Source organism: Bradyrhizobium murdochi, from assembly GCF_000472965.1.
In the GTDB taxonomy this organism is placed as follows: domain Bacteria; phylum Pseudomonadota; class Alphaproteobacteria; order Rhizobiales; family Xanthobacteraceae; genus Bradyrhizobium; species Bradyrhizobium murdochi.
The window spans coordinates 1-48,640 of sequence record NZ_AXAU01000032.1 but is presented as its reverse complement, the minus strand read 5'-3'; the positions used below and the strand labels follow the sequence as shown (position 1 = coordinate 48,640).

The 48,640-nt window shown below is 57.9% G+C and carries 36 protein-coding genes and 4 pseudogenes; 22 read left to right on the top strand and 18 right to left on the bottom strand.

Annotation, left to right across the window (positions count from 1 at the left end):
• Positions 1–308: transposase (locus tag YUO_RS45560; RefSeq protein ID WP_083754845.1), on the bottom strand; the 308-nt coding region annotated here is incomplete at its 3' end.
• An 824-nt stretch (positions 309–1,132) separates the two neighbouring features.
• Complete coding sequence (locus YUO_RS0134580; protein WP_028351301.1) at positions 1,133–1,828, bottom strand: outer membrane protein; 696 nt, start codon at positions 1,826–1,828, stop codon at positions 1,133–1,135.
• 803 nt (positions 1,829–2,631) lie between these two features.
• On the opposite strand from YUO_RS0134580, the gene YUO_RS49165 reads away from it, so the two are divergent.
• Both YUO_RS49165 and YUO_RS49160 read left to right on the top strand, forming a co-directional pair.
• Positions 2,632–2,862 carry an N-acetylmuramoyl-L-alanine amidase gene (locus tag YUO_RS49165; protein ID WP_198028154.1) on the top strand — a complete coding sequence of 77 codons (231 nt, stop codon included), beginning with the start codon at positions 2,632–2,634 and terminating at the stop codon, positions 2,860–2,862.
• Positions 2,850–3,116 (top strand): annotated as a pseudogene (locus tag YUO_RS49160) (N-acetylmuramoyl-L-alanine amidase); the annotation flags it as partial. The gene YUO_RS49165 and the pseudogene YUO_RS49160, both read left to right, overlap by 13 nt.
• A 318-nt stretch (positions 3,117–3,434) precedes the next feature.
• On the opposite strand, the gene YUO_RS48235 reads toward YUO_RS49160, so the two are convergent.
• Complete coding sequence (locus YUO_RS48235; protein ID WP_235782926.1) at positions 3,435–3,614, bottom strand: recombinase family protein; 180 nt, start codon at positions 3,612–3,614, stop codon at positions 3,435–3,437.
• 596 nt (positions 3,615–4,210) lie between these two features.
• Here YUO_RS48235 and YUO_RS0134555 point away from each other — a divergent pair.
• Entirely contained in the window at positions 4,211–4,546 is a 336-nt protein-coding gene (locus YUO_RS0134555; protein WP_028351299.1) for a helix-turn-helix transcriptional regulator, read from the top strand.
• Positions 4,536–5,816, top strand: coding sequence for a type II toxin-antitoxin system HipA family toxin (locus tag YUO_RS0134550; RefSeq protein ID WP_028351298.1), 1,281 nt, complete (start codon positions 4,536–4,538; stop codon positions 5,814–5,816). Before YUO_RS0134555 ends, YUO_RS0134550 begins: the two co-directional genes overlap by 11 nt.
• Before the next feature lie 1,219 nt (positions 5,817–7,035).
• Here the strand turns inward: YUO_RS0134550 and YUO_RS46755 are convergent.
• Positions 7,036–8,490: a hypothetical protein gene (locus YUO_RS46755; protein ID WP_156908894.1), complete on the bottom strand. Its 1,455-nt coding sequence runs from the start codon at positions 8,488–8,490 to the stop codon at positions 7,036–7,038.
• Between the two features lie 1,273 nt (positions 8,491–9,763).
• On the opposite strand from YUO_RS46755, the gene YUO_RS46750 reads away from it, so the two are divergent.
• From YUO_RS46750 to YUO_RS0134490, 3 genes are all read left to right on the top strand, one after another.
• A complete protein-coding gene (locus YUO_RS46750; RefSeq protein WP_156908893.1) occupies positions 9,764–10,015 on the top strand; it encodes a GapR family DNA-binding domain-containing protein in 252 nt (83 codons plus the stop codon).
• 581 nt (positions 10,016–10,596) lie between these two features.
• Positions 10,597–10,722: a hypothetical protein gene (locus YUO_RS48570; RefSeq protein ID WP_283806438.1), complete on the top strand. Its 126-nt coding sequence runs from the start codon at positions 10,597–10,599 to the stop codon at positions 10,720–10,722.
• On the top strand, positions 10,719–10,976 hold the full coding sequence (locus tag YUO_RS0134490; RefSeq protein WP_028351293.1) for a hypothetical protein: 258 nt from the start codon (positions 10,719–10,721) through the stop codon (positions 10,974–10,976). Before YUO_RS48570 ends, YUO_RS0134490 begins: the two co-directional genes overlap by 4 nt.
• A 485-nt stretch (positions 10,977–11,461) precedes the next feature.
• On the opposite strand, the gene YUO_RS42690 is transcribed toward YUO_RS0134490, so the two are convergent.
• Entirely contained in the window at positions 11,462–13,171 is a 1,710-nt protein-coding gene (locus YUO_RS42690) for an outer membrane beta-barrel protein (RefSeq protein WP_156908892.1), read from the bottom strand.
• 1,323 nt (positions 13,172–14,494) lie between these two features.
• On the opposite strand from YUO_RS42690, the pseudogene YUO_RS45550 reads away from it, so the two are divergent.
• A pseudogene (locus YUO_RS45550) lies at positions 14,495–14,769 on the top strand (DNA -binding domain-containing protein).
• 295 nt (positions 14,770–15,064) lie between these two features.
• Here YUO_RS45550 and YUO_RS46745 read toward each other — a convergent pair.
• The 10 genes and pseudogenes from YUO_RS46745 to nodD1 form a co-directional block, all read right to left on the bottom strand.
• Entirely contained in the window at positions 15,065–15,250 is a 186-nt protein-coding gene (locus YUO_RS46745; RefSeq protein WP_156908891.1) for a hypothetical protein, read from the bottom strand.
• Positions 15,251–17,127: 1,877 nt separating this feature from the next.
• A pseudogene (locus YUO_RS48230) lies at positions 17,128–17,512 on the bottom strand (methionine gamma-lyase); the annotation flags it as partial.
• A gap of 126 nt (positions 17,513–17,638) precedes the next feature.
• The gene (locus YUO_RS0134455) at positions 17,639–18,064 is read right to left on the bottom strand and encodes a hypothetical protein (RefSeq protein WP_028351291.1); all 426 of its coding nucleotides are present in this window, start codon (positions 18,062–18,064) and stop codon (positions 17,639–17,641) included.
• A 194-nt stretch (positions 18,065–18,258) separates the two neighbouring features.
• Positions 18,259–19,296, bottom strand: coding sequence for an LLM class flavin-dependent oxidoreductase (locus YUO_RS42685; protein ID WP_035728252.1), 1,038 nt, complete (start codon positions 19,294–19,296; stop codon positions 18,259–18,261).
• 280 nt (positions 19,297–19,576) lie between these two features.
• Positions 19,577–20,695: a histidinol-phosphate transaminase gene (gene hisC, locus YUO_RS0134440; RefSeq protein WP_028351289.1), complete on the bottom strand. Its 1,119-nt coding sequence runs from the start codon at positions 20,693–20,695 to the stop codon at positions 19,577–19,579.
• 657 nt (positions 20,696–21,352) lie between these two features.
• Complete coding sequence (locus tag YUO_RS0134430; protein ID WP_028351287.1) at positions 21,353–22,459, bottom strand: branched-chain amino acid ABC transporter substrate-binding protein; 1,107 nt, start codon at positions 22,457–22,459, stop codon at positions 21,353–21,355.
• A 1,086-nt stretch (positions 22,460–23,545) separates the two neighbouring features.
• Entirely contained in the window at positions 23,546–24,253 is a 708-nt protein-coding gene (locus tag YUO_RS45540) for a MerR family transcriptional regulator (RefSeq protein ID WP_083754842.1), read from the bottom strand.
• 145 nt (positions 24,254–24,398) lie between these two features.
• Positions 24,399–24,611, bottom strand: coding sequence for a hypothetical protein (locus tag YUO_RS45535; RefSeq protein ID WP_430649585.1), 213 nt, complete (start codon positions 24,609–24,611; stop codon positions 24,399–24,401).
• 1,096 nt (positions 24,612–25,707) lie between these two features.
• Positions 25,708–26,661 (bottom strand): LysR family transcriptional regulator, encoded by a 954-nt coding sequence (locus YUO_RS0134420; RefSeq protein ID WP_028351286.1) that lies wholly within the window; start codon positions 26,659–26,661, stop codon positions 25,708–25,710.
• A gap of 785 nt (positions 26,662–27,446) precedes the next feature.
• Positions 27,447–28,391, bottom strand: coding sequence for a transcriptional regulator NodD1 (gene nodD1, locus YUO_RS0134410; protein WP_028351285.1), 945 nt, complete (start codon positions 28,389–28,391; stop codon positions 27,447–27,449).
• Positions 28,392–29,215: 824 nt separating this feature from the next.
• Between nodD1 and YUO_RS0134400 the strand changes: the two genes are divergently transcribed.
• From YUO_RS0134400 to YUO_RS0134360, 9 genes are all read left to right on the top strand, one after another.
• Complete coding sequence (locus YUO_RS0134400; RefSeq protein WP_028351284.1) at positions 29,216–29,848, top strand: NodA family N-acyltransferase; 633 nt, start codon at positions 29,216–29,218, stop codon at positions 29,846–29,848.
• Positions 29,845–30,504, top strand: coding sequence for a chitooligosaccharide deacetylase NodB (nodB, locus tag YUO_RS0134395; RefSeq protein ID WP_028351283.1), 660 nt, complete (start codon positions 29,845–29,847; stop codon positions 30,502–30,504). The genes YUO_RS0134400 and nodB overlap by 4 nt, the downstream gene beginning before the upstream one ends.
• A 16-nt stretch (positions 30,505–30,520) precedes the next feature.
• On the top strand, positions 30,521–31,873 hold the full coding sequence (gene nodC, locus YUO_RS0134390) for a chitooligosaccharide synthase NodC (RefSeq protein WP_028351282.1): 1,353 nt from the start codon (positions 30,521–30,523) through the stop codon (positions 31,871–31,873).
• A 28-nt stretch (positions 31,874–31,901) separates the two neighbouring features.
• A complete protein-coding gene (nodS, locus tag YUO_RS0134385) occupies positions 31,902–32,525 on the top strand; it encodes a nodulation methyltransferase NodS (RefSeq protein WP_028351281.1) in 624 nt (207 codons plus the stop codon).
• A gap of 9 nt (positions 32,526–32,534) precedes the next feature.
• The gene (gene nodU, locus YUO_RS0134380) at positions 32,535–34,244 is read left to right on the top strand and encodes a nodulation protein NodU (protein ID WP_028351280.1); all 1,710 of its coding nucleotides are present in this window, start codon (positions 32,535–32,537) and stop codon (positions 34,242–34,244) included.
• A gap of 9 nt (positions 34,245–34,253) precedes the next feature.
• Positions 34,254–35,168, top strand: a complete 915-nt coding sequence (gene nodI, locus YUO_RS0134375) for a nodulation factor ABC transporter ATP-binding protein NodI (RefSeq protein WP_028351279.1) — start codon at positions 34,254–34,256, stop codon at positions 35,166–35,168.
• A 3-nt stretch (positions 35,169–35,171) separates the two neighbouring features.
• Positions 35,172–35,960 carry an ABC transporter permease gene (locus YUO_RS0134370; protein ID WP_028351278.1) on the top strand — a complete coding sequence of 263 codons (789 nt, stop codon included), beginning with the start codon at positions 35,172–35,174 and terminating at the stop codon, positions 35,958–35,960.
• Between the two features lie 94 nt (positions 35,961–36,054).
• Positions 36,055–38,100 (top strand): carbamoyltransferase family protein, encoded by a 2,046-nt coding sequence (locus YUO_RS0134365; RefSeq protein ID WP_028351277.1) that lies wholly within the window; start codon positions 36,055–36,057, stop codon positions 38,098–38,100.
• 398 nt (positions 38,101–38,498) lie between these two features.
• Positions 38,499–39,485, top strand: coding sequence for a nodulation protein NodZ (locus tag YUO_RS0134360; protein ID WP_028351276.1), 987 nt, complete (start codon positions 38,499–38,501; stop codon positions 39,483–39,485).
• Between the two features lie 374 nt (positions 39,486–39,859).
• Here the strand turns inward: YUO_RS0134360 and YUO_RS48565 are convergent, their stop codons facing one another.
• On the bottom strand, positions 39,860–40,102 hold the full coding sequence (locus YUO_RS48565; protein WP_283806437.1) for a hypothetical protein: 243 nt from the start codon (positions 40,100–40,102) through the stop codon (positions 39,860–39,862).
• Between the two features lie 119 nt (positions 40,103–40,221).
• Positions 40,222–41,184 carry a nodulation protein NoeE gene (gene noeE / locus YUO_RS42675; RefSeq protein ID WP_063830342.1) on the bottom strand — a complete coding sequence of 321 codons (963 nt, stop codon included), beginning with the start codon at positions 41,182–41,184 and terminating at the stop codon, positions 40,222–40,224.
• A 758-nt stretch (positions 41,185–41,942) separates the two neighbouring features.
• Here noeE and YUO_RS47400 point away from each other — a divergent pair.
• From YUO_RS47400 to nifA, 4 genes and pseudogenes are all read left to right on the top strand, one after another.
• Positions 41,943–42,199 (top strand): annotated as a pseudogene (locus YUO_RS47400) (IS66 family transposase); the annotation flags it as partial.
• A gap of 433 nt (positions 42,200–42,632) precedes the next feature.
• Entirely contained in the window at positions 42,633–44,468 is a 1,836-nt protein-coding gene (locus tag YUO_RS0134335) for an NEL-type E3 ubiquitin ligase domain-containing protein (protein WP_028351275.1), read from the top strand.
• Between the two features lie 726 nt (positions 44,469–45,194).
• Complete coding sequence (locus YUO_RS0134330; protein WP_051379800.1) at positions 45,195–45,974, top strand: SDR family NAD(P)-dependent oxidoreductase; 780 nt, start codon at positions 45,195–45,197, stop codon at positions 45,972–45,974.
• 301 nt (positions 45,975–46,275) lie between these two features.
• Positions 46,276–48,030, top strand: a complete 1,755-nt coding sequence (gene nifA, locus YUO_RS0134325) for a nif-specific transcriptional activator NifA (RefSeq protein WP_235782927.1) — start codon at positions 46,276–46,278, stop codon at positions 48,028–48,030.
• Positions 48,031–48,075: 45 nt separating this feature from the next.
• On the opposite strand, the gene YUO_RS0134320 is transcribed toward nifA, so the two are convergent.
• Positions 48,076–48,342, bottom strand: coding sequence for a hypothetical protein (locus YUO_RS0134320; RefSeq protein WP_156908890.1), 267 nt, complete (start codon positions 48,340–48,342; stop codon positions 48,076–48,078).
• Positions 48,343–48,424: 82 nt separating this feature from the next.
• Between YUO_RS0134320 and YUO_RS0134315 the strand changes: the two genes are divergently transcribed.
• A partial coding sequence (locus YUO_RS0134315) for a transposase (RefSeq protein WP_035728250.1) occupies positions 48,425–48,640 on the top strand: 216 nt, incomplete at its 3' end.

Here is a 48,640-nt window from a genome sequence, read left to right as displayed (position 1 = left end):
CGCTGCTCGGTCGAATGCGCTGTCGCGCTCCGCGATGAAGCCGCCGCCGACGACACTAGCCCATCCTCTGCGACAACGGCTCTGACAAAGCCAGCCTCGGATTTGGTCCGGTTCGCTGCGAAGGCTCTTCGCCAAGTCACCAGCAGAGAACGCGACAGGCCATATCGCCGCGCCGTCGCCGCAACCAGACGTGGCTCGGACAGGCTTTCCAAAACAATCCGCGCCTTCTCCTCCTCAGACCAACGCCGCCGCCGGCCCGTCTCCACCACATCAAGTCGATTCAGCGCACTGATCGTATGGCTGTCCATACGTACAGTTCTCAACCATCAGACCAGCCTGCCGCAAGGCGCCTCTCGTCGGAGGCTTACGGCATTCGGGTGTTTGCGAGCATAAAGTCGAAAAGGCGGAGCAGGATGGGAGCGGGGACACGAAAGCAAGTGCCCTATCAGCTGCCGGATGAAAGCGCAGCTATGACAAAGCGTCTGCTAGCACCAAGTCCAAAAGGCTGTGAAGACTGACGCATATGATAGGGCTGTTGATGTAGGCAAACAGTGGCTCGGCTTGGGCCTGAATCGTTAACGGACATAAACGGGTTTCGCTTGCCGTGTCTCCGCGCGTTCAGCCCAAGGTCAAGGGGGGATAACAATTGAACTCAGCGTTCTGCAGAAAACGGCGGCCGCAGAATACCCAGATGTCGAGCACAAGGAGTAAATACCCTTAGCAATCGGATTGTGTGAACGGGCTGAAAGCCGATCCGGCGCTTCCACGTGAGATGCGTAAGCTGAACAGTGCGTTGCGGACCGCAAAACGGAAGTTGGCCTCGGGTCGAATGTCCGCGGAAGCATGGGAGGCGCTCTTGAGCCGGGCAGACTGTCCGGCCGTCTGCGTGCTCTTCCCCTGACCATGCATCACCATTGTGCCGGGCCGTGTCAGGTTCGCGATCGCCATTTCGCCGTTCGAGTTTGGTGGTGATCACCTTAGTATACTCAACCCAAACGGTTTGCAGGCAGAACGTCCTTGCATATTCCCGGAAAATACAGAACGCGGTTAGGTGACCGTTCCGCGGCAATGAATAGCTCGAAAGAAGCCCCGGCCCGAGGGCCGGGGCTTTCGATCCGCCGTTCGAAAGAGATCAGTATCGGAGAACCGGCGGGCTAAACTTGTAATTGAGCCGCAGGGTCAGGAGATCGAAATCCTGGCGGATGCGATCGGTCGCGACCACACCAGCGGCCGTGGTGAAGTTCACGTTGGCGTCCGGCATGAAAAGGTGATCGTACTCGACGCCGACCGTCCAGTTCGGCGCAAAGCCGACTTCCACACCCGCGCCGACAGCTGCGCCCAAACGCGTATTGTCGGTGCTCGCCAGCTGCGCGCCGGTCAGGGTTGAGGTGACCTGATAGGTGTTGCTCGTCACCGCAGCACCGCCCTTGGCGTAAAGCAGAACGTTGTTGGAGGTGTAGCCGATCAGGCCGGTGATCAGGCCGAACGCGTCGGTCGCGCTGCGGTTAGTATTGAGCGGGAAGGTGGTGCTGACATTGGAGCCGCTGAAATCAGCCCAGTTGCCCTGACCTTCGATACCAAACACCGCCTGGCCCATCTGCTGCCGATAGCCGATCTGGCCACCCACGGTGCCACCCGTTGCATCGCTGAAGCCCCAACCGCCGTTGATACCGATGTACAAACCGCTCCAGTCGTAGATCGCGGCCGCGACCTGCGGCGGTGGTGGCGGCGCCTTATAGACGGGCTGCACAGCGATATCCGCGCCGAATGCGGGTGCGACCGCGCCAAGCGCGAGGATGCTGCAAGTCACAAGCAACAAGTTCTTCATTCCCAGTTTCTTTCCTTTCGATGACCCCCAGGCCGCGCGCGTTTTAGCAACGTCATCGGAGATTGCTGTAACGGCAGCGCAACACTCACTCAAAAGAAACAGCTTGAAGCTCACGCTGCGTTAGGTTGTAGGCTTGGAAATCATGATCAAATGTGCGCAGTGCAGAAATTGATCGCGTGTGGGAGAGATGCGCGTCAATGGCAACGTTGGAGAAGGGTGTAATCGAAGCTCGCTAATAAGGACGCGCGCGTGGGGCGAGAGCAGCGATGAACTGTATCTGATCGTCTGGCTGAGTGTTGCTCCCACTACGACCAGAACGGCGCGAACCGCTCGGAGCATCGTTTGATCAACGGCAGAGGTAACGTTGGACATCGATTTCATTCACGCACGCCTCTTCAGCTAGCGTAAGCGGGCCGAAGACGCTCTAGGTCTGCGAGAGCGGAATCACTCTGGCCGAACCATAAAGATTAACTCGCATGGTAGTTTCGGTTAGCTGTTGTGAGGTGGAGATCGGTTGGCCCGATGAGAGTTTTCAAGTTACTGATTGCGGGTGAATAACGAAGTCACGTGGAACTCGCGTTGCAACGCACGGACCGGGACGTTCTCGGTGCGGTTTAAAAAGGTCTTGAACACCTATCAAGTGAAGCGGAACATCGGAAATCGAAGCTACTCTCAATACCGGAGGAGGCAGCCGAGAGGGGGCGATATGCTCGATATTTCGCAAGTACCTCGGATGACGTGAGCGCCGTAAGTTCTTATTGGATTGCTGGGCCGGTCTTTCTGCGTTCGTTGCGAGGCGTGCTGTGGCCTCTGGGATACGTTCCCTTATCCATGCTCGACCTGGGACACGCGGCCACGATCCCGGCGCGATCGGCGCCACCGGACTGCTCGAGAAGCACATTGCCATGAGTATGGCGTACTCTTTGAAAGCCGCGCTCAGACAAGGCGGCCGATATTGGGTCATGATAACCCATGATGATGAGGCCTTCATCCCGCTTGACCGACGCAGACCTTTGCCAACAAAGATGCTGTGACTCTCTTTATTTCTCTGCATGCGGACGCCTTATCCGATCAAGCGGTCCAAGGCGCAAGCGTGTACACCCTATCTCTCGAGCCATCGGAGCGGCAGTCTGATGAGCTGGCGCGGCAAGAGAACAGCGTCAATTCCACCGCTATGCAGGATCGCCAGAAATACTCTCCTGATGTTGCGAATATTCTAGCAACCCATGCCGAGCGGGAGACCCGTCATTTTTCCATTCACCAGCAAGGGGCACTAAACCTCCGCTGAATGGTGGAGACCTCTACTGGGTTCATGGAGGCAGGTGGTGTCGAATGGAAGGACGTCAAGTCGGTCGCTTACCGGTGAGTACAAGCGGCAGGTCACGGAGCTCGCTTTTGAGTGGTCGATTAATCACGTCAGTCGCGAAGGGGAACTCGGTCTGCGCGATTCCGTGCTGCGGCGTGGATGGAGAAGCTCCGGCAGGAGCCGGCGTCGGCGGCGCGGTGCTCCATTACGCGGCGCGAATTGGGCCACAATGCTTCCGGCGAAAACATGATGATCGCGAGAAGAAGGAGGATTGTGATCGTTGTCAGCAACGTCTGCCCGTTATGAGCGTTCAAGGATGTTGTTGATAGACTTGGCGTGCCATTGGCCGCCGCGAGCCGTCACGACGCCATGCGCGTTCAACACCTCGGCAATCTCCCTCAAGGACGTTGCGCCAGCGTTCTGCTCCTCGCGGATGATTGGAAGGACGTTGGCCGCGAACCGGTCAGCCGAAGCAGTCATGGTCTCCACCGCGTTCCTGCGCACGTGGATCCTTGGTTGCTAAGGGTCATCCCAAGGGGCCTTGCAGCCGCGAGTGCCTGCCTCGTCCGGGCTGAAATCATCTTACCTCTTTCTCCCGCTATCGCAGCGAACAGGTGCAAGGCGAGGAGGTCCACGTCCGGACGTTCATGGGAAGGGCGCACAGATCAAGAAGCTGCTGGAATTTGCGGTGCGTCGGCTGAGGCAAAGGCGGGGTACTTGATACGCTCTTGTTCCCGGCCGCCCTCGCTCATTGTTTGAGATCGCACACCTTCGCTGACTTCGATCCCGCGGCTCGGACGGGCAATGCCAGTTCGCACCATGCCGTAGGCCACTGCGCGGCAGGGCCTGAACCTATAGGAGTGCGAGCGCTTCAGGTGCTTACCCTCGATCAATTGCCTTTTACACGTGAAGCGCGCCGGTTGTAGGCAGGGGGAGAGTTCCCTTTAAGCCGAGTGGGCTATAAATGGATCACGAAGGCCGAAATGATCTATTTATAGATCATAAACTTGACATCGGTTCCGAGTTGGTTTATAAATAGATCATAAAGCCGCTTATGGCCTATTTATGGATCAAACGTGCCCAAGACCAACCGCCCTGTCTCACCCTATGCTGCGGATGCCGCGATCCGGTTGGGGCAGCTCATCCGCCGAGGGCGCATTGACCGCCACATGACGGTTGCTGCCTTGGCGCAACGGGCAGGGGTCTCGCGTGGCCTCATGCAACGCATCGAGGCGGGCGATACCGGCTGCGCCATTGGTGCCGTGTTCGAGGCCGCGGCGATTGTCGGCGTGCGCCTGTTCGATGCCGGCCAGGTGACGATGTCGCGCGACGTCGAATCCAACCGCGAAGTAATGGCCTTACTTCCCAAGGCGATCCGCAGCCACCGAACCGAGCCCGATGATGACTTCTGAGCAAAAACATACCCAAGCCTATGTATGGGTTTGGTTGCCGGACAGCACGCAACCTGTCGTCGCGGGTCTCCTGTCCGCGAGCGGCAAGCAACTCGTCTACAATTACGGGCAGAGCTATCTGCGCCGGAACAATGCCATCTCGCTTTATGAGCCGGAATTGCCGCTCCGCAGGGGCGTCCTTCCACTCCTGAACGGGCTCAACATGCCCAACTGCATTCGCGACGCGGCACCCGACGCGTGGGGCCGCCGCATCATCATCAATCGCAAATTCGGCTCAGGCGGAAAAGATGTCGATCCCGGCAGCCTTGACGAACTGACCTATCTCCTGGAGTCCGGATCGGACCGTATCGGCGCGCTCGACTTTCAAGCGTCTGCGTCGAACTATGTACCGCGCGAGGGCGCGGAAGTGTCGCTTGATGAACTCCTGAATGCGGCAACGCTGGTTGAAAAAGGTGTGCCGCTGACGGCCGAACTCGACCGTGCGCTTCTCCACGGGAGCTCCATCGGTGGCGCGCGGCCAAAAGCCATGATCACGTCCGGCAACAAGAAATTCGTGGCGAAGTTCTCGTCCCAGAACGACCTCTTCGGCATGGTGAAAGCCGAATTCGTCGCCATGCGCCTCGCGTCCATCATCGGTCTCTCCGCCGCACCCGTGGCCCTCAAACGCGCCGCTGGAAAGGATGTGCTGCTTATCGAGCGTTTCGACCGTGAAAAAGCCCAGGAAGGGTGGCGCCGCAAGTCAATGGTCTCGACGCTCACGCTGCTCGAGCTTGACGAAATGATGGCCCGCTACGCGAGCTACGAGCAGCTTGCGACCGTCATTCGTCACCGCTTCACGTCGCCCAAAGAGACCTTGAAGGAACTCTTTGGCAGGCTCGTGTTCAACATCCTGTCCGGTAACACTGACGACCACGCCCGAAACCACGCCGCGTTCTGGAATGGTGCGGAGCTTACGCTTACGCCCGCCTATGACATCTGTCCGCAGAATCGGACGGGCGGGGAGGCATCGCAGGCCATGTTGATCATGGGACAGGAGCGTGCGAGCCAAATCGCGCTCTGCCTGAAAGCCGCGCCCTTGTTCCTGCTTAATGAGGGGGAAGCGATCCTTATCGCGACCGCGCAAATTAAGACCATCAAGGAACGTTGGGCGCAGGTGTGCGACGAGGCCGCGCTCAGCGAGGTCGACCGGAATTTCCTGTGGCGCCGCCAGTTCTTCAATCCCTATGCGTTCATCGATGCGCCCGAAGCTATCACGCGCCTCGTCGGTTAACTCGGCGGTCTACGTATCTGATAAGGTGCGGCCCATGTCGTGGTAATCCCGCTGGCGCTTTCTCTTTCCCGCGAAGCCAAGAAGGATGAATTCGCGCTGCTCTCCACTCGAAGCCTGGGCGGCACGCAATGCGAGGCTACTGCTGGTCGTCAGCCCCGATCGCGATTGGCAGGACTATGCCGGCCAATCTGAGCTGCTGATAGCGGTCTCCGATGTCGCGGCGGCCCTAGACTACGTCAATGGAAATGCGGCATTCGTCGTCGCGCGTTGCATGGCGCTGCTCGCGCCCGGGGAGGAGTCAGAACTCAAGATTGATATCGAAGCTGCGATCGAATCCTTTGGAGACGTTCGATCCGGAAATCGACGGCTATTCCACGCTCGATTTCGAGATAGAAAACCTAGATTCTGCGCTCCAGTGGGGGAGTCGGGATGCTGTCGTTCGGCCGAAGATCGCCAAGGCTGACAAAGAGGTGTCGTATTCGTTTTGACGTCGACTACGATGGTCCATTTTCTCCGCAACATTCCGATATTCGGTTCATGATGGCGTCGATATGGACATCGTCGAACTGGGTACCGACACGAAGGAGAGCGAGCAGAAGATCGCATTGCAGGCGGTAATTTCGATGGACCGACGCATCGAAGAGGAGCCTCGCGTACCAATCTAATAATTGGCCAACGCGAGCTGCAGGCGCGGATCCATGCCGGATGACACGTCGAACTTGAGCAATTTCAACTCGGAAAACTGATCTTCTGTCGTCCTCGAAAGGTGAGTCTTTGCGCGGTCAGCCAACTGCTCAGAGGTCGGCAGCAACAAGGGCAGGGCGTTAGCGGGACGATCGATGCTGCCGGCGCAATTCGCACGGTCTGCGGACCGGCGACTACGGCAGCGACGCTGCCGTGGTCGTCTCCACCCCCATCCCTTGTTGGGTCCTCTTACCGAATACGAAGCAGCTATTGCAGGGAGCTTCTGACGGTCCGCGCAAAGAAGATAACCGAAGCACCGATCGATCGGCTCGACGCCATGCTGGCGCGATTGCAGCTTCCCGCATCCGCGACCAGCTTGACAGCCTGCTCGACGAGACGGCGCGCCGGGCCTGCGTTCACCAGCCTTTGCATCAGCAAAGCTGACCACCTCGCTCCCCGGGCTTGGGTTATGTAATCCCCGGGGCCGCCAAGTTCTCTCCGGAGAAGGACTGCAGGCTATGCCAGGCAAAACTGGTCAAATTCCCCTGCGTAGAAAAATCTCATGCTCCAGGCCTGGCGGCCCAATAGTGGCCGTGTAGTTCACGCCTCGGAGAGTTAGAGTTTTCTCTGGCTCGGACACGCTTGGCAGCACGTTGTGCAAGAGCATTCCTTCTTTGAGGTCTTGCGGCGCCCACTGGTCCCCGTGCTGCCAGCCCGGAGGTGCATAAAATGACAAGGGTGGCAGCGGACCCGCTTCACTAGGCACGGGTTCATCATTCAGCAATCGCCGATGCTCACTTGGAGGCAATTGAACTGGCTCGAACGCGAAGTGCTGTGGATCGACGTTGAAGAATGGCGCCCCAGCGGGTTCATCATCTAGCAACTGCCGAAACTCAGCTGGAGGGAATTGCACTGCATCGAAGGTGAGGTGCTCTGGATCGGCCAGTAGCACCAACGGCCCGGGCTCGGCACCGCGCTGTGGCTGGAGCTCCTCACGAAGCTGCTCTTCCAGTTCCCGAAGCTCCCCTGGATCGACCGAGACCGTCACCTGAGCGTGCTCATCATCCAGCAGTCGCCGAACTTTTGCTGAAGGGCTGTCGACGAGCTGCTCGTTTCGAAAATCTATGATGTCGGGCGAACTCTGAGGCTGCCGTGAGCTCGGGCGCACTTGCTGTTCGAAACGCGTGGGTTCATCATCCAGCAACCGCTGAAGCTCACCTGGAGAGAATTGAACTGAATCGAGCGTGAAGTGCTTTGGATCGACATTGAAGAGTGACGCCCCGGCAGGTTCATCATCTAGCAACTGCCGAACCTCAGCTGGAGGAAATTGCACTGGATCGAAAATGAAGTGATCTGGATCGACCAGCGCCAACGGCCCGGGCTCAGCATGGCGCTGTGGCTGGAGCTCCTCGTGAAGCCGCTCTTCCGGTCTCCGAAGCTCCCCTGGATCGACCGAGATCGTCAACTGAGGGGGCTCGTCATCCAGCAGTCGCCGACGTTTTGGTGGAAGGCCGCCCATAAGCTGCTCATTTGGAAAATTTTTGATCTTTGACCGACCCCGAGGCTTCCGTGAGCTCCCTGCTTCTGCAGATGCATCGGGGTCACGAAACTTACGAAGGTGATCCAATGCTTTAGGTAAATACGCGCCGCGATTGTGTCCGGCCTTTCTTTCAGCCTCCAGCTCGTTGGTACTGAGGCCAACCATCGATAGACCCTTAGATCCGAGACTATTTGCGAAGCTGGCAAGATTGTTGGCGTACCGGCCTCCGGATGCCAAGTCCACCTCTCCCCTCACAAACGCGGCACGAATTGCACTCTCGATCAAACGCCGATCCCCATCAGACAGATGACGATACTCCGCACAGAGATCATCGGAGAGGAACGGGCGCAGTTGTTCGAAAGACACGATCTGCCCGGGCTGTCCCGCCTGCTCATCCTGGGCGATTGGCTGCGACACCTGCGACCAAGCTGTTATGTTGAAATTGTCCACACTCACCTCCTCAGGTCACCCGAAAAGTTCACAATTACCACGGCCAGCTTTCAAGAAGCTGACGAGCCACACCACCTCCCAAGCCGTCCGAAGAGCATGAAAAACACCATCATGGCCACTCATGTCATTGATTGACAGATTTTGACGGCATCAGTCGCCTGGCAATCCAGTCCAGCGACTGGAAACAGCGCGGACGCGACTGGACGCCGCTTGTTGCTGAGTTGACGCTGGCCCTACCGCGCCCGCGCTGCAATTGAGGTTAGCAGCGACGTGACGCTGCGCTTTCTCCGTCCTGGTCAGGCGCTATCCTAACTACGCGCCACTAACTTCAACGGTCTTGTATTCGGGCTGGCTTTCCAAAAGCTGACGAACCTGCCGCAATTTCACTAAACGAGAAGCGGCCCGTGTGCCCGCTTGCGTCGAGGCTGAAAACGACGGCAACTGCTTGCCGCCGCTCGGCAGTCAGCATTGCCAATATTCGCCTGCTTCGCTCACCATCGGCGGCAGCCGCACCCTTGCGATGGGCCGGATGGTCGCTCAGCCAAGCTAATGTCATTCGGCATGCAGAAGTTGGACACCGATGAGCGCAGTGCCTCATCAAGAATGTTACCGGAGAACTGACCGTGAGGATTGGGGCAGCGATACCGAATCGGATGGGTGTCGCCGATGGCAGGACGGATCAGCATGGGTGCGCGGCGCGAACTCACGGCGGCGGCGGTAGAGCACTATCGATCAGCAGGGCGCACAATAAGGGTCGCATGTCGTCGACCAGCTTTACGCGGTGACCGGCTGGCATCGCAAGCACGCACTTGGGGCGCTAGCCAGCCATGTCGCAATTTCGCCGGAGGCGCGGCGGCATCGAGGGCCGACCTATGGCGTCACCAGCAGGATAGGCTGATGGCGCTGTGGGAGACCTCTGATCGGATCTGCGGCAAGCGGCTGAAGGTAATGAGTCCGACGTTGCTGCCTTCTGGAGCGGCATGGCCGGCTCAAGCTCGACCAGGCCAATCGCACGCTGGTGCTCGGGGTCAGCGCAGCGATGATTAAACGCCTGCTGGTCGAGACCAAAATCGCCGCGGCCGGGTAAGCGCTGACGGGTCGGTTTATTCGGCGGTGCGCCGTGAAGTCCCGATCCGAATGTTCAAATGACTGCTACGATCCGCCGCCAGGGTTCTGCGAGGTTACATGATGGCCCATGGCGGCACATCTGTAGCTGGCTCGTTCATTCAGACGCTGACGATGATCGACGTCGCGACGGGTTGGACCGATTGCCATGCCGTTGGTGTCGCGCGAGGGCGGCCTTGTCATGCGGCGGTGGAGCGCGCACAGAGCCTGCTTTTTCTGGGTCATTGGCGGCGCGAGCGAGCGTGGATCATCGATGGCCCGATGCCGCAATATCCGCGAGAGCATCAACAATGTTTTCAAGGAGGCGAAGGCGCGCGGCATCCTGACGAAGGAATTGCGGGCGCTGGTAAAAAATCCGGAAGAACGAAAACAAGAACAAGGAAATTTACGGGGACCTTGAGCAGGATCAGCAGCAAATCCTCTCGATGCTCGCGACCGCCGAGGGCGTGCCTCACTACGCGACACAACTTCACCAACCGGTCGCGGCGGCGCGGTCGGTCTTTTTGCGCATTTGCGATGATCAGTGTCGAATTCAACGTTGCCGATTTTTAGCAGCGGGCGGCGGAGCTTGGCGCGGCCGAGGATCAGCTACCGTACATTCTGGCGCGCTCGCTCAACGATGCGGCAGAAAAGACGCGCTCGTTCCTGATCGAGCGAACATGGACGACGGCAGTCGAGGTCAAGAACCGCTCGTTCATCGGCGCCGCGCTAATGACCAAGGGCCGCGAGGGCGACCAAGCAAAGCCTATCCGTTGAGATTTACGACAAGCTCGGCCGCGCGAACCTGATGCTGCATGCGAAAGGTGGCACGCGGCGAGCGAAGGGCGCGAACATCGCGATCCCGTCATCGGTCAACGTGCGATGCACCGCGCGCGGCGCGGTCACGCGGAGCCAAACGCCGAAAGGGCTTGCCGACAAGGGCGTGCGGCGTGGCCGCTTCATCTTCGCCAAAGGGAAGATGATATACACACTGGACCCGGCGTGCCGATCAAGCGCGACGTGCCGTTCTATCGCGACTTCACCAACACTATGCGCCGGGCCGTGTTGGAAGCATTGCCGCGCAATGTCGCTCTTGCGATGAAAACGCGGCGGCGGATGCCGAAATGAAATTTCATTTCCATCACCATGTGCGTCTCGAGGATGCACTCGCCCGGATGATCGTGGCGCATCTGGCCGATATCAGTGACCGTCTCGCCGCGCTTACTCGAACAGTGATTAAATCGGAGAGAATAATTATGGTTGGCATCAAGGAGCTACAGGATCAGGCGAACGACACCTTGGCATCGGTGCAGGCGGAGACCGACGTTGTCCACGCGGTGAAAAAGGTGGTCGATGATCAGAACGCGACGATCAACCTGTGAAGAAATGGTTGACGCTGCGGGCGGCGGCGCTAGGCAGGCCGATTTGCAAATGCTGTCGGACACGCTGCTTACGACCAAGAACCTAACACCTGGAATGCGGAGGTGGTCGCCGATGCCGTGGTGGCGGGCACGCCCGCGCAAGCCGGTGGCGGCGGTGAAGGTGGCAGCGAGCCCGCCCCCCAAACGTGAGGTTTCCAGCAATCGCGCGGGATCGGGTCGGCAATCGGCTCGATCCTGCGTACCTCGCGCAATGGCGCGCATTCTAGCGCGGCCTCATCGAGCGATACGTCGCTGGCGCGATGTCATGGACCGACGCCCACAATGCGCTGGTTTCCCTCGGCTACCGTGACCAAGCGCTCAAGATCGAACTGCTCGAATTGGATAAGGCCCGCGACCGGCAAGGGCACGGCTGATGATCCTTACTCGATGCGCGCCATTTCTTAGCGTCGAAGCGGCCCGGAGCTTGGCTAGAGGTTGTGATCTTTTCAATCGAACCTATAGGACGCCTGAAAGAACGTACCCCAGCGCTCCATGCTGTACTTCGCAGACTGAGTCATAGCGCTGTTTCGCGCGCTATCACAGACTGTGCATGTCACTTCGCTGTCCTTTTTGGTCCACATGGCCCAATAGCGCCCGCCGACACCGACGCTGAAATTCTTGGTAATGAAGTAGGACAACACGCCTTCGATCTGGACGCCTCCGCCACCATTCCCGCGCTGGTCGAAGAAGGTGGTCCCGTCGCGCAAGAGATGATTGTCGCGCCCTTTGAAATCGGTCCAGGGCAGGTAGGCGACATCGGTGTTTAAGCGCCAGCGATCGGTCAACATGGTTTCGGCGCTTAGGCCGACGCGAGGTGCATTCCACTGAGTATTCTGGCTGCCAACGACAGTGCCTGGCCTCGCCGGGCATGTATAGAAGGGGTTGGCAATCTGCGTGCATCCGATCGAGTCGGAACTCTGTTCGTAGTAGGTCCAGCCGATAAATCCGCCAACCTTGTAGTTGGCGCCGCGCAGGAACTCGTAACCTACGTCCGCGGTATAATACGTAAACCTTCCATTTCCTTGCCCTGACGCGTTGTTGATATAGGAGAGATAGCCGGGGATACCCCAATCTTGATTGTTAAGGTATCCTTTGTCGAAGCGCCCAAGGCCAATGTTGGCCTTTAGGAACACTCCCCATGGGCTGTCGACACGGCCAAATAGCTCTCCGGAAAGTCCGTCGAGACCGCGATAGGTCAGCCTTGAAAAAAGAACGTCGGGGTCTTCAATGCCGAAATAGGGCGTTACGCTGTCGTCCCATTGGAAGCGTCCCCGGCTGAGCCAGAGCCGCGATCCGCCTTCGAACGACCAACCGGCCGGATAAGCAATCGGCGGCGCGCCGGCGGGTGCTTTCGCGTACAGCGGTGCATCGGACCATTTCGCCGTCCACGGGTCGGCGCCAAAATGGTAGTTCAACCCGATCTTTCCGATGTGATAATTGCTGGACAGGCTGGTTGTGTTCGCCGGAACAATTGCGAGCGGCGGATCCTGCACCGTCGGAGGCGTTGCGACACTCGGTCCGGCGAAATGCAGATAGTTATACTCAGCTTTGACCGACCATGCAGGCGTAAGCGCTTGCTCGACGCCCAGCCCGATGATGGCACCGAGGCGACCATAGTCGAAATGGGTTTTCTCCTGTGGCCAGCGGCCCATAAGCTCGTTGTTATTGACGACATCGCCCTGATTGTTTTGCCAAGCCACGCCTCCTTTGAGATAGGCCAGCGTGCGGCCCAGCGCGCCAAACGCGTAGCCGATGCGACCGGTCCCGGTGGCAAAGACGTTGGGACCTGCCTTGCAGTTTGCGCTCACGACAAAGCCGGAGGCCGCGAGGCAAGTATTTGTGCCGTCGGAGACAACTCCGCTTGCATCGAGTTCGACGCCAAACACCCAGCTGCTCTTCTGCCAATTGTAGCCGAGCTGGCCACCCGCGACGAACACAGGCGTATCGACCACGTCGCCATAGATTGACGGACCATAGGGATTGCTGAAGGACGTCCGGCCATAGCCGCCGCCGACGTGCCCGCCAATATAACCTCCGGACCAGTCCCACACCGCCGGTGGCAGTTTCACTTCTGGCTCAAGGTCTGCCGCATTGGCTGCACTGCTTGCGACGAGCGCAATTGTTGTGGCTCCCAAAAGAAGAACTCCAGATCGCATCCAACACTTCCCTGTATTTCCTCGGTCCAAAACCGAGCGCCCTTGAGTTATCGCCGCAGCAAACCGTCGGGGCGGACCAGACGCTAACAGCGACGCGCGCCGAGTCCGTCCCGAAGATCATCGCACTGCGATTGGTGATGATGCCGTGAACAAAGCAAACTGCGTGCCGAAGTGAATTCGCAGGCTCTGCGGGCGCTTCGTAGCGGTGTAGCGTCAAGTTGCTGACATTGGTCTCAATATCGACAGTCGGCGCAGCCAGTGCCCGACAGTGGCCCGCTCGCGCGCTGAATGTGCGGGGCAGGCCTTGCGCAGCATTTCATTCTACCGTGCGGGGCGCGCGGTGACGCGTGCAGACTCCGGCAGGTGTGATTTCACTGTGGTGCGCGTCCTCAGCGTCGTCGCGGTGTCGTCGTTGATTTGAACTTTCACCTGGTCCTACCGATGAGACGAGCTTGCGCGGGTACGCGGGACCGCGGCCTTTTTGGATATTTGGCGACGGCGTTTTCGGGCTTTGGTTTTCAGAAAATCCCCGATCACCGGGCCCGCAAACGGCAATACAGGCGGCAAATCATGGATGCTTTGATCGGAAAGCCGGCGGTGAAAACATGGCCCGTGACCGTTTACGGCCCTACGAGCGCAATTCGCGCCGGCATCGTTTTTGTCAGCCCACGGGTCAAGGGTAGGCAAGAGGGGCGGCACCTATAGGCCACGCGAGGAACGGCCCGAGGGGGCTAGGACGCACCGCGCAACCCTCTAGAGGGCCGCCCCTCAAGACTGCGGTAGGGCTGCCCATGCTGCGCGCTCCCCTACCGAATCATGAGGTGCCACACAGACGCAGCTAGGGCAAGCCGAGCATACATCCTGCCCCGGCTGTACGAAAAGCGGCCTGGTCAGCTTCTCGAAAGCTTGGCCGAGTATGAGGCCTGCTCAGGTGATCTTGGACGTGAGGCTAAGGGATGACAATCTTCGAAAGTGGGGCGCGTTCAATGACCGGTCGGGGCCGACGCGTACCCCGGTCTCCACCAAGAAGTCACAATCAGCCAAGCGCGGCGCTAGCCGGCCTAGGAAGCGAAATCAATCATCTGCTCGCAAAAATCCTGCGAATATCCATCTGCAGGATAGGAAGCAATCGCGTGTATTGCGCTACGTGGTATAATACGCGGACAAAGCGATTAGCCCAGTGATGCGAGCGGATCGCGAGTAGTCTCATGACTAGCCCTTCTGAGGAATTTTTATGCTGGACTTGATCGCTTTATGGCGGTTGTGTGGAGAAGCCCGCGCACAGGGGACGAAACTCGAGCAACGGAGTTGTTGGTAACACTCATGAAGACTCCGCCACTCGATCCTGATGTCGCCGATTCAGCTCCGGATGATCCGGTGCTCACGGGCTACGATGAACAGCATCTTGTGACGTATTGGCGGCTTCTCGATGCCGAGACAAATGGCGCCGACTGGAAAGAGGTGGCTCGGATTGTCTTGCATATCGATCCAGATCGCGAGCCGGCGCGCGCTCGCGATGTGTCTGATAGTTGGCGCGAGCAAAATGGATGGCCGATCACGGTTACCGCGATTTGGTGCGCGGCGGCGCGACCAAATAGAAAGAATCTGTCGATTAGAATTCGCAATTTAGAATGGATTTCTCCCACTGACAACGTGATCGCCTGTACGCATCACGCAATGCAAGAGTGGCTGGCGACCGTCGCTGATGTTGGCAGGGCAACGACAACTCGATAAGTTGTGAAGTACCTGAACGATGGCAACAACCTACGACAGACCGAGACGCGACTCTCTCACCTCGGCCGTGGTCCGCTAAACACGCTGGGATGATCGAAGTGCTCATTCATCGGGGACTCTACAATCCTTTCGAAACGCTGGTCGATCGCAGCACGGGCGTCAGTGATGATCATCTCTTTCGCGGGTCCCAGCGGTGCTGCGTCGGTCGCGCGCCGCCTTGGCCTCGAGCAACTTGTTCAATTTGCTACAGTACGCCTCCTGCAGCTTGGCAAGCGCACTGCATTTGCGGGCATACACTGCTGCCATCTGTCGAATTTCCGCCTCGATTTGTGAAACCTTATCCATGATCTGCCTGTTGCCGTCTTTTGGGTTGATGCACGGCTATACCGCGCGATCGTGTCAGCGACCACCGCGCTTCTCGGCACGTAGCTTGTCCTGGCGAATGCGAGAGAGCACTCCGTCGGGGCTGACGTGCTGGATCTCCGCGAACCGCTGAATACTGATATAATCCTCATCGAGAGGTGGTGGCGCCTTAATGCCGGTCGCTGGGAGCAGCATTCAAAAGCGAAGCGAGCTCCGCCACCACGATATCGACCTTTCGCGCGATGCTTTCGATCATGGGCGAGTGCTGGTGCTGCCGGGACCGTCATGACGCCCCCGCTTGCGGGATGATCCGGATCCTGAACTCCAGCGTCAGGTCGCAATTATTAGGGATCAGCCTCAATTACAGCGCGAGCGCACGCGAAGCGCTCCTCGGCGAAGTCAAGAGCTAGCACCTGAAACGGCCGCAGGGATACTCATCGATGGTGCGCCTCATGCTTCGCAATATAGTCGAGAATTCGCGCCCTTGCCAAAAGAAGATCCTCATCGAGCAACGCGTGCATCGCGCCTCGAACAAGGGAAATCGAGTTGTCAGTATCAATCATTTTGCCGAAAGTGTTGAAATACAAGGTCAATTCTCGCGATCGAATCGCCTGCCGTTATCATTCGCTGCTCAGACACGTTGATCCTCTTTCTCGTCGTCAGCAATGGTTGGGGTCGGCATTCCTGCGTTCTTCGGCGAGCCGAACGGGATCGTGTGAACGTTTGTTCAGCGCTCCAATTCATCGCGGCGCGCTTCGACACAACGCTCCCGTTGCAATCATCGATTGACTCGCGAGATGTCTACTTGAGACGCCGCAGATCTCCTTGAGGATTGCGCAGTGTTGCTTAATCTGGATGGCTTGGCGACGCCGACATTAAGCGCTCTTCGGATCGGGCGATGAGCAGATGCTGTGAGGCGGGGCTCGTCTTCTTCGCGCTTCTGCGCCTTGACGCGCTTTAACGGGTCGGAAACATCTTCGCCGAGCGGGTAGCGTCCATTCCGCTCGCGGTTCAAGTAGCAGTCGGTGACGAGCTTGATTAAGCTCGGAGTTGCTGTCTCTTGCCATGCCCACAGAGTCTCTCGACGAAACGTCGCTATTTGTATCTACGTCCATTTAGGTTTTCGAGTCTCTGGTTGAAATGCAAATGCATCCGAAGAGTGTCGCGTCTAAACATTCAGACGATGCGGTGGCGCACGAGGCTCGCGCGATTTGATCTTACGCCAAAACGCTGCAATGTATGTAAGAGACTGCCGATACTGAGCGCTCTGGCAAATAAAGGCGCCATTGTCAGTTGTACAGCCGCGTCCACATGAGCTTGCAAATTTCCCGCTCTGCTCGCGCGAAGTTGCCCACGTTGAAGTGAGTGCGCCGATACGCAGCAGCGCGTTCCGCTCGCGACCCCATGATTTGGGGTCTCTCGCGCTTGTACATTTCGTCACGTGCTTGGCTGAGTGCGCCGCGCACGGCATGTCGGAGTTCCCCTTTGTTTCGAGGGAATGTGGTTTCGGTGGGCCGAAAGCTAGTTAGCAGTTGCAGCGCGCGAGCCTTGATCTCCTCGAAATACGGACTAACGCGCACTTACAGTTCTCCTTTAGCGAATGATGATGCTGCATCATGTTCCTGAGAGCCCGGATGTTCCTGATAGCCCGGTTAATGGCATCGATATGGCAATCAGACTTCTGTGGATGAAAAGGGCAGCCGTGGTGGCAGCTTGCCCAGCACGCATGCTGCGCAGCGCAGCTCAGGGTTGCTCGTAGGTCACAAGCAGTTCGTTAAAGTGATGACGGGACCGATATGTCGAGTTGGCAACTAGCCCAGCGGGACAGCATTGATGGATGTCTGGCGGTCCCGCGCCAGCAGGCCCGCAAGCGTCTTCGCATGCAACGCTTCCGGTGCACAGTAGAGGGGGTGACAGTGCAGAATCACGTGGCGAGGTCTTCCCGAACGCGAGGATCGTCATGGCAATCACTGCCACACCGGATGAGAACAGTGCGCAGTTCTCTGCGCGCTGTCCTCGACAATTTCGCTGTTGGGGTGATTGAACCGCGTATAAACCAGGCTGCGTCCATTCCCTCGGGAGGCTCGCGCCGACCCGAGACCAAAATCGAAGAGGTCCATTCCGTCTTCTCGGCAGTCCGGAAGGCGAAAAGGTCGAGTGCGGATCGTAGCCGTAGTTCAGCATCTGCGTTTCGGGCCGCAGCATGCGATTGCCTATATGGATCTTCAACGAAAAATGTTTCATCGTCGCCTAAGTTCGTTTTATAGAGTCAAATCCTTACCCTGCAGTAGCTGCCTTCCACGGTAGTGGGGCAAATTCCGCAACTTTTTGCGCGATATGCCGAACATCGTCAGCGGAGGCTCTAAAAAGTCAACGCTGTTTCACAAGACTCCACTTCTTGATGACCGCCTCGCTCATCTGCTCAGCGTCGGTACAGGCGATTTCATCGACCTTCACCGAGATCCTCTTGCCGACGAGTGGCTTCAGCTGATTGGCTTGCGCTTCGCCAGTTGTGAGGAGCTGAAACATTACCGGTCCAGTCTCTAGCTTGCACAGCCCGTGCGGCTCGGGCAGCCGGCGCGGAGTGGAGATGATCTGGTAGGCGATCTTTTTGCCGTGCTTGGCATCGCGTATGCGCAACGCGTAGAGCTCGCCTGACAACACGTCGCCGACGTTGATCGGCGCGCCCCCGTTCAGCCCCGCGTACGCAGGCTCCTCCGCGCCGGCAGCTCCAGGAAAGCTCGCCATCAGAATGAATGCAAGGGCAAAGCCCATGGCGAATCGGTCTTTCGTCATTAGTCAGTCCTCGTAGGTATGGTTAGAAAAACGTGCGGTTGCTGGATCGCGGCAACAGCGCACCTCGTTGACCCATGGACGTCGTGGTGAGCAAACAGGAGCTGCTGATCGTGAGCGCATGCTGCCCGCCGACTGCACGGAAAGCGTCTAGGAGCGCTGCCACAACGTTTGATCTCAAAAGCCGGACGGGCAAATCATTGTCGGCCAAGTCCAGCCATGATTTCGGATTGGATTGCGGTTGCGGTGCACAGGGAAGCATCTAACGGCAGATTGCCAAATGCGAGTTGACAAAGAAGGTAATTGGCACCTGCCTCTTCCAGCTGATTTAGAAGAATTTGTCGCACAGAAGCTGGCGTTCCGACGACGCACAATTCGCTCTCGATTGCCGCATCGAAGGTCAGCGGAAGGTGTGGTGGTGTAGGGATGGCATTGAGCTCGTAGAGGAACTTAAAGCTCTCGAGCCATTGTGTGTAAGCAGATGCCGCGAGCGAATAGGCATCTGTCTCCGAACGCGCAATCACGACCATGCGAAGCAATCCAAGAAATGGCATTTGATCGTTAGCCTTGCCGTTGGGCTCTCGATTAGCGCGGAAGGCGTCGGTGACTTTGCGCACAGCAGAGGATGGGCCTACGCACGCGAGATTTGCGCCATTGGCAGCGGCCCAAGCTGCGGACTCGGGTCGATTTGTGGCAATCCATGTCGGCGGCCTTGGACGCTGATAAGTTTTTACCGTCAACGGAACGTTGTTTAGCTCAAAATGCTGACCTCGATAGGACAGCGTGCCGCCTTTCATAGCGCTGATGAGGATCTCGCTTGCTTCTTCATAACGGCTTGGCGCCGCGTCGGCGCTAATGCCGTAGTAGCCCAATTCAAGCGGAAGAGAGCCGCGTCCGACACCCACCTCAAGCCGCCCACCGCTCAAATGATCGAGCATACAAATCTCTTCAAACGCACGTAGGGGATGATAGAGGTTAAGCAGCATCACCAATGGCCCGATACGAAGTTGCCGTGTGCGCTGTGCGACGCTTGACAAGAACAAATTTGGCGATGGACCTCTCCCATGCGGCGTACAGTGGTGCTCTGCCACGTGATATGCAAAGAAGCCGAGACGGTCGTACGCCTCTGCCAAGACGAGGCGATCTGCGTATTGTCGGGCGATGTCGCGGCCGTCCTCGTCTAAGTGATCGAAAATGCCAAACGTTAGTTTTGAAGAAGAAAAGGCGTCTTTCACTGGATTATCTCCAATTGTAGGTGAGGGCAGGAAGTTCGCTTGTCTTTGGCATCTGAGCGGGTCAAAGACGCCGACCTCTCCTATTTTGGCCGCACATTTTGTTCTCCTCTGCTTTTGTATTCACCGCTGATCACGAGACGATTGTCCGTCCCTCTTCGAGGCCTAAGCATCCGTTGCCAAGGGGGCTAGATCCGTTGTTACTGTTCGCCGCTCACTCACAACAGATCTTCGCCATTGGCAGCGTCGTGGTACGTTCGCCTGGGTAACGCAAAACCAGACTTTAGCGCGGCTCAACTGGCGATCTTCCTCGCTTTAAGCTGCCAGAAATGTCGCTGGCGGCTCCCAGAAACGCATCCATTTGCGCTTTTGTCCCGATGCTCACGCGGATGCAATTTTCAAGACCGTTATCGGGAAGGAAGGCAACAAGTACTCTTTGCCGTTCCAAAGCGGCCTGCCACCATCTTCCGTCGTGTCCCGCAGGCACACGCGCTAGCAAAAAGTTTGCGTGGGAGGGCGTTAGAGAAAATCCAAGTTGCGACAGTGCGGTCGCAACCCGCTGTCTTTCATGCCTGATGTGCATATGGTTCTCTTCATAGACGGCGCGATGCGCAAGAATGCTGATGCCGACCGCATGCCCGATCACATTCATGTTGAAGACGTTCTGGATGTTACGAAGCCTTCCAATAAGCTGCGGGTGGCCGAACCCGAAGCCGACGCGAATGCCAGCGGCGGCATAGCTTTTCGAAAGTGTTCTTAAGAGCAGAAGATTCGGATAGCGGCTGAGGAGCCGCAGGCCATTATCAGGCGCAAAATCGACATAGGCTTCGTCCAACACGACGAGGCGGTCCGATTGTGCCAGGAGGCGTTCGATATCGGCGATAGGGATGAACGTTCCGGTCGGATTGTTCGGATTGGCCAACAGAATGAACTTGGCATCTTTTGCTGGCCCAACGAGCAATTGGTCTATCGGCAACGACTGAGGTTCGTTACATCCGATCTCAAGCAGTTGAGCTCCCTGCAACATAGCAAGTTTGCGATTGAATGAAAAACCCGGCGACAGCATTGCGACGCTGTCGCCCGGGGCAAGAAATGCTCTGTAGATGAGCCCGAGGAGCTCAGATGATCCATTGCCGGCAATCACATGATCGATCGCGACGCCGTAGGTGTTAGCCGCTGCTTCCCTCAGGCTAATGTTGTCATCTTCTGGGTACAGATACTGCCGCTCAAGCGCCGCAATTGCACTTTGCCATACGATTGTTGGCAACGGAAATGGGTTCTCATTCGTGTTTAGTTTGACGTAATTAGCGGCCGGCGCAGGCCGGCCGGACGGCAGAGCATCTAACTGTCTCGCTGCCTGCGAAAGAGAAGAGAGCACATTCTGTAATTTGGCATCGGACATAGGTTTCTCCCGTTGAACCGCCGAGGGCGCTGGCAGTTGTCAGCATGCCGGTCGGTCAGTCCGGTAGATGGACGGAGACAGAGTTCGAGTGTTTGTTGGGACAGCGAGGGCGGCCGCCATCCAAAATCCCTACGGGCAGCTCGAAATGCCCAATTGTTTGAAGCTGGGATGAACCTGTCGCTCCACGCCACCCTGAATAAGCCGAGAGAATGGTTGTCGAGCGGATCAGGTGTCGTGCAGCAATCAGGCGCCTCGATCACGGAGTGGCATTGCTGTCATTTCTGCGTTGGCCGCAATATCACTCTGCGTTGGTCCGGGTACCAAATACTAGTCCGCAACGAGTCGTCCTCAAATCGCATACTGGAAGTTCGGCAAAGAGCTAAACAGAGATTACGCAGCGACATCGGCCGAGCTGTTCCGTTGGGCATAAACTCATCCGTTGGTGCGTTGATGTCATTGGATAGCTCGACGACCAGTACCGCGAGCGCGAGAAACGACGCGAGTGCCGCGAGCGCGAGAAACGACGCGAGTGCCGCGAGCGCGAGAACCGACCCGAGTAGCACGTCATATCCGGAATTACGTTTCATCATTTCCATTACTTCGCTAGAATATCTAGGGCTGAATATCTAGGCTCGTGTGCGCTCGCAGCGATGAGTTTTACTCGATCGCTTCGACAATGTTGTTATTCCACCGGTAGACGACGAAGCCGGGAGCGGCATTGTCTCCTTTGGTATCGAACCGGACCGGCCCGATTACTGTTTGGATTGGCTGCGAACGAAGCGCAGCTGCTACTTGCGGACCATCGAAAGTCCCGGCCCGCTTGACCGCGTCCGCCCACGCCTGAACGGCGGCATAGGCGTAGAGCGTGTAGCCTCCCGCTGACATGTTGGAAGACTTGAGCTTAGCTACGGCGTCTGCCGCTTGAGCAGTCTTGGTGGGGTCGGGCATAAAGGTGAACAGTGTGCCGTTTGCTGCTTCGCCAGCGATCGCCGAAAAGTCGCTGGTCATCAACGGATCGTTCGCCATCACAGTGAGACCTGCGCCTGCTTCTGCGGCCTGACGCACAATCAAGCCGATCTCGTTGTAATAGCCGCCGATATAGGCGATCTGGATTCCGTCTCTTTTCATTCTTGAGACCAGGGCCGTGTAGTCCTTCTCGCCGGCCACATAGCTTTGCCGAATGGCCTTTTCGCCTGCTTCCTGAAGGCGCGACGCAACGACATCGGCAATGCCCTTGCCGGCGGTGCTCTTGTCATCAAGGACGGCAATCTTTTTGTGCCGATAGTGTCGCAGGATATATTCGGCTGCCACGACTCCCTGTTGATCATCGCGGCCGCAGATCCGAAACACCGTCTTGAGACCACGCTCTGTTAGCTGAGGATTCGTTGAGCCAGGTGAAATCTGAATGAGTTTCGCTTCGGCGTAAACATCGGAAGCGGGGATAGAGGAAGACGAACAAAAGTGGCCAACGACCAACTTGGGCTGATCCATCGTCAGCCGATTGGCAACTGCGACGGCCTGCTTAGGATCGCACGCGTCATCGGCGACGCTCAATATGACCTTGATACCGGGAAGTAGGCCCGAAGCATTTAACGCATCGACAGCCGCAGTAGCACCATCGCGCATTTGTACGCCAAGCGCAGCAGTACTTCCGGTCATCGGGCCGACTACGGCGATATTGACGTCGGCAGCGGGCGCGGTCGAAGCCAAAGCACAAGAGAGGATTGCTGCACTTGCAGCTGAAGTGATTCGAGAAATTGACACTTAGAGCTCCGGATGTTCGCTTGAGTTTGTTATCAGCCTCGCCGTTCCTGCGCATCTGAGGCCGCCGCTTGGCTATGAGATAACGCCAGCTTTGGATGCCTCAAGGCAGCGCATGTGCCGCGGCCGGCCGACCTCCGGAGCTGCCGTGACAGAGCGAAACAACCATTGGTTCGCCGTCGAAGGACGCGGCGATCAGCGGAATTCCATCACGTCCGATACGCTGCTGACGCTGCAATCGATCGAACACAGCAAACGTTTCGCATGTCCATCCCCGCGGCGGCGTCACGTATGTGGTGTCTGCTGGTTCGTCGCCTGCATTCCATACTTTGTAAGGACCGGCGCCTGAGACGTCACATGCCGAACTCGGACCGAGCTTCCGTTCCTGTCCGGCAACGGCGACGTGAACACATCCCGCCCTGATCTCTAGTTGGCCGTCCTGTTTTCGCTGCAAGTATGCCGATGGCAGCACCGCATCCGGCGCATAGATCGCCTTGACAATCCGCTCCTTGCGGAAGTGCTCGAGCCTTCTGACCGTCTCGTGACGCGTGAGCCTAGCAGCTAGAGACATACGTAATCCTTAACTTAACTGTTGGAGCAGCAACCGATGAGCCAACGACATGATGTCGAGTCGAAGCCCGACTAGTCGTAACGAACGCTGCGTCAGTATCCAGTACACCCCGCGATCACCCGGACCGGAACGGCTCGCGCCGATCAAGCACTTGCAAGGCCACGATGATCATCCAGTGCGTCGAGAATGCGGGAGCTATCGCCCAGAAACTCTGAACGTACTGCAGGTCCATGCGTCCTCCCGCCTAGGCGGAGTTGTCCCGACGTCGTATTGAGATCCTACAATTTGACGCCACGTAAGATTCAAGCCCCTTCGGAGGCTCGTCTCGATTAATTTGTCAAAGTCACGTCTCGACAAAGGAGCGTCGCTGCAAAACTTAGAGAAGAGCGACAGGGGTCCTCAACCATCTGAGGCAAACCACAACCGGCGCATCCCTGGCGCCAGAAAGCTCAATTTATTCTCATAGATGGAGAACACAGCAGGGGCGCACGCATTATGCGCGGCAGGTTCAGCGCAGTTCATCCGTTCAAGGCGGCAAGTGCGCGGTCGAGATATTGCATTAGGCAGGGATCCCAGCCAGCCATGCTGCGTGGCGCGCTCAATCGCGCAAGAACTTTCAGTATGGTTGAAACGGTCGAATCAGCTCCCGCAATTTCTGTGATCAGCAAGCGCGCTCTAAGCGCCACAGCATTTGCCCGTTCGCTGCAGGGATGCTCGCCCCGATCCACACAATCGCGCAGCTCGTCGCGGATCTTCCGCCACCGCTCCTCTCGATCTGAGTCTATGACGCATGTGCATGGGGGCGGCTGAGGGCGTTCTTCCTCGACCCGCGACATTGCATCTAGAGTGGCAGGTAGCTCATCTACACTAACTTGTAATTCACTGTCCGTCGTCATGTTGCGCAAACGATCTCGCAACAGGGTTGCACGCGCGACTTGAAGTTCAATTCTCTCCAAATGCTTGCGCAATAGATCAGTAAGCGACGTTTTGCCTTCAATCGCTCTACGGATCTCGTAAAGCGAGAAGCCAAGCTCACGTAGCGCTCGGATTTGATGTACCCGTTTGAGGCCTTCGCGGTCGTACATGCGGTGACCGCCGTCAGTGCGTTCCGACGCACTTAGTAAGCCCGTGTGCTCATAGTGATGCAGCGTGCGTACCGTTACTCCGGTAGCCTCTGCGAGCTCGCCAATGCGCCATCGACGCCTTCGTGGTGTAGCTTTTGTCATGGTTCTCTAATTTCAAGCCTACAACCTGACGTCGCGTGAGATTCAAGCTATTTCAATGGTCTACATGAAAGCTGCTTCGAGTCAGGCGCAAGCGAAGCGGCTCTTCTGTCGCCAGCAACGTTGCTGCGCTCAGAGAGTCGCCTGATCAAGCAGCAGAAGCAATGGCGCCCATCAAGTTCATCAGGGACGCTAAGTTGGCCTCACCGGCTGCTGCACGTTGCAGAACAAGCGTGGCGATTGCCGTTCGATTTTCAGGAGTTCGCATAGAGGCCGGTAAAGCCGCGACTGCTTCATCAAAAATCCTTCCCAAGACCGAGAGGTCTTCCGGATCGTAGACACCACTGTATTGCAGCAACACTCGGCTCCTTGATTAACGCTAAGGCGGCCGCACGTGGCTAAGACGTTTGGCCAAAAGAAGACAGGCCGCCGGCGTACAGCGACGAAGATGCGGTATACGTTGAAGTGATGCTGTTGCGCAACACAGTCGCGCTTTGCTCCGCCTCAAGGCCGCGCGGGCGACTCGACTAGCTTTTCTCGGAACGTTTGCGAGCACCGAGTGCCCTGTGCAGCCGGATTGGCACGGCGAAGAGGACAATTCCCACATTCGGTAGGCCGCTATTCTAAGTCATGGCTGCAAGAAAGCGCGCAGCCGATACGAGCATCGGTCGGCAGCCAATGCGGATCCAACAACGATAATCCCAATATCTTGCTCAGCTTGGCACCCGCTGTCTTAATGTATACCAAATGCTGGACACTTAGACGGGCAATGCCTCCGAATAATCGATGCCAGTGCGCTGCGCGCATCTGGGCCGATTAGCTAGTCTCACTGTTCTTCGCAACCCTGCAGGCGAATGTCGAGTTCTGCTGATATCAGCGCGCTTGCGAGTTAGTTGCGCAATTGGGTTGCCAGGAGCGCGTACTTGCCGTCGCAGATCAGTCCTGCAACCGCTTCGATTTGCAGATGATGCGCTGCTGGAGGTGGGGAGGGAGTGCGGCCCGAGGACCGGGCGCCCCCTCAAAGTCATCAGCTCCGAGGAGAACGAATGTACAGCGAATGTAGATATCGGAGCTGACTTCGGGCCAGAACTGCCGCCGACCATGTGTAGGAAATGTCGTTGATCGCTTAAATCGTTTGCATGTCGCGCTCCGTCTCTGCTGGACTGGGTCGCTATCCTCTCGAGCGAGCCCAACCGCCGGCTTGAGAACATTGCCGGTGTGGCAGGTTCAATAGGCATTTGCAATGGGTCACTAATCTTCAACGCCGCAAATTGTCGCCATCGAGCTCGACAGAGAATGGCGTCAAGCCGAGAGGAGCCTATGTTAAGCGCGCGCGAGACGGCTGAGATGTGCGTCTAGATATTAGAGACATAGCACGCCTTGCGAATTCGCGCTTAGGATGAATAAGGCTCAGTTGGGGTAACCCGGATTGATGGAAGAGGAGGTGAGAAGACGCTTTAAGTGAATTTAGGGGCGCCTGCATCTTTCGTGGTGTCAGACGGAGGACTCATGCGGGACGCCTCTTCCAACAATATCTGCCGCATCCAGATGCTTGCCGGATCACTATTGTGAAAAGCGGGCCATTGGAGAGCCTCGGTAAACGCGGGAAGTGACCGCGTAAGTTCGACGATCTGCAGGGGCATCGTGTTTTCGAAATGCTTAACCAGCCTTGAGGGCATCGTACCTATGCGGTCAGTATCCAATAGTACCGGGGGGATCATGCTAAAGCTCTGCACGACAACCTCGATGCGTCTGTTGAGACCGTGCTTGAGTAAGAACCATTCCTCAATGGAGGGCTTTCGCGTAAGCCCGAACTTGACCGCAACATGTCCCATGGACATGTATCTCTCGAATGTAAGCGGCGTTGGAAGCTGCTTGTTCGTGCGGCATCCGACGCACACGAGTCTCTCCTCGAACAATGTGGCTTTAGGGTGTGCGCTCGACATGAACAATTCCGGCAAGATAAGAAAATCGACTTCACCGCGCCGGAGAAGCTCGTCGGTCGCATCGACGAGTGGCAGCAATTCGAAACTGACGGCGGGAGCTTCCCGTGCGACACGGTCCATGACCTTTCGAAAGAATACGATTGTCATGAAATCGGAAAGGAGGATCCGGAAGCGGCGATCCGATTTGGCAGGGTTGAACACATCCTGGGAAATAATCGAGAGCTGGATGTGCAGCAGAGCCTCGCGAATAGGGGCGGCGAGCCCTTCGGCACGCGGTGTTGGAACCAGTTCCCGGCCTCTCATCGTAAATAGGTCATCGCGGAAATAGGCGCGTAGTCGGGCGACGGCGGCGCTCATGGCCGGCTGGCTCAGCTTGATGCTGCGTGCCGCCGCGGTGAGGTTACGCTCGGTCATCAAAGCATCGAGCGCAACAAGAAGATTTAGATCAAGGCCCTTAAAACGCATATCGTCTCCCGCTGAAAGCCTTTGCGTTGTAAACATTGAGCAACAATGGGTACCTCGATGAAGGTCCCAATCGCCCCCGAGCTAGGCTCTTTCTGGGCTACCCGCGCGATCGCACAGAAGGCTCTCGTACTCGTCGCAAGCATGTTGGTTGCGCAACGGAGGATGCGAGCGGGCGAGGAAGTCGCCCGCGGCTTGAAGTAGGGCCTTTGGTGCGCTCAGCAATCGCTCCCAGCGCTACATCGATCACTATGAACCGCTGAGAGTAGGGCGCGTTGCCCACCATTACGCCAATAGCGCCGCAGATGCGCTATCGACGCTCCGCGTGGCATAGCTTTGCTCGTCGTTTGTGAGCCTACAACCTGACGCAGTGTGCGATTCAAGCAATTTCATTGGTGTAGCTGAACATCATTTCATTCGACAAATGCGTCTGTCGGAATATCTGAACCACCTCGCGGGCACAGGTGCCAAATGCAGCCCGGCACAATCGCGTAAAAGCCCTCCGCTGCGCTCTTTGCCTAGTTCCAAGAACATCTTGCGGCAGACCTGCCAGGCGGCTGGCGCGAAGCAAGATAATATCGCTACTTGATCAGCGGCTGCTTAAGCGCGCCAATTCGGGCGCGCGGCTGACATCGAATTGCAGGGGTTGTTCTGCATGCAGAAGTGGCGTACGTGCCTCTTGCAGTGCGGGCTTCCGAGACATGCGGCATACGAGAGCGGCCCGAGCGAGCAGCTGATCTTGCATCTGGATGGCCGAGACCAGGTTGTTAAGAGGCCTCGAGCAAAACCTAGCAGCGCCTGCGATTTCGGGGGGTCTTACGCGGAGATGCCATGCGGGCCGCCTCCTGCAACATTATCCGCCGCATCCAAATGCTTGCCGGATCAGTATTGTGGAGGGCAGGCCATTGGATGGCCTCGGTGAATGCGGGAAGTGGGAGAGGAGTTTCGACGATCCGCAGGGGCATCGTCTTTGCGAAATGCTGGGCCAACCTTGAGGGCATCGTCGCTATACGCTCAGTCCCCGATAGCATCGGCGGGATCATCGTAAAGCCCTGCACAGCGACCTCGATGCGTCTCTTAAGACCGTGCTCAAGCAAGAACCACTCCTCAATATTGGGCCTAAGCGCCTGCCCGAACTTCGCTGCAACGTGTCCCATTGATATGTATTTGTCGAATGTAAGCTGCCGTGACAGCTGCTTGTTAGTGCGGCAGCCTACGCACACGAGTGTCTCCTCGAACAGTGTCGCTTTAGGATGCGCGCTCGACATGAACAATTCCGGTAAGACAAGAAAGTCGACCTCGCCGCGCCGCAGAAGCTCATCGGGCTCTTCGATAAAGGGCAGAAATTCGAACCGGACGGCGGGAGCTTCCTGCGCGACACGGTCGAGGATCCTTCGAAAAAAAACAACTGTCATGAAATCGGAAAGCAGGATCCTGAAGCGGCGGTCCGATTCGGCTGGGTTGAACGTGTCGCGGGAAATAATGGAGAGCTGAATGTGCACCAGAGTCTCGCGAATCGGTCCTGCGAGCCGCTTCGCTCGTGGTGTTGGGACAAGCTCCCTGCCGCTCATCGTAAATAGTTCATCGCGGAAATAAGCGCGTAGCCGGGCGACGGCCGCACTCATGGCCGGCTGGCTCAGATTGATGCTGCGTGCCGCCGCGGTGAGATTGCGCTCGGTCATCAGAGCATCGAGCGCGACGAGAAGATTTAGATCAAGTCCTTTGAAGCGCATAGCGTGGAGTTATCCATCCTTTGGATGAGTTCAATAAAAACAATCGATTTTACCAATTGTGCCGAATGGCGATAGCAAAGCCGTCGGTCGGGACAAACACAAAGTTCAGGCATATCAGGAATGCTTATCGGTCTTTGCCCCGGCTCCGCGAAAAAGTCTCAGCTGCACCCCGAGCGCCGATCGAAGCGCATGTCCATTGGAGCCAGAGGTTTCAACGGGTTGCGCAAACTGCATCGCAGTGGCTTGACGCGACAGGCGTGCCGCAGGTCGCATTGCCGCACACTACCGATAAACGTTCGTATAGCTTCTCCAACTGTTTCTATATTGGCCGTTTACCTCCGTAGAATTGATCCAGCCCGCCAGTTCGCTCTAACGTCGCAACCAGTCAGGAGCTGCCGATTGAAGGCGCCAAATGCCTTTGCGACCCGGCCAAATCTATCGCGTGTCCATAGCAGTCAAATCGTGCGCAAAATGCAGGAGAAGTCCCCAGTGGATCTGGTGCGAATGGCACACGCGCTCGATGTAATCTCCGTCGTGGATAGCGATGCATCGGTCTGTGAAGCGCTGACAGGCGCACTCTGTTTGACAGGCGAAAATTGCGAATCTGTCCAGTGCGCAGATGAGTTCTCGCAATTCAGCCGTTCTCGCAGCACGTCCTGCTTGATAGCGAATGTTCAGTGGCCCGGAGTGGCTGGGCCCCAGCTATGCCAGCATCTGGCCGCAGCCAGCGTTTCCCATTCCCCGGTGAAGCCATTCATCGAAAGCGAAGGGCTCGCGTGCATCAACTCCATCGTCAAGCGCCAGACAGTGCATGCGAGGCAATTATGAATATTGCCGTATCCAGCTCTACGGCTGGTGTGTCCATGCGCTCGCCGGTGCGGTGGAGGGTGGCCTGGGAAAATGAACTGCGCCTCGCCGACCATATCGAACTCTCCGACTTCTTCCGAAGGACCTACGGTCCCACCGGCGAATTCAATGCCAAACCATTCGGAGACCATCGAAGTTGGGCCGGCGCGAGACCTGAGGTCCGTGTGATCGGCTACGACGCACGCGGCGTAGCGGCTCATATCGGCGCGCTACGCCGCTTCATCAAGGTCGGAGAGGTCGATCTACTAGTGGCCGAGCTCGGATTGTACGGGGTACGTCCGGATCTTGAGGGGCTCGGAATCACCCACTCAATGCGCGTGATGTATCCAGTACTGCAGAAGCTTGGCGTTCCATTCGGTTTCGGTGCGGTTCGGCATGCACTGAAGGGCCATCTTACAAGGTTGCTGACCCGCCGCGGTCTGGCGACCATTATCTCTGGGGTTCGCGTGCGGTCCACTCTTCCGGATGTGTATCTGAACTTGTCGCCCACGCGCGTCGAGGACGTGCTTGTCTTGGTTCTGCCGATTGGACGGCCGATCAGCGAGTGGCCGACTGGTACCGTGATTGATCGGAACGGGCCAGAGCTGTGACATACCTCGACCGCTTATGCGAAGTGCGCAGCGAGTACGCTGACCGCACTGAAAGTCGCGGCGTCTATCTGACGTTTGACGACGGTCCCGATCCACTCTGCACGCCAGATATCCTGGATGTGCTCGCAGAACACGGAGTGCCCGCAACTTTCTTCGTCATCGGCGCGTACGCGGCGGACCAGCCGAAACTAATCCGACGAATGATCGCAGAAGGGCACGAGGTCGCAAACCACACGATGACTCATCCGGACCTGTCCAGATGCGAACTCACCGAAGTGCAATATGAAATCATAACGGCAAGCAGGGTCATCAAAATGGCGTGCCCCCAGGCCGCGCTGCGGCACATCCGTGCGCCTTATGGGATGTGGAGCGAAGAGGTACTCACCACGTCGGCGCGGGCTGGACTGGCCGCCCTGCACTGGTCGGTAGATCCGCGAGACTGGTCTCGTCCCGGCGTTAACGCGATTGTCGACGCTGTGCTTGCCTCTGTCCGGCCGGGTGCAATCGTGCTCTTGCACGATGGATGTCCTCCCGAGGAGTTGGGACGGGCTACTCATGCTCGTGTTCGCGACCAGACCGTCTTGGCGCTTTCCCACCTGATTCCAGCATTGCATGGCCGCGGATTGTCAATCCGCTCGCTTCCTCAACCTCACTAAACAAATCGACACACCCATGAATCTTCTTGCTACGACCAGCACTGTCGCTATTTCATTGTATGCGCTGCTCTCGACTTTCTATAAAAGCGCGCAGGTTCTTTATGCTCTACCGACAAACGTTTCATCGGCTTCGGATGACGTGGTCGTCTCCGACGCGTTGCCGAGCGTGGATGTCATCGTCCCCTGCTTCAACGAGGACCCGCGCACGCTATCGGCGTGTCTGAGATCCATTGCAGGCCAAGACTACGGCGGAAAACTGCAGGTCTATGTGGTTGATGACGGTTCTGGAAATCTCGAAGCCCTAGCACCCGTTCACGACGCCTACGCTGAAGACCCGAGGTTCAACGTTATTCTTTTGCGAAAGAATGTCGGAAAGCGGAAGGCGCAGATCGCTGCGATACGCAGGTCGTCCGGAGATTTGGTGCTCAACGTCGATTCGGACACGATACTTGCCGCCGATGTAGTCACGAAACTTGCACGAAAGATGCAAGATCCAGCGATCGGGGCGGCCATGGGTCAGTTGACGGCGAGTAACCGAAACGACACCTGGTTAACCCGGCTCATCGACATGGAGTACTGGTTGGCTTGCAACGAAGAGCGCGCGGCACAGGCTCGCTTCGGCGCCGTTATGTGCTGCTGCGGCCCATGTGCCATGTATCGCCGTTCCGCGCTCCTTTTGCTGTTAGATCAGTACGAGACGCAGTTTTTTCGCGGAAAGCCAAGCGACTTCGGTGAGGATCGCCACCTTACGATCCTCATGTTGAAAGCAGGGTTTCGAACGGAGTACGTTCCCGACGCCGTCGCGGCAACAGTGGTTCCGGATAGGCTAGGACCGTATCTGCGCCAACAACTCCGTTGGGCACGCAGCACTTTCCGTGACACCTTCCTTGCGCTGCGCCTGTTGCCCGAACTTGATCGCTATCTCACGCTAGATGTAGTCGGACAGAATCTCGGTCCGCTACTTCTCGCCGTTTCAGCGCTAGCGGCGCTCGCGCAGCTCGCAATCACAGCCACAGTACCGTGGTGGACAGGACTGATTATCGCATCAATGACCGTGGTTCGCTGCAGCGTCGCAGCCTTTCGTGCTCGCGAACTGCGCTTTCTCGGCTTTTCTCTGCACACACTCATCAACATCTTTCTGTTACTCCCCGTTAAAGCCTATGCACTGTGTACATTGAGCAATAGCGATTGGCTGTCACGCAAGTCTGCAAACTTACCAAATGAGAGTGAAAGACAAGTCGTCATCCCAAACCCGATGGCTGGACCAAACGCCAAGGGAGGTTCGGTCATTGCTGGGTCAGTTCGCAAGGATCTTTCGCGCCGGTCTTCGAGTTTCGTGACGTCGAACAGTATTTGTAGCGGCAAGTGACCTTGAACGTTACTTAGGTGCACAAGTCGTGAGCCGGAACAAGAAATATCAATCGTTGGATCTCGAATTGGCGAACGACGATCCGTGGCGGCTCGACGGTAATCCGTTCGAGCGGGAGCGGCACACGCAAATGCTCCGGCTGTCGCTTTCCCAAGGAGTTATTACACATGCCCTCGAAGTCGGGTGCGCAGCCGGCGGATTCACAGAAAAGCTGGCACCCCACTGTGAACGGCTCACAGTGGTCGATGTTATGCCGCGAGCGATCGGTCGGGCGTGCCAACGGACCAAGAGGTGGTCGCACATCACGTGGATAGCTTCCGATATCCAAGAGTTCTCGACGCCAGAGTTGTTTGATCTGATCGTCGTGGCGGAAGTTCTCTATTACCTCGAAGACATGACTGAGATCCGCGCGGCCATCCGCAATCTGGTGCAGATGCTTGCGCCAGGTGGGCATCTGCTCTTTGGATCGGCGCGTGATGCCGCCTGCAGGCGTTGGGGGCACGCTGCTGGTGCCGAGTCGGTCAAAACCATGCTCAATGAAATGTTGATCGAGGTGGAGTGCGTACAGTGCAAGGGTGAGTCAGCTGATGAAGACTGCTTGCTCGTCTACTTTCGGAATCCAGTTCGAGTGTCGATTAAATCCAATTCCTGAGGAGACACTATGCGCATCTGCGGCATCAAGCTGACGCATGACGGAGCGATTGCTCTTGTGGACGACGGACGGCTGGTCTTTTGCGTCGAGCAGGAGAAACGGAGCAACAATCCGCGGTATCAAACCATCGACAATCTTGACGCAGTTGTTGTCGCTTTGGCGGAGCATGGTCTGGATCCGCAGGATGTTGATCAGTTCGTCATCGACGGCTGGGACGGGCAGGTCGAGTCGCAATTCCAGGTCCTCAGCGGCGTGACGCCTATCACTCTCAAAGGGGCGCCGTATGTTGAACAGAATCCCCACGGCCTTCTCAGTTCGCGCGACGGCTTTAACCTGATGCTCGACGGCCAGGTCTTTCCTTATAAAAGCTATCCGCACGTCACAGGCCATGTGGCCTCCGCATACTGCACAAGCCCTTTTGCTAAAGCCGAACAACCCGCCTTCTGCCTGGTATGGGACGGCTGCATCTTTCCACGTCTCTACTACGTAGAACCCCGCGGCGCGCACTTCATCGAATGCCTGTTTCCGATCATAGGCCATGCTTATGCTGTCGCGGGCCATCACTTCGGACCTTATAGGCAGGCGAGCCGTACTAGCTGGGACCTTGGTGTTGCCGGCAAGCTGATGGCCTATATCGCACTCGGTTCTGTTGATGAAGGCATCGTGGCGGTATTTCAGGAGCTCTACGAGGAGCGCTTTGCGGGCGACACGGAGCATGCTCGTCGTCATCGTGCGGAGGTCAATAGCGAGGAGGCCTCACTTGAGGCTATGCACGACTTCTTCGACGCGAGCGAGCTCCGATTGAAAGATAAGCTGCCCGAAGATGTACTTGCATCGGTTCATTGTTTCCTCGAGCGTCTCCTTATCCGCCAAATGGCGAAGGCTTTGGAGCGGCATTCGTGTGTTCCAGGGCCGCGCAATTTGTGCATAGCCGGAGGCTGCGGTCTCAATATCAAATGGAACAGTGCACTACGTGCGACCGGCCTGTTCGATGATGTCTGGGTGCCGCCCTTTCCGAATGACAGCGGCTCGGCAATCGGTGCCGCTTGCTCCGCAATGGCGGCGGCCAAGGGCTTCGTGCCGCTGCAATGGTCGGTCTACAGTGGCCCGGCACTGAGACCCAGCGATGTGTCGTCCGAATGGAACGCTGCGCCATGCAGTATGCGTGAACTTGCGACCATCCTCGCGAGCAACAAGCCCGTGGTTTTCCTCGCCGGTCGCGCGGAGCTTGGACCACGAGCATTGGGTGGCAGAAGCATTCTGGCAGCCGCGACGTCGCCGGCAATGAAGGATCATCTCAACGACATCAAGCTCCGCGAACTCTTTCGGCCAGTCGCGCCGATATGCTTGGAGGATCGTGCGCCGGAGATTTTCAGCCCCGGAACGCCGGATCCTTACATGCTTTTCGATCACCAGACACGGGCAGAATGGTGGAACAAAGTCCCCGCTATTATACATCTCGACGGATCTGCGCGACTGCAGACCGTTCCCAGAACCTCTCCGCACAAAATCGCGGAGCTCCTCGTCGAATATGAAGAACTCACGGGCATTCCGCTGCTTTGCAATACAAGTGCGAACCACCATGGACGTGGATTTTTTCCGGATGCCGCAGCAGCCTGCCAGTGGGGACGCGTTGAACACATATGGTGCGACGGCCTGCTGTGGACCAAAACGGTCGTAAGTGAGCGGTCGCGGGCCGAACGCCTTCTTTCAGTCTAAGATCAACATATGTCCACCGTAGCAATCGACCTTACCGGCGTAAGGAAGTCATATGGCGACAAAATCGTCGTCGACGGGCTGTCCTTTGCTGTCGCGTCGGGAGAGTGCTTTGGCCTCCTCGGACCAAACGGGGCGGGCAAAAGCACGATTGCACGTATGGTTCTCGGCATGGTAGCGCCAGACACCGGCAAGATGACCGTGCTCGGCGAGCCCGTACCGGCGCGTGCTCGCCTGGCACGCGCGCGCATCGGCGTGGTGCCGCAGTTCGACAATCTCGAAATGGAATTCACCGTCCGCGAGAACCTGCTGGTATTTGGGCGCTACTTCAACATGAGCGCCCGCGAGGTCGAAGCAATTGTGCCAGCACTGCTCGAGTTCGCTCGCCTGGAGAGCAAGGCGGATGCTCGCGTCGCCGAACTATCCGGCGGCATGAAGCGGCGGCTGACGCTGGCGCGTGCGCTGATCAACGACCCCCATTTGCTGGTGATGGACGAGCCTACCACCGGTCTAGATCCGCACGCGCGGCACCTAATCTGGGAACGCCTGCGATTGCTGCTGGCGCGAGGCAAGACCATTCTTTTGACCACCCACTTCATGGAAGAGGCCGAGCGGTTGTGCGATCGGCTGTGCGTGCTTGAGGCAGGACGCAAGATCGCAGAAGGCGAGCCTCGCGCGTTGATCGATGAGCAGATCGGCTGCCAAGTGATCGAGATCTATGGCGGCAATCCGCACGAGCTATCTTCTCTGATCCGGCCGTATGCGCGGCATATTGAAGTGAGCGGCGAGACGCTTTTTTGCTATGCGCCAGATCCCGAGCAGGTACTCGTGCAGCTGCGCGGGCGCGTAGGTCTACGCCTTCTGCAGCGTCCTGCGAATCTCGAGGATGTCTTTTTGCGGCTGACCGGGCGGGAAATGGAGAGATGAACGATGCGTGAAGGTTACGCTGCCGTCATGCCCGCCAACGCGTACAACTGGGTCGCTGTATGGCGTCGGAATTTTCTGGCGTGGAGGAAAGTCGCGCTTGCATCGGTTCTCGGGAATCTCGCCGATCCCATGACTAATCTGTTTGGCCTCGGCTTTGGCCTTGGAATAATTGTGGGGCTCATTGACGGCGCCTCATACATCGCGTTTCTGGCTGGTGGGATGGTCGCGACTAGCGCCATGACCGCCGCCACCTTCGAAACAATGTATGCGGCGTTCGCCCGCATGCGTGCTCAGCGCACTTGGGAAGCAATCTTGTGCACACAGCTCACGCTCGGCGACATCGTTCTCGGTGAATTGGCCTGGGCAGCCACCAAAGCCGTTCTGGCCGGAACGGCAATTGCAGTGGTTGCCGCGACCCTGGGCTACGCAGCGTGGGCATCCATCATCTATTCGATACCAGCAATCGCTATCACTGGCTTCGTCTTCGCGAGCCTAGCGATGGTCGTCGTATCCCTTGCGCCCAGCTACGATTACTTCGTGTTTTACCAGACGCTGGTCGTCACACCCATGGTGTTCCTGTGCGGCGCAGTCTTTCCGGTGAGCCAGATGCCCAGCGCATTTCAGCGCGTGGCGGGCTTATTGCCGCTGGCACATTCGGTCGACCTCATCCGCCCAGTGATGCTTGGGCTCCCGACCGGCGGCATCGGCCTGCATATCGGTGCACTGTGCATGTACGCGGTGCTGCCGTTCTTCCTCTCGATCGCGCTGTTTCGCCGGCGCCTGATGCGTTAACCCGACATTCCGCAGAAGCGATGGCGAGACACGATGCAGTACCGCGAATTCGGCAGGTCAATTGGGCTTCGTGTTACGATAAATGGAGAATGAGATGTTCTGTCTAGGAGTGAGCGGTGGACTAGACAAAGTCTATGAAGATACACGTGAGCTTTCGAACACATTTCTGCATGATGGTGCTGCGGTGCTCGTCCGGGACGGACGGGTGATAGCGGCCGTTGAAGAGGAGCGCCTCAATCGGATTAAGCACTCGAACAAATTTCCAAGCCGTTCGATACAATACTGCCTTGCAGCCGCAGGGATCCAACTCAGCGATATCGATCGTATCGCGTTCTACGCGACCGAGGCCTATTGCAACGCTATGCTCGAAGGCCTGTTCGGGTCCCAGCCGGATCTCTCCATTCCTTTGGATGCGAAACTGTTGATGCGTGGCTTACTAGCGCAGGAGTTTGGTACCGAGGTCGATCCGTCGCGTGTCGCTTTCGTAAGTCATCATCAGGCGCACGCCGTAAGCGCCTTTGCGATGTCTGGCTTCGAGCAGAGTCTAATCCTCGCGATCGATGGCGGTGGTGATTTTCTCTCCGGCCTCTTAGCTGTGGGGTCTGGAACCGAGGTGACCCAACTCGTGACCTTCCCGGAGAATAATTCCCTAGGGCTGTTTTATCTCGAGACGATCCGGTGTCTGGGCTACGGCTTATTCGATGAATACAAGGTCATGGGGCTTGCCCCCTACGGGGATCCGGCTCCCCATCGTGAGCTCTTCGAGCAGTTCTACGAACTTTTAGACAACGGTGGCTACCGCGTCTACCTCGACCGAATCGGTCCGACGCTGCGCCGGCGCATCCAGGTCCGGCGAAAGGGAATGCCATTCACGCAGCAGCATCGAGATGTGAGTGCTTCATTGCAGGAAGCCTTGGAGCGGATCGTGTTTCACATTCTCCGGCATCATCGCGAGGCTACCGGTATGAAGCGGTTGTGCCTGGCTGGAGGGGTAGCCCACAATTGCACCATGAACGGTAAGCTGCTGTATTCAGGGCTTTTCGAAGACATCTTCGTGCAACCCGCGGCGCATGACGCTGGCTGCGCATTAGGCGCTGCACTAATGATGTCTAACGAGCTGGGCCGGCCGGCGCCACGTGAGCGGCTGCAGGAGGTCTACTGGGGTCCTGATCTCGGGAGCGAGCGCGCCGTGCAGCAGGAACTGGATGCATGGGGTGGACACCTTGACGTCGAACGCAGTGACGACGTGGCAAGTTGCGCAGCCGACTGGATGGCTAATGGCGCCGTGATCGGGTGGGTGCAGGGTCGTTCGGAGTTCGGGCCACGTGCGCTTGGCAATCGCAGCATTCTTGCCGATCCTCGGCCTGCCGCAAACAAGGACCGGATCAACGCGATGGTAAAGAAGCGCGAAGGCTATCGACCGTTCGCGCCATCAGTGCTGGAGGAAGATGCGAGCGAATTTTTCGACCTCGCCGACGGTACGCGCGAATTTCCCTTTATGAACTTTGTGGTTCGCGTGCGCGACTCCAAGCAAAGCGTGCTCGGTGCCATAACGCACGTCGACGGCACTGCGCGACTGCAAACAGTATCGCGCAAGATAAATCCAGCCTACTGGGAGGTTATTAACTCGTTCAAGAAGCGGACGGGCATCCCAGTTCTGCTCAACACGTCCTTTAACAACAATGCCGAGCCGATCGTGGATTCGGTTGCAGATGCGATTACCACATTTCTGACGACAGAGCTGGATGGACTTGTGGTCGGACCGTTCCTCGTCAAAAAGAGGGCGGCAACGTTGGAGGATTGGACTGCGCTCGCGGTTTCATTGCCGCCTTATGCACGCCTCTATCGGGTTCGCGTTTACACAGCGCGAGATCGCCAGGAGACGGTGTGCGAAATCCGTACGGCGCACTCCAGCGGTGACAGTGTGCGTATTTCACAGGATGCGTTCGATCTACTGATGCAGATCGAGGGCGAAGCCGTGCTTGGGGATCTCCTGGATAGAATTACTTTCGATCGGGCTAGGCGTGAAGCTCTCGTGAAGGAACTGCGGGGATTATGGGAGCAGCGCCGCATTCGGCTGCATCCTTCACATGCTGCTCGCGCGCATCAAGACTGTGATCAAATGCTGGAGAAAGCATAACGGGACATGAATATGGCCGTGGTGCATGTCTCCAATGCGGGGGGCGGCTGGGCCCCTGAGTGCGGCATATCCGGTAGCTGGGCTCATGCTTGTAGTCTTGGGCGCTGCGCCACAGCAGCAGCTCAGGACGGCAAGCGCCGCCAGCAGCAGAAATTCTGTTCGACATGGTACATGCCGGAAAGTGCTTCGAAGAGCTGTTGCAACAGGGGGAATAGGGCTGAAATCAAGCATGTCGGCGGCAACATTTTCGCGCGGCTCCTCCATGGCAGTGGCATATGAAGTTCTACCAGCCAAATTGGCTAACATCACGATCGCTGACGACAGCATCGTGCGGGGCCATACGTAGAGTTTCCGTAGCGTCCTTATCTCGGGCGGTATTCCCTTAACGAGGAACACAAATGCTTGTTGGCTCGATAAACGACCGGTTCGTTGTTTCTCGACGACGTACTGGTTTCGGTGATTGCCTGTGGTCACTGGCGTCAGCCTGGCGCTATGCGCAGCGGACGGGGCGGACTCTAGCCATTGATTGGCGTGGTTCCTGTTATCTCGATCAACCCTTCACGAACGCCTTTCCGGTGTTCTTCGAGCCAATTCAAGACATCGCTGGCGTACGGGTTATCTGCGATGACAAGATCAACCAGCTCTCATTCCCGGGGCCTTTCTTCCCGTCATGGTGGAATCAGCCATCGATCGACTGCGTTTACCGCCCAGATGAACAGATTTTCCGAGAACGTGACGAGCTGAGTGAGCTTTTCCAAGCCGAATATGATAGTGAGGCCAACACCGTGGTGTGCGATGCTTGTTTGATGTGGCGTTGCGATCAGGATGCCGAACGACAGATATTTCGGAGCATCAAACTGAGGCCTGAAATTCAAGCTCGGATTGACGCCCTATATCAAGAGCACTTTGAAGGACGCAGCATAATCGGGGTTCATGTTCGGCACGGCAACGGCGAAGATATAATGGGGCACACGCCCTACTGGGCGGATCCGGAGCTCGCCTTGCGGCAAGTATGCACTGCCATTGATACTGCCAAAGCGCTATCACATCGAGGACCTGTGAGGGTATTACTGTGTACGGACAGCGCGCAGGTGCTTCACAAGTTGTCTGGTGTGTTTCCCGATCTTTTCACGATCCCAAAACGCTTCCAGGCGGATCAGGCCGGGCCATTGCATAGTGCGGCACTGGGAACCGACGGCGGGATCTCCGCTCTCATCGAGATGTATCTTCTCGGGCGATGCGATAGCGTGATTCGCTTTCCACCGACTAGCGCCTTCACGCGCTATGCCCGTCTCTTCGCGCCACGCATTATTGAGTTCGATTTGAACGATCCTGGTCGGTTGATCTTGATTGATGAATCCTCCGAACATCTCCTGGCTTTATGAAACTTGCAACCCGCACCGTCGTCGATCATATCGGCGCCCCTTCGCATTTGCGCAGCATCGCCGTTCGTGATGTCGGATGTCATCTTTCGTCAAGGTCCAGAACTGCGACAAAGAACGTCGTCGCACTATCGCCATCGAGCAGCCGATCACGGTTCGTGTGGAACACGGTGGCATCCCACAGGGATCATCGATCGACAGTCCGACAAATTAGCGGAGAAAGATAGTGGTCGAGCTGCTCGATCAACTGCCGCTCACATCGCACGTGTAGAACGCTTCCAGCAGCAGAGCCCGCAAAGAGCCGCTCGGGCGGGATCGACCAGCGGCTTCCCGGCGTAAAGCCTCCGGAACCCTCCGACAGCTCCTTCAGCGCTGCTTCAATTAGCTCGCGGATCGCCCGCAAGGGGAACGCGCTGCTCTAAACCGCTCGTAGCTGAATATCCCTTCCGCCCGCTGATCTTCCCCGCGGATAAACCAATACGATTGTCGCCTGCAACGTCTCGATGGCCGTCGCGATCACGAATAGCATTCAATCCAGCAGCTCGATCGGTCTCCGACAGCGTGAGCGCCTGTTCCAACTGAGCCGCTATCGAATTCGCCAGGCGTAAGTTCTCCTCCATGTTGGGCTCGGCTAGACGTTGCCGTTCCGAACTATGGAGGGGTCGAAGCCGAGGAGGAGTTCTCTTCAGCTTGCCTGTTTGGCGCACCGGTTTCCGCCAGATGCCGCACGGGCTCCTCGCTAGGCGCGGCGTAAATCCCACCAGGTTTGAAATATCTGACGATATTGTTCGGTTACGGCCCGACCTCGATCCACGATCCCGGCTTGCTGAACGTGCCGAAGTTCCTGCTCATAACCGAGCTCTATCAAAAGCTTATCGCCGATTGCATCCGTTATTGCTTGCATCTCTTGGATGCTCAGTTCAGTTTGCCAAGTATAGACTGAGCGGTCATCGACTGCCTTTCTCTCGAAGATTCTTCGATCCCCGAAGCGACTGGAGCGAAGATATTCCGGCTGCTGCATCGTCGCCGATGCAATGCCCGTTGGATCGTAACCGAGCCCAGCGATGACGCGGCGGATTTCCTCATCGGGGCGCGCCACCAAATGTTCATACCGCACCACCTGCGTCTGCCGCCGACGTCGGTGCGCGGCGAGCGCAGGTAGGCCCAGAACGACATCGGCGAGAGAAGATGTGATGTCGGGAGGCAGGCTAAGCACAAGATCGGAGAGATCAGATAGGCTGGCGGGCGGCCAGCTTTCTGGCACCAGCGGGATGCCCCACGTCGATTTCAGTGAAGCGGCAACAGCGTAGGGATTACGTAATAGAAGGATGTGTGGCGCTTCTGGATAGAGAGAATCCAAGAAATCGAGGACCATCCAATAACGCGGCGTCTTGTCTACGAAGGTACGCTTGCCCGCTGCTGCCAAATATTGGCCGTAAGCCGCATCAGCAAAAGCGCGACTGACGATAGTACGATCGATTCGGCCCAGAAACTCGGAGGTGGCGTCCTGAACCAGTGATGCCCCCGCTGGGTGACGGTGGTCCACCCGGCCAAATGCCTCAAGTGCCAGCATTAACCAGGGCTCAGGCGGCGCCACAATATCTGGGTGCTGCTGGAGCAAATGCGACAGCAGCGTCGTCCCCGACCGGGGAAGGCCCAGGAGAAAGCAGACCGCAGGCAAATCGTTGGCATCTCGGCTCATGATTCCACCCCTTATGCTTGGACGACGCGAGCGGCCGCCCGAGCCTCCCTTTGTCCCGTTGAAAGAAATAACGGCAGCCGTGCTGTTCCACATGTGACCGCGTGCGCAGCATCGTGACATGAGGAGGACTTCGCCTGCGTCTTCCGCATGATCTGGGAGCTATGGAATTCGATCCATTTGGCCGGATCGCAGAAGCATTTGGCACCTGCAATCGGCAGCTCCTGATTGCTCGCAAAGCAAAGACGACGTCGAGAGTTGGTTCAATTGTACGTAGATAGGCGGGTGATACAAAAAAGGTTGGAACAGCTATACGGAGGTTTATCGGAGGCAAGTGCTTGCGACGCGGGGGGCGCTTGTCGCGTTGAGCCGGCGCGGTGCAGCTTGCGTGGCCGCCGGCGAAGGTGGCCGCAATGGGCATGCGCCTCGATTGATGCTCGCCCCTGCACCTGAGAAATCTTCTCAGAGCCGCGGTAAAGATCGATAGCCATTCTGGATGCCTGAATTCAATTTCTCCAACTGACTTTTTGCTATCCGTTTCTTCCAATTGTTAAAATCGATTGTTTGATGGAATGCATCCACGCGCTGGATAAGTCCGGATCACGCGTTCAGGGCCTCGATCATCTAAATCTGCTCATCGCGCTCGCTTCGGTGGCGGCCGCTTTGTGAAGTTCGGTTGTCTTTGTGAGGATCTGAGGATCTGACCTTAAGTCCTTAAGTCTAGCTTTGAGGTCATATGCGAATGCTGGTGAAGGTATTGGGCGCCGCTCGCGTTTGCCCGTGCAAAAGCCTCGGAAGACGAAGCGCTGATCGCCCATCAGAAGTTTAGGATCGCCAAGCTCGAGCGCCACATCTACGGCCATCTGGAGCGATCATCGCGGCTGATCGACCCATTTGACGCTGACCTTCGAAGAGCTGGAAATTGGCGCCACTAAAGACGAGCTGTTTGCGGAGCAGGCTGTAGCCAAGACGACGAGTGTGCGCGGATTTACGCGAAAGGCGTCCCGAACGCCAGACCGTCACCAGTTTTTCTTCAGTAGACCCCATTGACGCTGTAGCTTCGAGAGTCGATGGGCCTGCACCGGCGCATTATGAGCTTCCGAAACTCGTCAGTTTTTGGACAGGTAAGTCTTATAGCATTGAGATACTGTCTATCTGGACTGCGATGTCCGGCTTGATCTGCTGCAGAGGAGAGGGGGATGTATTGCCCTAACGAAACAACCCTGAACCCTTTCGTTAACCGTCGATTCCGTCCGGACGTACTGGTCTTGCTGCAACTGCCCTGTGGGCGAATGGCGCAGCGTGTTCGGCGGTTCTGTGGTTGCAACCGCGCTCCGTGATCGCCTGCTTCCTCGTTAGTCGGCGATCACCATCCCTGGTGAGAGCTAGCGGCTTCGAGAAGCACGGCTCCGGCGCATTCCCTTCATTTGGCTACCGAGGAGACGGCATCGATGAATGCAGAACGGGCCCAGCTTGGCGCTGGCACTCCTTCCGAGACTTCCGAATCAGAAACCTCCGAACCAGGGTCCCCGGCCGCGGCGCAGTGGGTCGAGGCCTTGACCGAGGCGGAGGCGTCCGCCGCCGACCCCGCCTCGTCGCAGGACCAGGTCCTGACGGGCCGGGCTGCCGAAGAGGGGCAGGGCGAAGACGAGAATCGGCAAGAGGCGGTAAGTCGAACGAGGGCTTGGCGGGAGGCGGGCGATGTCGATGAGCCGCTGGATCTGTCGTCCCTGTCCCTGACCGCCCTGTCCGCTCCCCTACCGCCCGAGCTCCGGCGCCTGAACGTCGACAACAATCAGCTGACCAGCCTGCCCGACCTTCCAGCCGATCTCCAGCGGCTCCGCGCCAGCAACAATCGGCTGACCAGCTTGCCCGACCTTCCGGCCGGGCTTCGGCGGCTCTACGCCATCGGCAACGGGCTGACCAGCCTGCCTGCAGACCTGCCGCTCGGGCTCCGGCGCTTGAGGGTCGACAACAATCAGCTGACCAGTCTGCCCGATACTCTTCCGGCAACGCTTCAGGAGCTCGACGCCAGCGGCAACCGGCTGACCAGTCTGCCCGACCTTCCAGCCGGGCTCCAGCGCCTGAACGTCGACTACAATCAGCTGACCAATCTGCCCGAGCCCCTCCCGGCTGAGCTCGAATGGCTCAGCGCTAGCCACAACCAGCTGACTAGCCTGCCCGAGACGATCCCCGCCGAGCTCCTATGGCTCGGCGCCAGCAACAACCAGCTGACCAGCGTGCCAGAGACCTTGCGGACGCAGCTGGGCCGTGAGTCCAGCGTTGATCTGGAGAATAATCCGCTGCCCGAGGGGGTACTGACCAACCTGGCGACAGCCATGCATGCCGGGGACTATGCCGGCCCGCAGATCTTTTTGTCTATGGCCGAGGGAGCGGTGCAAGTCGAGCCGCAGGCCCTGCACGAGGTTGTCGCGCACTGGCTCGAGGGCGACACTGAGACAGTGGCCGCCTGGCAGCGCTTCGCCGAAGAGCCAGGTGCTCAGGACTACGCACGCTTCCTCGACAGGCTCCGTGGCACGGTGAACTATGGCAATGACGCGTTCCGGCAGGCGGTGGCCGAGGATCTGCGGCAGGCGGCGGTCAGGCCGCGATTGCGCGAGCAGTACTTCGCCGCGGCGTTGGGAGCGAGCGAGAGGTGCGAGGATCGCATTACTTTGGCCTGGAACGGCATGCAGACCGCACGCCTGAACGCTGATGTCGAGGACGGAGCCTATGACAGGCGGCTCGACGAACTGCTTCAGCGCGGCCGTGTGATGTTCCGCTTGAGGGCGCTGGACGGGATCGCGCGCGAGACGGTCAACTCGCTCCGCCGTGCCGATCCGGACGCCGACATCGACGAGATTGAGGTCTATCTTGCCTACCAGACCCAGCTGCGCGACCCCCTGGAGCTGCGGCACGTCGCCCCAGACATGCGCTTCTTGAACATCTCTCACGTGACAGAAGACGACGTTGCCAGGGCCGCGACGACGGTGCGGGACCAAGAGGCGACGGGATTCGCGGACTATCTGGCAAGGGGCTGGCAACCTTGGGATAGCGTGTTGAGACGCATCGCCCCCGAAGATCATGCAACGATGCAGGAGCGGCTCATCGATGCGATGGGCGAGGAGTTTCAAACTCGCTTGAACCAGCGTCTTGCCGAGCATGGCCTGACAGGCGACCCCGATGCCGAGCGGGAGCTCGGAGCCCAGACCCGCAACGAAATCGCCAGCGAGATCAAGGGTGTGCTAACGCGCCAAGTGCTCGCAAAGCACGGCATCGAGCTGTGAAGCGGCCGTTGATGCGAGGACTGTCAATTGCTGTTTCGGCCGTCGCCGCGGTCGATTGCGCGATCGAGATGAGAGATTATGCCTGCCTGGCAGCTCCGCCGCCGCAGCAGCAAGCCGAGCTAGCCGACCGTGAGCCATCGCCACGCTCAAGAAGGACTGCGATGGCGGAAGGCCGTCGAGAAACGCCTGCAAGGGAGAGCTTGCTGCCGCCTATCGTGAGACCCAGTTCGATCACGAAATGATGAATTGGAATGACGTGGCCGGTAGAGGAGGGGCGGATTGCTCAACAGCAATACCTCATTCCAGCGCATCGAACGGTGTGAGAGCGAACTAACGAATTCGCCGGCGGTTCTGATCTGCGCAGCAATTTAGCTGACGGAGCTGGCCCGACCGCATTGACAATACTTGCGATAAACCAGCGCGCATTAGGGCCATGGAGCAAGACGGAGCCAAACTGGTCGTGTCGCGCACGTTACGCGAGACTCGAAAATCGGCTTGTGCACCTGCGTTTGCTATTGTCCGAAAGCAAACGCGCTCGATGTGGGGAACCCGCCAAGCTGTTGCGAGCGCGACATTGGGCCGCAAAACGCGTGAGCGTTCCTTTGCATCGCACTGGCCCAAATCCTGCACCGCGTTCACGGGCGAGGGCAAGAGAATTGGGAGGCGCGTTTGAGTCTCGATCTGAGAAACGACGAAGCGGTCGCTAGTCCACCGTCGGCGACCGACGTGGGCTGTCCGTTTCACACAGATAGAGTCCGCATCCAGCAGGGAGAACAGAAGACGCTGGTGCTAACCGGCGCGTCGCGCGGCATTGGTCATGCCACCGGAAAGCTGTTTTCGGAAGCGGGCTGGCGCATCATTTCTTGCGCGCGCCAACCGTTCGATGGCGGGCGCTGCCCGTGGGAGTCGGGGGCCGACAACCATGTCCAGGTCGACCTTAGCAACCATCGCATGCTCCCGCGCGCCATCGCCGAGGTCAAGGAGCGCCTCGCAGGCGCGCCATTGCACGGCTTGATCAACAATGCCGGCATTTCACCGAAAACGCCGAATGGCGCACGACTGACGGCGTTGACGACGTCAGTCGAAACCTGGATGAAGGTGTTCCACGTCAATCTGGTCGCGCCGATCCTGCTCGCGCAAGGCCTGTTTGACGAGCTGAAAGCAGCGTCAGGATCGATCGTTAACGTGACCTCAATCGCAGGGTCCCGGGTGCACCCGTTTGCCGGCTCCGCTTATGCGACCTCGAAAGCTGCGCTCGCGTGTCTCACGCGCGAAATGGCGCACGACTATGCACCGCATGGCATTCGCGTGAATGCGATCGCCCCCGGCGAGATCAAGACCGACATTTTGTCGCCGAACACCGAAGTGCGTCTTGTACCAAATATCCCACTGCGCCGAGTGGGCACACCGGAAGAAGTCGCGAAGGTCATCTTCTTCCTGTGCTCGGATGCGGCAAGCTATATCACGGGCACCGAGGTGCCGATCAATGGTGGCCAACACCTGTGATCGACTGTACCTGCAAGAAACAAGCGTCGCAGCTGATTTGACCTACATCAATGGAATTCGTGTTCCCACGGAATGCGCGCGACGAGTTCGGAAGAGCAGAGAATAAGCAAGTCAAAGCACACTGTAAGTTTACCGTCGTGCCGCGATGATTGCGCTGTAAGTTTTACCATCGTGCCATAATAGGAAGTTATCTCTTGCGTCATCCTAAAATGGGCGCGAGATCGAGGATGACATGCAACACAATATTCGCAAATCCGAACAGGATGAAAGGGAGGATGGTCATAACAACGGAGACGTCGTGATGCTGCATATCCCTTCCGTGCGCGAAAGGCCTAACGCAAACTCCGAGACGGACGACGCGGTCCCTAATGTGCCGTTGTACGAGAGCGCGATTATCGGGATCTTCGAAATATCGAAGGTACTCGCCGCACCCTGCCGGCTAGAAGTCACGCTGGCCAACGTCGTCGATCTTCTGCAATCGTTTGTGCAGATGCGGCACGGCATCGTCTCTTTGTTCCACGATGATGGCGTGCCGGACATTACCGTGGGCGCCGGCTGGAGCGAAGGGAGCGACGAGCGCTTCCGGATGCGCCTGCCGCAGAAGGTAATCGACGAGATCGTGGCGTCCGACAAGCCGCTCGTCGCCGAAAATGTAGCAGTGCATCCCGCCTTTAGTGCTGCGGACAAGGAGGTGCTCGGGGCCTCTGACGACACGCGAGTGTCGTTCATCGGCGTTCCCATTCGCATCGACGCGAATGTCGTGGGCACGCTGACGATCGACCGCGTCCTGGACAATGCGTCTAGCGCCCGGCTCGATTACGACGTCCGGCTGCTCACAATGATCGCCAACCTAGCGGGGCAGACAGTGAAGCTGCACCGCCTGTTCGCGTGTGATCGCGAGCGACTGATGGCGGAGAAGGATCGGCTGCAAAAGGAATTGACCGAGCTCAAACAGCCTGCGCGGGAGCGCAAGAAGGTTCATGTCGAGGGGATTATTGGCGACAGCCCGGCGCTGCGCAGGCTGCTCGAGAAGATCGCGGTCGTAGCCAAATCAAACAGCACGGTGCTGTTGCGCGGCGAGTCCGGTACCGGAAAGGAGCTGGTCGCTAAGGCCATTCACGAGCGGTCGGCGCGCGCCAAGCGGCCCTTCATAAAACTCAATTGCGCAGCGCTGCCTGAGACGGTACTGGAATCCGAATTGTTCGGTCATGAGAAGGGCGCCTTTACCAGCGCGTTCACTGCGCGCAAGGGGCGCTTTGAGCTCGCCGATAAGGGAACGCTATTTTTGGACGAGATCGGCGAGATCTCGGCCCCATTCCAGGCAAAGCTGTTGCGCGTACTGCAGGAGCAGGAATTCGAGCGCGTCGGCGGTAACCAGACCATTAAGGTCGATGTTCGCGTGATTGCCGCCACGAATAAGAACCTGGAAGAGGCGGTGGCAAGGAACGAGTTCCGCGCCGACCTTTATTATCGCATCAGCGTGGTCCCCTTGCTGCTGCCGCCGTTGCGCGAAAGGCGCGGTGATATTCCGCTCCTCGCGACCGAATTTCTCAGGAATTTCAATAGAGAGAACGGCCGCACGCTTAACTTCGATGCGAGTGCGATTGAAGTACTGATGAACTGCGGTTTTCCCGGAAACGTCCGCGAGCTTGAGAATTGCGTGCAGCGTACCGCGACTCTGACGCCAGGACCATCGATCGTGAGAGACGACTTTGCCTGCTGCCACGGCCAGTGCCTTTCCGCGATGCTGTGGAAGAGCGGATCGGAGGAGATGGCGCTGCAGTCGGAGCCGATCCGACCAGTGCCCGCTAAGCCGGCCGCGCCGCCGGCCGACGCTGCTACATCAATCCCGCCTTTCGGCAGCGAGCTCGCCCCGCTGGCACCGGTCGGCACAGCCCTTGTAGGTGGTGCGAAGATGGCAGATCGCGAGCGTGTCATCGCGGCCATGGAAAGATCCGGCTGGGTACAGGCAAAGGCGGCGCGCCTGCTTGGACTTACGCCGCGCCAAATTGGCTACGCCCTGAGGAAATATGGCGTCGAGATCAAACGCTTCTGACGGCAGTGTCGGATTTTGTTGTGTCGGGGCCGTGACTATCGGCGCTTAAGGCGAATAGCTGGAGGAACAAAATAGAGGCTTGATGGTTTGGGCGCGGACTTCGACCCGATCAAGATCGGATGCGACCACCGCGTCAGCGCCGTCTCCGTCATGATCGAGAGCAGCCGCCCGACCACCGGCGATCCCATGCCCGCTACGCTCGTGCGAACGCCACGCTGTCATCGCGAATCCGTTGGCGATGTTGCCATCGACCATCAGCTCACGGCCGGATAGCGTCAGCGAGACCATCGGGTGGTGTTCGATCACGTTCAATTCGCTCGGCGACCGCTGCGCGGTAAGCCTCCGACGAGAGGCGCCTTGCGGCAGGCTGGTCTGATGGTTGAGAACTGTACGTATGGACAGCCATACGATCAGTGCGCTGAATCGACTTGATGTGGTGGAGACGGGCCGGCGGCGGCGTTGGTCTGAGGAGGAGAAGGCGCGGATTGTTTTGGAAAGCCTGTCCGAGCCACGTCTGGTTGCGGCGACGGCGCGGCGATATGGCCTGTCGCGTTCTCTGCTGGTGACTTGGCGAAGAGCCTTCGCAGCGAACCGGACCAAATCCGAGGCT

Coding starts and splice junctions, on each gene's coding strand:
- YUO_RS0134550 (WP_028351298.1), top strand. CDS start 4,536: ATGACTTCTGAGCAAAAACATACCCAAGCCTATGTATGGGTTTGGTTG.
- YUO_RS45540 (WP_083754842.1), bottom strand. CDS start 24,253: ATGACAAAAGCTACACCACGAAGGCGTCGATGGCGCATTGGCGAGCTC.
- YUO_RS48565 (WP_283806437.1), bottom strand. CDS start 40,102: ATGGAGGAGAACTTACGCCTGGCGAATTCGATAGCGGCTCAGTTGGAA.
- YUO_RS0134420 (WP_028351286.1), bottom strand. CDS start 26,661: ATGCGTTTTAAGGGCCTTGATCTAAATCTTCTTGTTGCGCTCGATGCT.
- YUO_RS0134370 (WP_028351278.1), top strand. CDS start 35,172: ATGCGTGAAGGTTACGCTGCCGTCATGCCCGCCAACGCGTACAACTGG.
- nodI (WP_028351279.1), top strand. CDS start 34,254: ATGTCCACCGTAGCAATCGACCTTACCGGCGTAAGGAAGTCATATGGC.
- nodC (WP_028351282.1), top strand. CDS start 30,521: ATGAATCTTCTTGCTACGACCAGCACTGTCGCTATTTCATTGTATGCG.
- YUO_RS0134365 (WP_028351277.1), top strand. CDS start 36,055: ATGTTCTGTCTAGGAGTGAGCGGTGGACTAGACAAAGTCTATGAAGAT.
- YUO_RS0134335 (WP_028351275.1), top strand. CDS start 42,633: ATGAATGCAGAACGGGCCCAGCTTGGCGCTGGCACTCCTTCCGAGACT.
- YUO_RS42690 (WP_156908892.1), bottom strand. CDS start 13,171: ATGCGATCTGGAGTTCTTCTTTTGGGAGCCACAACAATTGCGCTCGTC.
- YUO_RS46750 (WP_156908893.1), top strand. CDS start 9,764: ATGCCGTTGGTGTCGCGCGAGGGCGGCCTTGTCATGCGGCGGTGGAGC.
- YUO_RS48235 (WP_235782926.1), bottom strand. CDS start 3,614: ATGACTGCTTCGGCTGACCGGTTCGCGGCCAACGTCCTTCCAATCATC.
- nodD1 (WP_028351285.1), bottom strand. CDS start 28,391: ATGCGCTTCAAAGGACTTGATCTAAATCTTCTCGTCGCGCTCGATGCT.
- YUO_RS0134490 (WP_028351293.1), top strand. CDS start 10,719: ATGAAATTTCATTTCCATCACCATGTGCGTCTCGAGGATGCACTCGCC.
- YUO_RS0134360 (WP_028351276.1), top strand. CDS start 38,499: ATGCTTGTTGGCTCGATAAACGACCGGTTCGTTGTTTCTCGACGACGT.
- YUO_RS0134455 (WP_028351291.1), bottom strand. CDS start 18,064: ATGACGAAAGACCGATTCGCCATGGGCTTTGCCCTTGCATTCATTCTG.
- YUO_RS0134580 (WP_028351301.1), bottom strand. CDS start 1,828: ATGAAGAACTTGTTGCTTGTGACTTGCAGCATCCTCGCGCTTGGCGCG.
- nodU (WP_028351280.1), top strand. CDS start 32,535: ATGCGCATCTGCGGCATCAAGCTGACGCATGACGGAGCGATTGCTCTT.
- nifA (WP_235782927.1), top strand. CDS start 46,276: ATGCTGCATATCCCTTCCGTGCGCGAAAGGCCTAACGCAAACTCCGAG.
- YUO_RS46745 (WP_156908891.1), bottom strand. CDS start 15,250: ATGGATAAGGTTTCACAAATCGAGGCGGAAATTCGACAGATGGCAGCA.
- YUO_RS0134400 (WP_028351284.1), top strand. CDS start 29,216: ATGAATATTGCCGTATCCAGCTCTACGGCTGGTGTGTCCATGCGCTCG.
- noeE (WP_063830342.1), bottom strand. CDS start 41,184: ATGAGCCGAGATGCCAACGATTTGCCTGCGGTCTGCTTTCTCCTGGGC.
- hisC (WP_028351289.1), bottom strand. CDS start 20,695: ATGTCCGATGCCAAATTACAGAATGTGCTCTCTTCTCTTTCGCAGGCA.